The organism is Streptomyces sp. NPDC003032 (assembly GCF_053591415.1).
Map to the genome: position 1 here is coordinate 56,945 of NZ_JBSFTT010000015.1, position 57,671 is coordinate 114,615.

Consider the following 57,671-nt stretch of genomic DNA (forward strand, 5'->3'; position numbering starts at 1 on the left):
CCCAGGCCATGGGCGCGGTCGCCACCGGTCCGGACGGCGCCCTGTACGCGGGCACCGGCGAGCCCAACCCCGGCGGCGGCAGCATCACGTACGAGGGAACCGGCCTCTACCGCAGCGCCGACGGCGGCAGGCACTGGCGGCGGATCGGCCTGCGCGACTCCGGCGCCATCAGCGCGATCACCGTGGATCCGGACAATCCGCGCCGCATCTACGTGGCCGCCGCGGGGTCGCTCTACAACGGAGGCGGTGACCGTGGCGTCTACCGCTCGGAGAACGGCGGCAAGACCTGGCGGCGGATCCTGACCGGCGCCAACGAGTTCACCGGAGCCACCGAGATCGTCGTCCGGGGCAAGCGGCTGTACGCCGTGCTGTGGGACCACCGCCGCACGCCCGAGCTGCGCACCTACGGCGGTGTGGGCTCCGGGATCTTCCGCAGCGACAACGACGGCAAGAGCTGGCGGCGGCTCGGCGGCGGACTTCCCGGGCAGGGGCCGGACGTGGGGCGGATCGGCCTGGCGGTCGCGGGTGAGAAGGCGTACGCGATCGTCAACAAGACCAGCGGGCCCTTCGAGGGCTTCTACGCCTCCACCGACGGCGGTGACAGTTGGCGGCGCACCCCGGCCGACCAGAAGCTGTCCGAGTCGCAGTCGACGTTCGGCTGGTGGTTCGGGAAGGTGTGGGCCGACCCGAAGGACGCGGACCACGTGCAGGTCGCGGGCGTGCCCCTGATGACCACGAAGGACGGCGGCGCCACCTGGAGCGCCGACGACACCAGCATCCACGTCGACCAGCACGCGATGGTGTGGGACCCGCGCAGGCCGGGCCGCGTCTACCTCGGCAACGACGGCGGCGTCTACCGCTCCGACGCGAACGGCGACGGCGGCTGGGTCAAGGCCCGGCACGAGCCGTACACCCAGCTCTACAGCGCGGCCATCAGCCCGCAGGACACCGGCCGGATCTCCGGCGGCTCCCAGGACAACGGCTCCCTGCGCTCCTGGGGCGGGGACCGCTTCAACGAGTACCTCGGCGGGGACGGCGAGGAGAACCTGATCAACCCCGTCGACGTGAACAACGTCTTCGCCTGCTACCAGTACGGCAACTGCTTCCGCTCCACGGACGGCGGTGACACCCTCACCTACTTCGCGGACAAGACGACCTTCAAGCGCCGCAACTGGTTCACACCCGTCGTCTTCGACCCCAAGGACCCGAAGATCCTCTACTACGGCTCCGAGGTGCTCAACCGCTCCACGGACGGCGGCGCGACCTGGCGGCCCATCAGCCCCGACCTGTCCGGCGGCCCGGGCCCCGACCCGCTCTACACCAACTACGGCACGATCACCTCGATCGCGCCCGCGGGCGACGGCCGCACCGTCTACGCGGGCACCGACGACGGCCGGGTGTGGGTGACCAAGGACCTGGGCGCGCACTGGACGAAGCTGGCCGAGGGCCGCTCCTGGGTGACCCGTGTGGTGGTCGACCCCCGCGACCCGGACCGCGTGTACACCACCCACTCCGCCTACCGGTCCGGATCCGACAAGGCGTATGTGTACGGGAGTTCGGACGGTGGCCGGCACTGGAGGAATCTGTCGGGCGATCTGCCGGACGCGCCCGTGAACGATCTCGTCCTCGGGCACGGCGGGCGGCTGCACGTCGGCACCGACCAGGGCGTCTTCACCTCCGGCTCGGGCGGGGCGGCGTGGACGCGGCTCGGCCGGGGCATGCCCGCGGTGCCGGTCGACGACATCGAGTACGACGCCGGGCACGACCGGCTGGTGGCGGCCACGTTCGGCCGGGGCTTCTACGAGCTGACCACCCGCTGAGGGCGGCTCCCGGACGCGTCATGGTGGATCGGCGTCCGGGAGCCGGTCAGCGGCAGGCCCGTGCCGCCCTGCCGCACCGCGACGATCTCCGCCGCGATGGACAGGGCGGTCTCCTCGGGCGTACGAGCACCGAGGTCCAGGCCGATCGGCGAGTGCAGGCGGGCCAGTTCGTCCTCGGTGACGCCGATGTCGCGGAGCCTGCGGTCGCGGTCCTCGTGGGTGCGGCGCGAACCCATCGCGCCGACGAACGCGACGGGCAGCCGCAGCGCCGCGGCGAGCAGCGGCACGTCGAACTTGGCGTCGTGGGTGAGCACGCACAAGGCCGTACGCTCGTCCGTCGCGGTGCGCTCCAGATAGCGGTGCGGCCACTCGACCACGATGTCGTCCGCCTCGGGGAAGCGGACCGGCGTCGCGAAGACCGGGCGGGCGTCGCAGACCGTGACGTGGTAGCCGAGGAACTTCCCGGCGCGGACCAGGGCCGCCGCGAAGTCGACGGCCCCGAACACGATCATGCGGGGCGGCGGCACGCTCGACTCGACGAGGAACGTCAGGGCGCTCCCGCAGCGCGACCCGCTCTCCGAGACGACGAACTCGCCGGTGCGGCCCGCCGCCAGGAGCGCGCGGCTCTCCCCCACCGCCATGCGGTCCAGCTCCGGGTGCCCGCCCAGGCTCCCTTCGGACGTGCCGTCGGCGCGTACGACGAGCGCCCTGCCGAGCAGATCGGCGGGGCCCCTGGTGATGCGGGCCAGCGCGGCCGTCCCGCCGTGGGCGGCGGCCGACAGGGCGGCGGCGAAGACCGCCCTGTCCGGCGCGTCCGCGGCCACCGGGGTGACCAGCACCTCGATGACACCGCCGCAGGTCAGGCCCACCGCGAAGGCGTCCTCGTCGCTGTACCCGAACCGCTCGACGGTGACCGTGCCCTCCTGGAGGGCCTGGACGCACAGGTCGTACACCGCCCCTTCCACGCAGCCGCCGGAGACCGAGCCGATGGCCGTGCCCTCGCCGTCGACGGCGAGGGCGGCGCCGGGACCGCGCGGTGCGCTGCCGCCGACGTTCATGACGGTGGCGACCGCGAAGTCCCGGCCCTCCTGGACCCATCGGTTCAGGTCCTCGGCGATGTCAAGCACTGCTGCTGCCCGTCCAGGTCGCGTCCTCGATCACGCGGTCGGGGCGGATCGGCAGGTTCCGGTGGCGGACGCCCGTCGCGTGCCAGACGGCGTTGGCGATCGCCGCGGCGGCACCCACGATGCCGATCTCGCCGATGCCCTGGATCCCGACGGGGTCATCGGGGTCCAGGTCGTCCACCCAGTCCGCCTCGATGTGCGGCACGTCGGCGTGCGCGGCGACGTGGTAGCCCGCGAGGTCGGGGCTCACCGGGGCGCCCGAGGCCCGGTCCCTGACCGCCTCCTCGTGCAGCGCCATGGACAGGCCCCAGGTCATGCCGCCGGTCAACTGGCCGCGCGCGGTCAGCGGGTTGATGATCCGCCCCGCGGCGAAGATGCCGAGCATGCGCCGTACGCGCACCTCGCCGGTGGCGACGTCCACGGCGACCTCGGCGAACTGCGCGCCGTAGGAGTGCCGCTCCTTCTGCGCGAGCGTGCCCAGGAGGGCGCTGGTGTCGGACCGCGCGGTGATCCCCTCCGGCGGGATGTCACCCCCGGGCACCAGCTTCTCCCGCAGCTCGCGCGCGGCGACCGTGACCGCCCAGCCCCAGGACCGGGTGCCCATCGAACCGCCCGCGATCATCGCGGGACCGAAGTCGCTGTCGGCGATGCGCACCTGGACGCGCTCCGGCGCCACCTCCAGGGCGTCCGCGGCGATGAGCGTGAGCGCGGTCCGGGCGCCCGTGCCGACGTCCGCGGCGGTGATGCGCACGGTGAAGGTGCCGTCCGCCCGCGCCGTCACGGCCGCCGTGGCCGGGCCCACCAGGACCGGGAAGGTGGCGGCGGCGGTGCCGGTGCCGAGCAGCCAGCGCCCTTCGCGGCGCAGACGGGGACGCGGGTCGCGGTCCGCCCAGCCGAACCTGCGGGCGCCCTCCTCGAAGCAGGCCGTCACGTTCCGGCTGGCGAACGGCAGCCCGGAGACGGGCCCCACCTCCGGTTCGTTGCGGGCCCGCAGCGCGATGGGGTCCATGCCGCACTTCTCGGCGAGTTCGTCGAGCGCGGACTCCAGCGCGAAGGAGCCCGGGGCCTCGCCGGGCGCACGCATCCAGGTCGGCGTCGGCACGTCGAGGCGTACGACGCGGTTGACGGTGTGGTGCGCGTCCGCGTCGTACATCGGGCGCCCGTACCCGGCGCTCGGCTCGATGAACTCATGGACGGTCGATGTCAGGTTCTGCCCCTGGTGGTCGAGGGCGCGCAGCCGTCCGTCGGGCTCGGCGCCGAGCCGGACGCGTTGCGTGGTGGGGCTGCGGTAGCCGACGAGGGAGAACATCTGGCGGCGCGAGAGCACGACGCGGACGGGACGGTGCAGAACGGTCGCCGCCATCACGGCGAGGACCTGGTGGACCCGCAGGCCCTTGGAGCCGAAGGCTCCTCCGACGTGCTCGGAGCGCACCCGCACCGAGGCCGGGTCGAGGGAGAACAGCTTCGACAGCTCGTCCGCGATCCAGGTGCTGCCCTGGTTGGAGTCGACGATGTCGAGACGGCCGTTGTCCCAGCGCGCGGTCGCCGCGTGCGGTTCCATCGGGCTGTGGTGCTCTTCGGGCGTGGTGTACTCGGCGTCCACGACGTGCGTGGAGGCGGCGAGCTGCGCCTCCAGGTCGCCCTTCTCCGTACGCATGCCTTCGCCGTCCGGCGTGTAGGTGCCGGGGCGTCCCGCGGAGAACGCGATGTCGTGCGGCTCCTGGTCGTAGCGGACCACGAGGGCCTCGGCGGCCTCCCTGGCCTGCTCGGAGGTCTCGGCGACGACGAGCGCCACCGGCCAGCCGACGAAGTGCACGCGGTCGTGCTGGAAGACGCCGACGACCGGGTCGGGGCGCCCCAGCATCCCTTCGTAGTCCGCGTCGACGCGCGGCGCGTTCCCGTGGTGCAGGACGGTCAGGACGCCGGGCATCGCGAGGACGGGTCCGGTGTCGACGGAGGTGACGCGGCCGCGGGCGATCGTGGAGAGCACGAGCCAGCCGTGGGCGAGGTCGGCGAAGGGGATCTCGCCCGCGTAGCGCGCCGCGCCGGTGACCTTCTCGACGCCTTCGACGCGGGTGTGCGCGGCGCCGACGGAGCGCGTCACCGCGGTGGGTCCGGTCGTCGTGGTCATCGGGCGGCCTCCTCGGCGAGTTCGGTCAGCAGGGCCACGACGAGGTTGCGCGTCAGCGTCACCTTGTACGCGTTGTGGGGCAGCGTCCGGGCCGCGGCCAGCTCGGCGTCCGCGGCGGCGGCGAACGCCTCGGCGGTCGGCGGGCCCCCGGTCAGCGTCCGCTCGGCCTCCCTCGCCCGCCACGGCCGGGACGCGACGGCACCGAAGGCGATACGTGCCTCGCGTACGACACCGTCGCGTACGTCGAGCGCCCCGGCGATGGAGCCGATGGCGAACGCGTACGAGGCGCGCTCGCGCACCTTGCGGTAGCGGGAGTGGGCGGCGACCGGGGCGGGCGGCAGGATGACGCCGGTGATGAGCGCGCCGGGCGGCAGCGCGGTCTCCAGGTGCGGGGTGTCCCCGACCGGGAGATAGAACTCCGCGAGCGGCAACTCGCCCGCGCCGTCGGCCGTTTCGTACGTGACGACGGCGTCGAAGGCGGCGAGCGCCACGCCCATGTCGGAGGGGTGGGTGGCCACGCAGTGCTCGGTGGCGCCGAGGATCGCGTGGTTGTGGTGCTCGCCCTCGATGGCGGAGCAGCCGGTGCCCGGGGCGCGCTTGTTGCAGGGCTTGCTGAGATCGGTGAAGTAGCCGCAGCGGGTGCGCTGGAGCAGGTTCCCGCCGACGGTCGCCATGTTGCGCAGCTGACCGGAGGCGCCCGCGAGGACGGCCTCGGCCAGCGCGGGGTAGCGGCGCCGCACCTCCGGGTGGGCGGCGAGGTCGCTGTTGGTGACGGTCGCGCCGACGCGCAGCCCTCCGTCGTCGGTGGACTCGATGCCGTCCAGGGGCAGTTCGCGTACGTCGACGAGAAGCGCGGGCCGCTCGACGCCGGTCTTCATCAGGTCGACGAGGTTGGTGCCGCCGCCGAGGTAGCGGGCGTCGGGGTCGGCGCCGAGCAGGGCGACCGCCCCGGGCACGTCGTGCGCCCGCCGGTATCCGAAGTCCCTCATACCGCTTCCTCCTCTGCGCGGGCCGCCTTCGCGACGGCCTGCACGATGGACACGTACGCGCCGCAGCGGCAGAGGTTGCCGCTCATCCGCTCGCGGATCTCCTCCGCGGTCAGCTCGGGCACGCCCGCCTCGGGCCGCACGTCGGTGGTGGCGGCGCTCGGCCAGCCCGCCGCGTGCTCCTCGATCACACCCAGGGCCGAACAGATCTGTCCGGGGGTGCAGTAGCCGCACTGGAAACCGTCGAGGTCGAGGAAGGCCTGCTGCACGGGGTGCAGCCGGTCACCGTCGGCGACGCCCTCGATGGTGGTGATCTCGCGCCCCTCGGCGGCGACCGCGAGCTGCAGGCAGGAGACGGCGCGGCGGCCGTCCATCAGCACCGTGCAGGCGCCGCACTGGCCTTGGTCGCAGCCCTTCTTGGTGCCGGTGAGATCGAGCCGCTCGCGCAGCGCGTCGAGCAGGGTGGTGCGGTGGTCGACGGTCAGTGTGTGCTTCTCGCCGTTGATGTTCAGGGTGAGGGCACTGGACGTCGATGGAGCCATGAGCAGCCTTCTTTCGCGAATCGCGTCGAACGAGGCGGTCCCGGCGGGAGGTTCGGGAGGAGGTGGCGCTGTACAGGAGAAGGAGAGGGGCGTCCCGCGCAGGGCGGACTGCCCCCTGGCCGTGTCTGGCGCTATGGTGGCCCTAAGTGGACAGTTGTCCATTAGCCTTCGAACTTAGTGGACAGCTGTCCGCTTAGCAAGGCCGAATCGGGCCGTGAGGCGCGGGAGGAGAGCGAGTGGGGCAGCACAAGGACGCACCCTTGCGCTCGGACGCGCAGCGCAACCGCGACCGCATCCTGGAAGTGGCCCTGGCGGAGCTGACGCGGTGCAGCGACGCGCCGCTCAGCACGATCGCGAAGAAGGCGGGCGTCGGGCAGGGCACGTTCTACCGCAACTTCCCCAACCGCGAGGCCCTCGTCCTGGAGGTCTACCGCTACGAAGTGCAGCAGGTCTCCGACACCGCCTGCCAGTTGCTGCACACCCGCGCCCCCGACCAGGCCCTGCGGGAGTGGATGGACCGCCTCGTCCAGTACGCGATGGCCAAGGCGGGACTGGCCGACGCCATACGCCGTGCGACCAGCGCGCTGGGCAGCCTCGCCGGGGTGGGCCACGGGCCGCTCACCCAGGCGGTGGCGCTCCTCCTGAAGGCGAACGAGGAGGCGGGCACCATCCGCCCCGGGGTGAGCCCCGACGACTTCCTGCTCGCCATCGCCGGGCTGTGGCAGATCGATCCGCACGGTGACTGGCAGGCGCGTGCGGGGCGCCTCATGGACCTGGTCATGGACGGGCTGAAGGCCGGCGCTCCGGGGCGCTGAGCCCGTCGAGGCCGAGCACCTTCAAGAGGTGCGCCGCCCCGTCACGCAGTGAGGCGGGGGCCGCTTCGCTCCCGCGCAGCCGGACCGCCGTGGCGGCGAGGGACCCGGCTGTGCGGGCGGACCCGATGCGGGCGGCGCGGGGCGCGAGGTCCACGACGACGTCCTCGGCCTCCCGCCAGGCACCGGCTCCCGCGAGCGCCGAGAGCAGTTGGGCGCCGAACAGGTCGCGGTAGGCGGGGCCGCCGGGGGCCGTGGCGGCCCGGTGCAGGAGCGGGATCGCCTGGTTCCAGCGGCGCAGCCGGGCCAGGACCCAGCCCTGGTGGCCGAGCACTTCGATGTCGTCGATCCACCACGCCCAGGGCGGGTCGTGGCGGGAGACGCCGTCCAGGAAGCGGCTCCGGGCACGGGAGATCAGCTCCATGGGCTCACCGTGGCCGCCGAGCAGGGCGATGGCGTGGGCCCGGCGGATCAGGACGAGGGCGTCGACCCTGGCCGGGAGCGCGCGGGGCCCCGCCACCCGGGAGGCGGTCTCCAGGGCGGCGCGGGGGCGGCCGGCGTGGGCCTGGAGCATGCTGTGGTTCAGGAGCACGAGGCGCGCCGTCCAGCGGTCACCGCGGAGGTCCGCGAGGGCCAGCGCCCGCACGTTCGCCCGGTGGGCGCGGTGGTGGAGTCCGGCGTCGAAGAGGATCCAGCCGATGACCTCGCACAGCTCGGCGAGCGCGGCGAGCAGCTCACTGTCGAGATGCCGCAGGCTCACGGGATCGGCGGACAGCTCGGGCACGCGTCGTACGGCTTCGCGCAGCGCGGGCACCGCGGCGCGGGCGCCGTGCGTGGCGTCCAGGGCCAGCAGGTGCCGGAGCGTTCGTATGACCGAGGGCACGGTCGAACCCCGGCGCTCACCGCTCTGCTCCGGCATTCCCTGTTCTCCCATCGGATTTCCGATACCTCGCATTTATTTCCGCATTGGATAGTTATGTCCGATCGGTCTACCGTCGAGACATCGCCGTACTGACGTTCTGCGCACGGAACGTCAGAGCCACTGAACCTCCTCACCCTCGGAGACCACCATGTCGAAGATCCTTTTCGTTGTCACCGGCGCCGACCACTGGACGCTGGCCGACGGAAGCCTGCACCCGACCGGCTTCTGGGCCGAGGAGGCCGTCGCCCCCTACGAGGCGTTCAAGGCCGCCGACCACGAGATCGTCGTCGCCACCCCGGGCGGCGTGGTCCCCACCGTCGACCGCGGCTCCCTCGCCCCGGAGGCCAACGGCGGCCAGGAGGGCGCCGACAAGGTCGCCGCCGCGCTCGACTCCTTCACCGAACTCCAGCACCCGGTCAAGCTGGAGGAAGTGGACCTCGCCGACTACGCCGCCGTCTTCTACCCCGGCGGTCACGGCCCCATGGAGGACCTCGCGGTCAACGCCGACTCCGGCAGGCTGCTCGCCCTGGCGCTGGAGATCGGCATGCCGCTCGGTGTGGTCTGCCACGCCCCGGCCGCCCTGCTCGCCGCCACGACGGTCGACGGTTCGAACGTCTTCGCCGGATACCGGCTGACCGGCTTCACCAACGCCGAGGAGACCCGGGCGGGCCTCGCCGACAAGGCCAAGTGGCTGCTCCAGGACCGCCTGGTCGAGATCGGCGTCGACTTCCAGGAGGGCGAGCCGTGGGCCCCGAAGGTGGTCGTCGACCGCAACCTCGTCACGGGCCAGAACCCCGCCTCCTCCGCCCCGCTCGCCGCCGAGCTGCTGAAGAAGCTGGCCTGAGCCATGGGCACCGACCGGCTCGACGAGGTCCTCGACGCCGCCTACGACTGCCTCACGCGGTACGGCGCGCGACGCACCACGATGGACGACATAGCCGCCACCATGGGCGTGTCCCGGTCAGCGGTCTACCAGTACGTACGCAGCAAGGACGACGCCTTCCGCAGACTCGCCGGACGCCTCCACGAGCAGGCGCTCCGGCGGGCCCGGGAGGCGGCCGAGGCGGAAGCCCCTTACGGGGAGCGGCTGCACGGCGTCCTGGCCGCCAAGCTCGACCTCGTGCTCCAGCTGGCCGGGGACTCCCCGCACGCCACGGAGCTGCTCGACGGCAAGGCCCGGCTGTTCGGCGAGATCTGCACGGCGTCCACCTCGGAGCTGCGCCACCTCCTGATCGCCCTGTTCACCGAGGCGGGCACCACGGAGGGCGTCGAGCCGTCCGAGGCCGCCGACATCTGCGTCGCGATGGTCGTCGGCCTGGAGGCGACGCCCCGCGCCCGCGACCTGCTGACCCCGGCGACCGCCGCCCTCGTGACGGGCCTGCTCGGCGCCGCCCACACCCCCCACACCCACTCTTCTCCCAGCACCCCCCGAGGAACATCCTGATGACCACCGCCGCCACCCCCACCGAAGACACCCGAGGCAGCGAGGACACCGCGGCCCTCGTGGCCCGGCTGCGCGCCACCTTCGCCACCGGCCGCACCCGGCCCCTCGCCTGGCGCGAGGAGCAGCTGACCCGGCTGCGCGCCCTGTTCACCGAGAACCGCGAGGCCATCGCCGACGCCCTCCACAGCGATCTGCGCAAGCCCCGCCCCGAGGCGTACGCCGCCGAGGTCGACCTCCCCATACACGAGATCGACCACACGCTGACCCATCTGGCCCAGTGGCTCACCCCGACGCCGCTCGACCAGGAAGCCCTCGCCGGACTGCCGCAGGGATCCACGGCCGGTACGCAGTACGAGCCACTGGGCACCGTCCTTGTCATCGCGCCCTGGAACTATCCGGTCCAGCTCTCGCTCGTGCCGGTCGCGGGCGCGCTCGCCGCGGGCAACGCCGTCATCCTCAAGCCGAGCGAGCTGGCCCCGGCGACCTCGGAGCTGATGGCCCGCCTCGTGCCGCGGTACCTGGACCCGGAGGCGGTCGCCGTCGTCGAGGGCGGCATCCCGGAGACCACGGCGCTGCTCGCCCAGCGCTTCGACCACATCTTCTACACCGGCAACGGCACGGTCGGCCGCATCGTGATGCGCGCCGCCGCCGAGCACCTCACCCCCGTCACGCTGGAACTGGGCGGCAAGTCCCCGGTCTTCGTCGACCGGGACGCCGACATCACCACGGTCGCCACGCGCCTGGCCGACGCCAAGTTCCGCAACGCGGGGCAGACGTGCGTGGCGCCGGACTACGTCCTGACCGACCCGGCCACCGCCCGCGCCCTAGAAGTCGCCCTCGCCGAGGCGCTTGAGGGCATGTTCGGCCCGGACCCGCAGTCCTCCGATGCGTACGGACGCATGGTGAACCAGCGGCACTTCGACCGCGTCGCCGCGCTGCTCGACTCCGGGACGACGGCGTTCGGCGGGCGCACCGACCGTGACGACGTGTACATCGCGCCGACCGTCCTGGCCGGGGTGACCGGCGAGGACCCCGTCATGCGGGAGGAGATCTTCGGGCCCGTCCTGCCCATCGTGGAGGTCGCCGGCCTGGACGAGGCCATCGCCTTCATCAACGACCGCGACAAGCCGCTCGCCCTCTACGGCTTCACGGAGAACGAGACCACCCGGCGGCGCCTCGCCGCGGAGACCTCGTCCGGCGGGCTCGGCTTCGGGCTGCCGATGGCCCACCTGCGCGTGCCCGACCTGCCGTTCGGCGGCGTCGGCGAGAGCGGCATGGGCAGCTACCACGGCCCGCACTCCATCGCCGCGTTCAGCCACCGCCGCGCACGCCTCGACGTGCCCCTCGGCCAGACGGGTCGGCCCACGACCTAGGCGTGGGGTGACACGCCCTGCGGCCCGGTGCGCGCGCCGAACGTCACCGGGCCGTAGCGGGCGGTGGGGGCGCTTGTCGTGTGGGCCCAGTAGCGGTCGCCGTACGACCAGTGCCACCACTCGGTGGGGTAGTTGACCAGGCCCGCCGTGGCCAGTGCCGCGCTCAGTGTGCGGCGGTTGCGGCGGGCGGCGGCGCAGATGCGGTCGGTCTCGGTGTAGCAGGCGCCGTCGCTCTCCTCGGGGCTGGCGTTCACCGGTGTCCCGAGGTCGAGTTCGGTCCCGGCCGTGGTGCACAGCGTCACGTCGACGGCGGCGCCCGCGACGTGCGGGCCCACCTCGGGCGGTGACAGGGAGCGGCTCGTCTGCCGGTGGAGGTGGTCGGCCGACCAGTCGGGGTGGGCGCGTCTGAGTTCGGCGGCGTACTCCTCGTAGTACTTGATCTGCAGGTCGAGCGGGCGGTAGCCCTCGGTGACCAGCAGGCGCAGACCCTCGGGCAGCAGCCGGGCGGCGCGGGCGAGCCGCCAGACGACGCCCTCGCGCAGCTGGGCGTAGGCCCCCGCCGGGTCGGCGAGACGCTCGTCGACGTCGACGAAGGGCAGCTGGCGCAGGTCGACGAGGGCCTCGCCGCATTCGTGGACCGGGATGCCGACCACGCGCGGATCGTTCATGAGGATGATCGGCGGCATGCTCGGCCCCTTCGTGGCAGGAGTGACGGGCACAGCTCCGGGGGCGGGCCGCGGCCCGCCCCCGGAGTCCCCCGCCTTGCAGTGGCTCCACGCGAAGTACGGCCCATACGGCCGACTGTCGCGGTCGTATGGGCCGTGCGAGGCAACAGTGACCTTTCCCCCGTTAGATCCCCCGTTGCATTCGTTCCCCCGTGTTGTCGACCCTTTGGCGCCGCCGACACGTAGAGCGTCCCGCGAGGCGCTGCAAGTTCTCTGCAAAACCGCGCCAAGTCCTCCAGAACCACGGCCGGCACGGTCAGCCGTCCCCTCTATCCCCTTTGCCCTCTTCGCCCCCTTCGCGCATCTCATCCCGTTCTCGTACCTCGTACGCGGTGAAGACCTCCCGTGCCTCCGCGCGCAGGGCGAGCGCCTGGTCCCGCTCGCCCAGGGCCTCACGCGCGGCGGCGAGGTCGCGCAGGGTGCGGGCGCGGGGCAGCGGCAGCTCCAGGGCGGCCCAGAGCGTGGCAGCCGCGGTGAGATGCTTCTCGGCGGCGTCGGGGCGGCCGGCGGCCAGTTCGCACTCGCCGAGTGTGCGCAGGGCCAGCGCCTCCCCGAAGCGGTCGTGGTGGGAGCGGCAGGTGGCGAGGACGTCCCGCAGATCGTTGTCCGCCTCGGCCCACCTCCCCAGCCGGAAGCGGCACTTGGCCCGCGCCTGCACCGCGTACGCCGACATGAGCGGGTCGCCGATGACGCGCAGGAGGTCCACCGCGCGGTCCGACAGCTCCTCCGCCTCCTCGTACGCGCCGAGCGCGCGGTGCACCAGGCTGATCGAGCGCAGCGTGAGCGCCTCGCCGCGGCGGCTGCCGAGCCTGCGGTAGGCCCGCAGCGATTCGTCGAGGAGGGTGAACGCCTGCTCGTACTCGCCCAGTTCGAGGTGGACCGTGCCGGCGAACCGGTAGGAGAGCCCGAGCCCCGGATCGTCCTGCAGACCGCGGAAGCCCTCGATCGCCCGGCCGAGCACGTCGAGAGCGGCGCGCAGCCGGCCCGCTTCGCGCAGGGCGCTGCCCAGTCCGGCGAGGGCGGCGGCCCTGCCGCGCGTGTCGTCGAGTTCGGCGCAGAGCCCGGCGGCCTGGCGGAAGAAGGCCTGCGATTCGTCGAACCGGTCCTGCTCGTAGCGGAGTTGGCCGAGGCCGATGAGCAGCAGGGCCTCGCCGGAGCGGTCCTCGGCGCGGCGGGCGGCGGCCAGGGCGGCGTCGTGGCTGCGCCACCAGGCCTCGAAGCGGTTGCCCACGGCGTACACGGACGAGCAGAAGGCGGCCGCGGCCTCGCAGGCCAGAGTGTGCAGGTCGTAGGCGGCCGCGCGTTCGACGGCGGCGGCGTACGCGTCGGCCTCGGCCTCGAACCAGGCGGCCGGGTCGGCGAGCGCCCGCCGGGTGGCCTCGGGCCCGACGGGCCGCACGAGGTGGCGCATGGCGTCGGACGCGGCGCCGACCGGGCCGCCCGAGTCGAGGAAGCCGCGGTGCAGTCTGACCGCGCCGGACGGGGTGGCGGACGCGACGCGGCCGGTGAGCCAGAGCCCGGCGCCCAGCGCCCTGCCGATGGCGGCGGAGCGTTCGGCGGGGGTGTCCTCGGCCTCGGCGCGCTCGGCCGCGTAGACCCGTACGAGGTCGTGCGGCCTGTACCGGGGCTGTCCGGCGCGGTCGACGACGGTGCAGTGCAGCAGCTGGGCGTCGATGAGCTGCTCCACGACGCGCTCCGCCTGGGTCTCCGGCACGTCCAGCAGGGCGGCGATCACCCAGGAGGCGACGTCGGGCGCGGCGAGCAGGCCGAGGCGGCGCAGCGCGGTGCGGGCGGGGGCGTCCAGGGCCCGGTAGCTCAGGCCGAGTCCGGCGCGGACCTCCAGGTCTCCGACGGCCAGTTCGTCGAGGCGGTGGCGTTCGTCGGCGAGCCGCTCGGCGAGCGTGCGCGCCGTCCAGTGTTTGCGGGTGGCGAGGCGGGCCCCGGCGATGCGCAGGGCCAGCGGGAGGCCGCCGCACAGCTCGACGACGCGGCGCACGGCGTCGGGATCGTCGCGCACGCGCCACTCGCCCGCGACCCGGGCGAGCAGGTCGGCGCCGGGCCGCGTGTCGAGCACGTCGAGGTCGGTGCGGTGGGTGCACGGCAGGGCGCCGAGCCGGGCGCGCGCGGTGATCAGCACGCCGCAGGTGGCGCTGCCCGGCAGCAGCGGGCGCACCTGTGACTCGCTGCCCGCGTCGTCGAGTACGAGCAGGACGCGGCGCCCGGCGACCAGGCTGCGGAAGAGGTCCCTGCGCTCGGCGTCGCCCTCGGGGGGATCGGCTCCCAGGGCGCGCAGCAGGCGTCCGAGCACCTCGCCGGGGGCCACGGGGTCGGTGGCGCCGCGCAGTTCGGCGTAGAGCTGCCCGTCCGGGTAGGCCTCGGCGACCCGGTGCGCGGCGGTGACGCCGAGGACGGACTTGCCGACGCCGCCGGGGCCCGTGACAGCGACGACGGGCATGGCCTCGCGCGGCCCGGGGCCCGTCAGCGCGGCCCGCACCTCGCTGAGCTGCGCCTCGCGCCCGGTGAAGTCGCCGATGGCGGGCGGCAGGAGGGCCGGGGCGGGCGGCGGGCCCGCGTCGTGGGGGCGCGGGCGTTCGACGGCGGCGGCGTCACCGACCACCGGCGCGCTGCGGGCGGCGGGCAGCAGCTCCTCGTCCGCCCGCAGGATCGCCTCGTGCATCGCCCGGAGCCCCGGCCCGGGGTCGATGCCCAGCTCTTCGGCGAGTACGTCGCGGCCCTCCGTGTACACCGCGAGCGCGTCCGCCTGGCGCCCCAGCCGGTAGAGGGCGAGCATCAGTTGGCCGCGCAGCCGCTCCCGCGTGGGGTGGGTGGCGACGAGGGCGGTGAGTTCGGCGACCAGTTCCGTCTCGCGGCCCGTCTGGGCGAGGTCCGCGGCGATCCGCTCCTCCAGGGCCGCCTGCCGGGCCTCCTCCAACTGGTCCGCCATGGCCCGCAGGGTCTCGCCGATGCCGCCGAGGGCGGGGCCGCGCCAGAGCGCGAGGGCCTCGCTCAGGAGCCGGGCGGCGCCGGCGTGGTCGCCCGCGGCGGCCGCCTGCCGCCCTTGTCCCGTGAGCCGCTCGAACGCGGCGCGGTCGACGACGTCGGCGTCGGCGTGGATCAGATAGCCGGGTGGCTGTGTCTCGATCACGTCGGCGGACAGCGCGCGGCGCAGTGCCGAGACGTACGACTGGATCAGGGAGCGTGCCGTGTCCGGCGGCCGGTCGCCCCAGATCGCGTCGATCAGTGCGTCGGCGGAGACCACACGGCCGGGCTCCAGGAGGAGCGCCGCGAGCAGCGCCCGGGGCTTGGGGCCGCCGAGCGCCAGGCGACGCCCCTCGCGCCATGCCTCGACCGGCCCCAGCAAGCGGTAGTGCATGTCCGTGTCCACGCCCATCTCCATGGGTCTTGCCCCGCACCGCCCCCGCTCCGTGTTCCCCGCTCTGTCGGCCCCTCGCTGCGACCCCGCCCCCGATCGACGGTCATGGTACGTCCGCCCGGCGCCGGCTCGGCTTCGGGCACAAGGAATCAGCCACGCGTCACGCATGGTGAGTACCCACATGAAAGGCAGGCACTTGATGCGCAGCATGTACGTCATCGCCCACCCGGAGGCGACCCACCACGTCGAACGCGTGGTCGGCGGCTGGCACGACTCTCACCTCACCGCGGCGGGCCGCGGCGCGGCGTCCTCCATCGCCGGGGCGCTGCGGGCACAGATCCCCGACGGCGCGGAAGTGGAGGTGATCTCCTCGGATCTGCGACGTGCCCGGCAGACGGCACAGGCGGTGGCGGAACTGTTCGGCGTACGGACGTCCTTGGACCGCAGACTGCGGGAGAAGTCCTACGGGGAGGCCGAGGGGCGGCCGCAGGAGTGGCTGGACCGGCGGTTCGTCCCGCCGCCGGCCGACGGTGACCGGATGGGCCACCAGGAGGGCGTCGCGGGCGCCGAGACGAGAGGGGAGTGCGCGCGGCGCGTCTACGCGGCCATGGACGAGCTGCTGCGCCGCCCCGGCGGGCACCAGATCGTCGTGACGCACGGCTTCGCGCTGACGTTCGTCGTGGCGGCGTGGATCAGGATGCCGTACGACTCGCTGGGCTCGGTCAGTTTCCGGGCGCCCTCCGGCAGCATCACGGTGCTGCGGGAGGACGACTTCTTCCACAACCGCCAGGTCGTCAGCCTGGGCGACACGCGCCACCTCGGCTGACGACCCGGGCGGGAGAACTCAGGCGCCGCTCGCGTCGAGCATGTCCTCACGCTCGACGATCTTCACGCGCTCGCGGCCCTGCGGCTCGCCCAGCGCCTTCTCCGCGGCGTCGAGGCGGTACCAGCCGTCCCATGTGGTGAAGCGGACGTTCCGCTCGCCGAGGAACGCGTCCACGGCCTCCGGAGCGGGCGCCTCGGGGGTGTGCAGGCGACCGTTCTCGTGGTCGTCGAGGAGGCTGGCGACCGTCTCGTTGGCGTCGCCCTTGGTGTGTCCGATGAGCCCCACGGGCCCGCGCCGGATCCAGCCGGTGACATACGTCGAGCCGAGGTGCTCGCCGGTCTCCTCGATCACCCGGCCCGCCTGGTCGGGAACCGTGCCCGACGCGAGGTCCCAGGGCAGCTTGGGCAGTTCGTCGGAGAGGTAGCCGACGGCGCGGTAGACGGCGCCGAGGTCCCAGTCCTTGAACTCGCCGGTGCCCTTGACGTTGCCGGTGCCGTCCAGGGCGGTGCGCTCGGTGCGCAGGCCGACGACCTTGCCGTCCTCGCCGAGGATCTCGACCGGCGACTCGAAGAAGTGCAGGAACAGCTTGTGCGGGCGGTCGCCGACGTCGCGGATCGCCCAGTTCTCCAGGGTCTTGGCGACCATGTCGGCCTGCTTGTTGCCGCGCCGCGTGGCAATCGACCCGTCGTCGTAGTCGATGTCCTCGGGGTCGACGATGACCTCGATGTTCGGGGAGTGGTCCAGCTCCCGCAGCTCCATCGGGCTGAACTTCGCCTGCGCGGGGCCGCGGCGGCCGAAGACGTGGACCTCCAGCGCCTTGTTGGCCTTGAGGCCCTCGTGGACGTTGGGCGGGATCTCGGTCGACAGCAGCTCGTCGGCGGTCTTGGCGAGGATGCGGGCCACGTCGAGCGCGACGTTCCCGACGCCGAGGACGGCGACCTTCTCGGCCTCCAGCGGCCAGGTCCGCGGCACGTCGGGGTGGCCGTCGTACCAGGACACGAAGTCGGCGGCGCCGTACGAACCGTCGAGGTCGATGCCGGGTATGTCCAGGGCGCGGTCGGCCGTCGCGCCGGTGGAGAAGATCACCCCGTCGTAGAAGCCGCGGAGGTCGTCGAGGCTGATGTCGTTCGGGTAGTCGACGTTGCCGAAGAGCCGGATCTGGGGCTTGTCGAGCACCTGGTGCAGGGCCGTGATGATGCCCTTGATGCGGGGGTGGTCGGGGGCCACGCCGTAACGGATCAGACCGAAGGGGGCCGGCATCCGCTCGAAGAGGTCGATCGAAACACCGGGTTCGACAGCCACCGCGGACTTCAGCAGCGCGTCGGCAGCGTAGATCCCGGCGGGGCCGGCTCCGACAATGGCTACCCGCAGAGGGCGAGGCATGTTCAGTTCCCTTCGAGCGGTGATCAGGTACTCACCGGGAAGCCTAAGCTAAGGCATGCCTAAGTAAGTAGCCGGGTCAGATTTATGACCTCATAAGGCTGCCTTATGGGTTCTCCGCGCGAGGCGATGCCTTCAGCCGCGGCCTCAGTCTCGCCGAAATCAGCTGACGAGTTGTCCACCGCGCCCCCGGCCGTGCGGGCCCGCCCTGCTCCGCCTCGTCCTGGAGCGGCGGATCGGCGCCCTGCGGCTGCCGCCCGGCGTCCGGATCGTGGCCGCCGCCAACCCGCGTTCGCCGGCGGCCGACGGCTGGGAGCTGAGTCCGCCCCTGGCCAACCGCTTCGTCCGTCTTCAGTGGGCCCACGACCACGAGGTCGTCGTACGCGGCCTCGGTGGCAACTGGCCCCGCGCGACCCTCCCGCGGCTCACCCCTCAGAAGCTGCCGGAGGCCGTGGACTTCGCCCGCCGCGCGGTCTGCGGGCTCCTCGCCGCCCGCTCCGGACTCGTCCACCAGCTGCCCAGCGGCGAAGCGCGCCGGGGCGGCGCCCGGCCGTCCCCACGGAGCCGGGAGACGGCCCTGCGCCTGATCGGCTTCGCGACCGCCGCCGGCTCTGGCGAGCCTGGACCGGATGGACCTCCCGGACCCCGAGGTGCTGCTCGCCGACCCGGCGGGCGCCGCCCTGCCCGAGCGGGGGGACCTGCGCCAGGCCGTACTCGACGGCGTGGTGGAAGCGGTGCGCGGGAGACCGGAGAAGTCCCGCTGGGACGCGGCGTGGGCGCTCCTGGTCCGGGCGGTGGAGACCGGGGCCCCTGCCCGGGTCGTCGTCCTCGTGCACCCACACCGCGGCCAGTTCCTCCACCGGTGTCCCGGCCACGAACCCGGGTGAGACGTAGCACCGCCAGTGCCGGTCCACGGCCAAGGTCGGCACCCGTCGCGACTCGACGGTGCGCAGGGCGAACAGGGCCGTCGCCGAGTAGGGGCGGGCCGGGCCGCTTGCAGCCGGGCGGGGGTCGGCCCGCTGGGAGGCGCTGGGACAGGGACACCCTGTGTCCCACTTGCTGCGCGACCACCACGCGGTGGGCCGAGGAGGCGTTCCATCCGCCGCAGGCGCGGCGGGAGCTGCTGGGCGCGGCCGGCCGCTCGGCGGCCTCCGGTTCCGGCGCGGGCGAGGACTGTACGTATGGCCGGCCGGGGCGGCGCTCGGCCGGGGTGCCCGGCGTCGTGCTGCCGAGCCTGCGGCGCAGGCCGCCTCGGGTCCGCGTGGTCATCGGCACCTCCGGCTCGGTCAGCGACGCCGAACTGGGCAGCGCGCTCCTGGAAGTCGCCGCGACCTCCCGTGCCGTGGGCGGCCGTCGGGACCTGGTGACCGTGCTGCCGTGCGACGCGTCCGCCCGGCTCGTGCACCCGCTCTGCCGCGGTGAGGGCATTCCGCTGATGGGCGGCGGCGGCACGGATCTGCGTACGGGCTTCGCCAGGGCGCCCCGGGTGAATCCGCGCCCCGATGTCATCGTCGTGCTGACCGACGGCCAGACGCCGTGGCCGGCCACGCGGCCGCCGTGCCGGACGGTCGTGGGCCTCTCTTCCCCCGGCAGGGAGCCGACGGGTCGTGGGACGAGGACGACCCCGATCACGTGCCGGACCTGCCGCCCGCCTGGGCGCGCGTGGTCGGCATCGGGTGAGCCCCCGCCGAGTACGACATCCAGGCCGGCCCGGATGTCGTACTCGGCGGCGTCGGGCGGCTCAGACCAGGTCGAACCGGTCGAGGTTCATGACCTTGTCCCACGCCGCGACGAAGTCCTTCACGAACTTCTCCTTCGCGTCGTCGCTCGCGTAGACCTCCGCGACCGCGCGCAGCTCGGAGTTGGAGCCGAAGACGAGGTCGGCGCGGGTGCCGGTCCACTTGACCTCGCCCGTGGCGGCGTCGCGCCCCTCGAACGCGTCCTGCGCCTCGGACGTCGACTTCCACTCCGTGCCGAGGTCGAGCAGGTTGACGAAGAAGTCGTTGGTCAGCGTCCCGGGGGAGGTGGTGAGGACGCCGTGCTTCGACTCCTGGTAGTTCGCGCCCAGGACGCGCAGGCCGCCGACGAGGACCGTCAGCTCGGGCGCGCTCAGCGTCAGCAGGTTGGCCTTGTCGAGCAGCAGGTACTCGGCCGGCAGGCGGTTGCCCTTGCCCAGGTAGTTGCGGAACCCGTCGGCGGTCGGCTCCAGCGCGGCGAACGACTCCACGTCCGTCTGCTCCTGCGTCGCGTCCACGCGCCCCGGCGTGAAGGGGACCTCGATGTCGAAGCCCGCGTCCTTGGCGGCCTGCTCGACACCGGCGGCGCCGGCGAGCACGATCAGGTCGGCGAGGGAGATCCGCTTGCCGTCGCTCCGCGCGGAGTCGAAGGTCTCCTTGATGCCCTCAAGGGTGCGCAGGACGGTGGCCAGCCGGTCGGGCTGGTTGACCTCCCAGCCGCTCTGCGGCTCCAGGCGGATGCGCGCGCCGTTGGCGCCGCCGCGCTTGTCGCTGCCGCGGAAGGACGAGGCCGAGGCCCACGCGGTGGACACCAGCTGGGACACCGACAGGTCCGAGGCGAGGACCTGCGCCTTGAGGGCGGTGATGTCGGCCGCGTCGACGAGTTCGTGCGTCACCGCCGGGAGCGGGTCCTGCCACAGCAGCGTCTCGGCCGGGACCTCCGGGCCGAGGTAGCGCGCGACCGGGCCCATGTCGCGGTGGGTCAGCTTGTACCAGGCGCGGGCGAAGGCGTCCGCGAACTCGTCGGGGTTCTCCAGGAAGCGGCGCGAGATCTGCTCGTAGGCCGGGTCCAGCCGGAGCGAGAGGTCCGTCGTGAGCATGGTCGGGGCGTGGGTCTTCGCACCGTCGTGGGCGTCGGGGACGGTCCCGGCGCCCGCGCCGTCCTTCGGCCGCCACTGGTGGGCGCCCGCGGGGCTCTTGAACAGCTCCCACTCGTATCCGAAGAGGATCTCGAAGAAGCTGTTGTCCCAGGTGATCGGAGTGTTCGTCCAGATGCCTTCGAGCCCGCTGGTGATCGTGTCGGCGCCCTTGCCGGTTCCGTACGTGCTCTTCCAGCCGAGGCCCTGCTGCTCCATCGGGGCGGCCTCGGGGTCGTCGCCGACGTGGTCGGCCGGGCCGGCGCCGTGGGTCTTGCCGAAGGTGTGGCCGCCCGCGATCAGGGCGACGGTCTCCTCGTCGTTCATCGCCATGCGGCGGAAGGTCTCGCGGATGTCGCGGGCCGCGGCGATCGGGTCGGGGTTGCCGTTGGGGCCCTCGGGGTTGACGTAGATGAGGCCCATCTGGACCGCGCCGAGGGGGTTCTCCAGCTCACGGTCGCCGGTGTAGCGCTCGTCGCCGAGCCAGGTGGTCTCGGGACCCCAGTAGACGTCCTCGTCGGGCTCCCAGACGTCGGCGCGGCCGCCGGCGAAGCCGAAGGTCTTGAACCCCATCGACTCCAGGGCGACGTTGCCGGTGAGGACCATGAGGTCGGCCCACGAGATGCTCTTGCCGTACTTCTTCTTGACCGGCCACAGCAGTCGGCGGGCCTTGTCGAGGCTGGCGTTGTCCGGCCAGCTGTTGAGGGGTGCGAAGCGCTGCTGGCCGGATCCGGCGCCGCCGCGGCCGTCACTGATCCGGTAGGTGCCCGCGCTGTGCCAGGCCATGCGGATCATGAACGGGCCGTAGTGGCCGAAGTCGGCGGGCCACCAGTCCTGCGAGGTCGTGAGGGTCTCGGCGATGTCCCGCTTCACGGCCGGGAGGTCGAGGGACTTGAACGCCTCGGCGTAGTCGAACTCCTCGCCGAGCGGGTTGGCGACGGCGGGGTTCTTGGCGAGGATCTTCAGGTTGAGCCGCTCCGGCCACCACTGGCGGTTGCCGCCGCCCTGGGTGGGGTGCGGGGCGCGCGCGTGCGCGACGGGGCAGCCGGACACCTCCTCCGGCTTGGGGTCGGTGACGATCGCGTCATGGTTCTCGGTCATGGAAATCCCTCCGGACGGGGCGGATCACGATGCGGAACTGCGGACGGCTGCACCGTTGGGCTCAGGCCCCACCGGCGGGCCCGGTTGCTGAAGTCACGTGCCGTTCCCCGCTGTTGCCCTGCGCCTTGGCTATCGCCGGATCCGATCCTACGATGGACCAAGTCCAAGTCAATACGACAGACAGGCCCGCACGTACTCATCTGTCGGACGATGCACAGTAAGGCTGGTGGCCATGAGTGACCTGCTGGAACGACTGCGCGGACGCGGCTGGCGGTTGACCGCTCAGCGCCGGGTGGTCGCCGAGGTGCTCAACGGCGACCACGTCCATCTCACCGCGGACGAGATACTCGTGCGGGCCACCGCCCGGCTGCCGGAGATATCGCGCGCCACCGTCTACAACACCCTCGGCGAGCTCGTCTCGCTCGGCGAGGTGATCGAGGTGACCACCCGGGGCCGCGCCAAGCTCTACGACCCGAACGCCCACCGCCCCCACCAGCACCTCGTCTGCTCGGAGTGCGGCACCATCCGGGACGTCCACCCCGGCGGCGACCCTCTGACGGACCTGCCGGACTCCGAGAGATTCGGCTACACCGTCTCCGCCGCCGAGGTGACGTACCGGGGCCGCTGCCCCGACTGCGCCCGCCCCGCGAGCCGCTAGGGCGCCATCTCGTACGTCCCGGCCAGTGACTCGACGGCCTGCCACACGCGCGCGGAGCGGGCGTCGTCGACGACCGGGCGCCGCACCGCGCCCAGTGCCCAGCGCTGCTGTTCCGCGGTGGCGGAGTCCTTGCCGTGCAGTTCGACGGCGTGGGCGGAGAAGTCGCGCACCAGGACCGCGAACAGCTCGTCGAGGACGTCCCCGTCGAGGCCGGTCAGGCGCGCCTGCTCCAGGATCAGCTGGCCGTGCACGACCAGTGCGAACAGCTGGCCGACGGCGAGGAGGAGGTCGAGGTCACGGCTCTGCTCCTCGTCGGGAGCGGCGGTCGTCACGAACTCACAGAGGGCGTCGGCCTGTTCGCGGAAGCGGGCGACGTTGGGCACCTCGGCGTACGCGTCGTAGGCGGGGCGCCAGTCGTGGAAGCGGACGGAGCCCAGGCCCCGGGCCGGTCCCTGGCGGAAGAGGAAGGCGTCGTCGGCGGCGTCGAGGCGGGTCGGGACGGGCTCGTACGGCGCAGGGTCCAGGAGATGGTTGCGCAGGAACTTCAGGATCAGCGCGAGGTTGACGTGGACCGTGCCCTCCAGCTTGGGCAGGCCGCGGATCTCGATCGCCGCCTGGGCGAAGTAGTTGTCCTTCTCGAAGCCCTTGGCGGCGATGACGTCCCACATCAGGTCGATGACCTTCTCGCCCTCCGTGGTCACCTTCATCTTCGTCATGGGGTTGAAGAGGAGATAGCGGCGGTCGTCGGGGCCGGCGGAGCGGAAGTAGTCGACGGCGCGGTCGCTGAACAGCTTCATGCCGACGAGACGGACGTACGCGTCGGTCAGCTCGCGGCGTACGTGCGGGAAGGCGGTGACGGGGCGTCCGTAGAGGATGCGCTGGTGGGCATGGGTGACGGCCTCGTACATCGCGTGCTCGCAGATGCCGATCGAGGCGGTGCAGAGGTTGAACTTGCCGATGTTGACCGTGTTGAGCGCGGCGTCGAAGGCGGCGCGGCCGGTGTGCAGTACGTCGTCGGGGCCGACCGGGTAGTCGTCGAGACGGAACTCGCTGACGTACTTCGAGGAGTCGACGACGTTCTTCACCAGGTGGTACGCCGGGTGGCGGCTGTCGGCGGCGAAGAAGACGTAGCCGTCGGGGCCCTCGACGTCGGTGCGCCGGCCGAAGACGGAGACCAGTCCGGCGGCGTTGCCGTTGCCGATGTAGTACTTGGAGCCGCTCGCCCGGAACCCGCCGTCGCCGTCGGGCTCCAGCAGCATGTCGGTGGAGTAGATGTCGGCGCCATGGGCCTTCTCGGACAGACCGAAGGCGAACACCTCGCCCTCGGAGAGGAGTTCCGCCGCGCGCGTACGGGCCGCCGCGTTGTCGCTCTGCCAGACCGGGCCGAGACCGAGGACGGTGACCTGCCACGCGTACCAGTAGTCGAGTCCGTAGAAGCCGAAGATCTCGTTGAGCGCGGCGATGCGGGCGGTGTCCCAGCGCTTGTCCCGGTGCCCGTCAGCGGCGGACGCGGGCGTGAGGAAGGTCGCGAACAGCTTCTCCTTGGCGGAGAACTCCAGGAACTCCGCCAGCCAGGCACGGGAGCGGTAGTCCTCGATCAGCTTGCGCTTGCCTCGGGCCTCGAACCAGTCGACGGTCGCGCGCAGCAGCCTGCGGGTCTCGGGGTCGAAGTGCGTCGGGTCGTAGGTACGCGGGTTGAACAGCAGCGCGTCGGCCATGGATGTTCGCCTTTTCCTGGTCGGGGGCACCGATCCTTCTATGCAATTCGTTGCATAAACAAGTGGCAACGCCTCGGTGAGACACGGCTCACCAGGGAGGTCGCGTGCCTCTTGGCGTCAGCCCCTTGCTGCCAGCCCCTTGCGGTCAGCCTCTTGCGGTCAGCCCAGGAAACTCAGCCGCACCTGGCGGTCGGGGTTGTCCACGTTCGTGTCGACCAGGCACACCGACTGCCACGTCCCGAGCTCCAGGCTGCCGCCCACCACGGGCAGCGTCGCGTGCGGCGGGACGAGGGCGGGCAGGACGTGGTCGCGGCCGTGGCCGGGGCTGCCGTGGCGGTGCTGCCAGCGGTTGTCGGCGGGGAGCAGGGTGTGCAGCGCGGCGAGCAGGTCGTCGTCGCTGCCCGCGCCCGTCTCCAGGATCGCGATGCCCGCCGTGGCGTGCGGGACGAAGACGTTGAGGAGGCCGTCACGGCCGGCCGCCGCCTCGCGCAGGAAGGCCTCGCAGTCGCGGGTGAGGTCGAGGACGGTCTCGGTCGAACCGGTGGTGACCCGCAGGACTCGGGTGGTGAACGCGTCGGACATGGGGCCATCCTGCCCCATCCCGCCGCCCATTCCGCGATACGGGGCGTCCGCCTTTCGAGACATCATTGACCCTGCGTACGCGATCTGGCTACGTTCTGCGGCATGTTGCGTTCAGCCCTGCTCACCACGCGCGGTCACATCGACCTGCTGCGGGTGGCCTCCTCCGCGTGTCGCCGCGGCTGCTGACGCCCTCTCACCCGCTTCACCCGCTTTTCCTCTCCCCCGGCCGGTCGGCCCGCTCCGTCACGCCTTCGCGCCCACGCGATCGCGCTGACGCGCCTCGCCCTCCCCTGCCCTCGCCCTCCCTCACCCTCCCTCGCCCTCCGCCGCCCTTGCCATGGAGCGCCTATGAGCATCAGCCATGCCCCGCCGCCGCATGACTCACTCGAACCCCTCGTTCCCCTCGTTCCCTCCTCCAGCCGCCGCGCCCTCGTCCCCCGCTGGCTGCGCCGCACCTCGGGGCCGGTCCTCCTCCTCGCCCTCTGGCAACTGCTCAGCGCCACTGGCGTGTTGGCCAGCGACGTGCTCGCCTCGCCCGGGACCATCGCCCGGGTCGGCGCTGATCTGATCCGGGACGGCTCCCTGCCGTCCGCCATGGGCGTATCCCTGCGACGTGTCGCCGTGGGGTTGCTCTTCGGCACCGTCATCGGCACGGCGCTCGCCCTCGTCTCCGGGCTCTTCCGGGTCGGTGAGGACCTCGTGGACGCGGGCGTGCAGATGCTGCGCACCGTGCCGTTCGTCGGGCTCATCCCGCTGTTCATCATCTGGTTCGGCATCGGCGAGACGCCAAAGATCGCCATCATCGCGCTCGGTGTGTCGTTTCCGCTCTATCTCAACGTGTACGCCGGTATCCGCGGCGTTGACGCCCAGTTGATCGAGGCCGGGGAGTCGCTCGGCCTGTCGCGGTGGGGGCTCGTGCGGCACGTCATCCTGCCCGGCGCGCTGCCCGGTGCCATGACGGGGCTGCGTTACTCGCTGGGCATCGCCTGGCTCGCGCTCGTCTTCGCCGAGCAGGTCAACGCCGATTCCGGCATCGGCTTCCTCATGGTGCAGGCCCGTGACTTCCTGCGCACCGACGTGATCGTGGTCTGCCTGATCGTCTACGCCTTCCTCGGCCTCGTCGCCGATCTCATCGTCCGCACCCTCGAAAGGCTGCTGCTGCAATGGCGACCGACGTTCACCGGCCGGTGACCCCCGCCCACTCCGCCCACTCCGCCCCGGGCACGGCGTCCGCCGTACGCGTCGACGGGCTCACCCGCTCCTTCGACGGCCGCGCCGTCATCGACGACCTCCACCTCGACGTGCGGCCGGGCGAGTTCGTGGCGCTCCTCGGGCGCAGCGGCTGCGGCAAGTCGACGCTGCTGCGCGTCCTCGCCGGGCTGGACCGCGACATCGCGGGGACCGTGCTCGTGCCGCGCCGCAAGGCCGTCGCGTTCCAGGCGCCCAGGCTGATGCCGTGGAAGCGGGTGTGGCGCAACGTGCTGCTCGGCCTGCCGGGCAGGCCGGACCGGGGCGTCGCCGAGCGCGCGCTGTCCGAGGTGGGCCTCGATCACCGTACGAACGCCTGGCCCAAGACGCTCTCCGGGGGCGAGGCCCAGCGCGCCTCGCTGGCCCGCGCGCTGGTGCGCGAACCCGATCTGCTGCTGCTCGACGAGCCGTTCGGCGCGCTCGACGCGCTGACCCGCATCAAGGCGCAGCGGCTGGTCGCCGAGCTGTGGCAGCGGCGGGGCTGCGCGGTGCTGCTCGTCACGCACGACGTCGAGGAGGCGGTGCTCCTCGCCGACCGTGTCCTCGTGATGGACGGCGGTGTCATCGCGTACGAGACGGAGATCGGCCTGGAGCGGCCGCGCGGCATCTCCGACCCGCGCTTCGCCGAGCTGCGCGAGGAGTTGCTCCAGCGGCTGGGCGTCGAGACGCCCCCCGAGACCACCAAGGTCGCCGAGGCCGCCGAGGCCGCCGAGGCCGCCGAGGCCGCCGCCTGACCTGCCCCCCTCCCCGCCTGCTCCACGCATCGATCGAACGGAAACCCATGCGACGACCACGCCCCGCCCCCGCCGCTCTCCTCCTTCCCCTGGCCCTGCTGCTCGCCGCCTGCTCCGGCACCTCGTCCGCCGGCACCTCGGTGGGCGGTGCGGGCGGCGGCACCGACGGGAAGGGGTCGCTGACTCTCGACGTCGGTGACCAGAAGGGCGGTTCGGAGGCCGTGCTGCGCGCGGCCGGGGAGCTCGACGACCTCACGTACAAGATCCGCTGGTCGACCTTCAGCTCCGGGCCTCCGCTCCTGGAGTCCGTCAACGCCAAGGCCGTCGACATCGGCGCGGTCGGCAACACCCCGCCGGTGTTCGCGGCGGGCGCGGGCTCGAAGATCTCCGTGATCGCCGCGAGCCACGGCACGGCGGCCGGCGAGACGATCCTCGTCCCTAACGGCTCGCCCCTGAAGAAGCCGGGCGATCTCAAGGGCAGGTCCGTCGCCGTGGCCCAGGGTTCGTCGGCGCACTTCCAGCTGATCGCGTCCCTCAAGAAGGCGGGGCTCGGCTTCAAGGACGTCGAGGTCAAGTACCTGCAACCGGCCGACGCGCTGGCGGCGTTCACGAGCGGCAAGGTGGACGCCTGGGCCGTCTGGGATCCGTACACCTCGCAGGTGCTGCGCGCGAAGAAGGGCCGGGTCCTGACCGACGGGGACGGCGTGGTGAACGGCCTCAGCTTCCAGGTGGCGGCGCCCGGCGCGCTGAGGGACAAGAAGAAGTCCGCGGCCGTCGCCGACTACCTCAGGCGGCTGCGCAAGGCGCAGGACTGGGTCCACGACCACCCTCGGGCGTGGGCGAAGGTCTGGGCGAAGGACACCGGCCTGCCGTACGAGGTCGCGCTCGACGCGGTCAAGCGCACCAACGGCACCCGGGTCCCGGTGGCCGTGGACAAGAACGTCGTCGCCTCCGAGCAGGCCATCGCCGACACCTTCACCGAGCTGAAGCTGATCCCGCGCCGCGTCGACTTCGGCGACTTCGTCGACACCCGTTTCAACGGAGATCTGCCGCCCTCCACCAGCAAGCCGCGTACGTACCGCGAGGAGTCCTGACCATGAACGTCCACCTGCACTGGTTCCTGCCCACCGGCGGCGACGGCCGTACCCTCGTCGACCGGCACGCCTACACCGACGGCGGCATCACGCGCTCCCGCGTCACCCCGGTGAGCGGCGTGCGCGCGCCCGACATCGAGTATCTGGCCCAGATCGCCAAGGCGGCCGAGCAGTTGGGCTTTGAAGCGGTGCTCACGCCGACCGGTACGTGGTGCGAGGACGCCTGGCTGACGACGGTCGCGCTCGCGCAGCACACGGAGCGGCTCAAGTTCCTCGTCGCGTTCCGCCCCGGCGTGCTCTCCCCCGTGCTCGCCGCGCAGATGGCGGCGACGTACCAGCGCATCACGCGCGGCCGGCTGCTGCTCAATGTGGTCACGGGCGGCGACTCGACCGAACAGCGGCGGTTCGGAGACCACTTGGACCACGATCGGCGGTATGCCCGTACCGATGAGTTCCTCTCGGTCGTACGAGGAGTCTGGAGCGGCAAGCCGTACGACTTCGCCGGTGAGCACTACCAGGTGGAGGGCGGGCTGACCGCGCTGCCGCCGGACCCGCTGCCGGAGATCTTCTTCGGGGGGTCCTCGGCGGCCGCGGGTCCGGTCGCCGCGCGGCACACGGACGTATACCTGACGTGGGGCGAGCCGCCGGAGCAGGTCAAGCAGAAGATCGACTGGATCCGGGGCCTCGCCGAGCGGGAAGGGCGTACGGTCCGCTTCGGCATCCGGCTGCACACCATCTCCCGCGACTCGTCGGCCGAGGCGTGGGCGACCGCGAACCGGCTGCTCGACGACCTCGACCCGGACACCGTCGCCGCGGCCCAGGAGGCGCTCGGCCGCAGCGAGTCCGTCGGTCAGCAGCGGATGCTCGCGCTGCACGGCGGCTCCCGCGACCAGCTGGAGATCGCGCCGAACCTGTGGGCCGGTGTCGGCCTCGTGCGCGGCGGCGCGGGCACCGCCCTGGTCGGCAGTCACGCGGACGTCGCCGACCGGATCGAGGAGTACCACGCGCTCGGCGTCGAGCACTTCGTGCTGTCCGGCTACCCCCACTTGGAGGAGGCGTACTGGTTCGGCGAGGGTGTCATCCCCGACCTGGCGCGACGCGGCCTGCTGCCGCGCGTCCCGGCGTCGGCTCCGGGGGGGGGCGCTCCGCTTGGTGAATAGGTGAATCCTTTCCGGGCCTGCCCGCCTCTTATCACGTTGCTGCATGGGTCAGCGTCGGCTCTTGTGGCGCCGCGTTCAGGTGCCGGCGGCCCGTTCGGCCGGTACGCAGGCCTCATGTACGCGAGTTCGCCAGGTCGCTGTGCGCCTAGCCGCAGGACGCGGAGGACGCGGCACAGGATGGAGGTGGAGCGGGTCGCGGCCGGGGTCAGCCCCATATATGCCCAGCACGGTGAATACACCCCGATGAGGAGAAACGTCGTAAGACATTCCGAGCGCGCCCTCTACATAATGTAACTTGTGATCCAGGTCACATCGCGTCGACGAAAGGATCATGTTTTTGCATATCCACATCTCCGTTTACCTGTGACACGATGCCAATGTGTTGGCAGCAATGATTGTCATCGGATACCGGGACGACCTCGACCGCGCACTGCATGACCGGGGTTTGGATCCCTTCTATATCGTGCAGGCGCCGTCGAGTCCGCCCAGGAACCGGAACTTCACGTTCGTCTCCGACATGGAGAACGCTCAGGAAGTTCTGCGAGCAGTACTTTCCGCCCCTCTCCACAACGTGGCAGGTGCCCTCTCCGTCCACGAGATGGGCGTATTCACTGCGGCCTATCTGCGACAGCAACTCAACCTCCCCGGCAACGCGGACACCAGAACCGCGCTCTACTTCCGGGACAAGTACCTGCAGAAGAGCGCTCTGCCGCCCCACATCAGACGGGCGCGCTGCCGCCATGTGCCGGTGGGCGCGTCTTTCGCGGACCTTGTCGCCGAACTCGGGGAGACGATCGTCGTCAAACCGGCGACCGGCGCGGGATCGCTTCGCACCAGTATCGTCCGCTCCCCGGAAGAGTATGAGCGGGCTCTGACATCACTGCCGAGCCAGTCGGACGTCGGGATCGTCGCCGAGTCCTTCATCGATGCCCCGGAAGTCTATATGGACGGCATCTGGCGGAACGGCTCTCTGTACTGGTCATCCATGAGCAACTACCACAGCGCGCCCCTCACCGCCGTGGAAGGCGGTTTTCTGGCCGCGCACATACTCGACGAGCGGCAGCATCCCGCACTGTTCCAGGAGACGGAAGCACTCGCCCGGCAGGTGCTGAGAAGCCTCAACGCTCCTGATTGCGTCTTTCATATGGAAGCGTTCACGGAGGAAGCGGGTCTCACTTTCGGTGAGTGCGCCATCCGCCTCCCCGGCGCCCTTTCCCCCCAGGTGAACAAGCTGACATTCGACGTCGACCTCTTCGACGTGGAGATCAGCCTCGCATTGGGCGAAGAACCGGCCCCGATTCCGGAAATCGGCCCACCCGATCGCTTCTACGGATACATACTGCTGCGCCGCTTTCCGGGCGGAAATCTGACCCAGGGCGACTTTGAGCGCAACTTCGAGTTCGACGAGATCCAGTATTCCTCGTCTCCTGATGCTCCGGTCGGACCTTACGGCCGCGTCGGGCAGGCCATCGTATCCGACCAGGACGAATCGAAGCTCCAGAAAATGATCGCGGAAATCGCCCGGTTCAATGAGTTGGGCGCGGATAGCTGAATCCCCACCCGGGATCCCGGGACCCTGGTGCATTCCTTCCGATCGGAGGTACTCGCCCCAATGCCGGACCCACACCCCGCCTCTGCACTGCCGCAACTGCTCGACCGTGCGGCTCGTGACACCACTCGCGGTGTCACATTCATCGGCGGCCCGTTCCTGTCCTACGCCGAGCTGAGGGAGTGCGCGGGCCGGATTTCCCAAGGGCTGCGCGGCCACGGCACCGACCCGGGCGATCGGGTGCTGATCGTCGCCGATGAGCCGGTGAACTTCTTCCCCGCCTTCTGGGGGTGCGTGCTGGCCGGTGTCGTACCGTGCCCCATCGCGCCGCCGGCCGACGCGTCCCGGTGGCGGGCCCAACTGGAGCACTTGCGCGCGCTCTTGGGCGACCCACTGGTACTCGTGTCCAAGGCCGCCCAAGGGGACATGCCCGATGTCGGGTTGCGCACGGCTACGCCGGAGGAGCTGGACCACGCCTCACCCCAGGGCGCCCCCTCCCACACCCCCGCCCCCGACGATCTGGCCCTGCTGATGCTCACCTCCGGATCCACCGGATCGAGTAAGGCCGTCAGGCTCACCCACGCGAACCTGCTGACCGCACAGGCCGGGAAGGCGGGAGCGCTCGAACTGGGGCCCGACGACACGTCGTTGAACTGGATCTCCACCGACCACATCGCCGCGATCGAGGCGCATCTGCTGCCGATGTTCAACGGTGCCGACCAGGTCATGACGGATCCGGCGACGGTACTGGCCGACCCGGTGGAATTCCTCAGGCTGCTCTCGACCCACCGGGTCAGGGTGACCTTCACCCCCAACTTCCTGTTCGGGCAGATCAACCAGGCACTCGCGCGGCGGCCCGCCGCACTGCGGGGAGTGGACCTCTCACAGGTGCGGTACATCATTTCCGGCGGTGAGGCGACCGTGACCGCCACCGTACGGGAGTTCCTGGACGCCCTCTCGGACTGCGGGTTGGCCGAGGACGTGGTCGTGCCCGCGTTCGGGATGACCGAGACATGCGCGGGCAGCGTGTTCAACCGCGACTTCACCACCCGCGACTCGGAAGCGGAGTTCCCGCCGCTGGGCCGCCCGGTGCGAGGTCTGCGTATCCGCGTCGCGGACGGCGAGGTCCAGCTGCGCGGGCCGATGGTGACCGACGGGTACTTCAACGACGACCGTGCCACCGCGCAGGCGTTCACTGCCGACGGCTGGTTCCGCACCGGAGACCTGGGGCGCCTCGGCGCCGACGGCCGGCTGACCCTGGTCGGCCGGACCAAGGACTCCATCATCGTCAACGGCGTCAACTACTACAGCCACGACCTCGAAGCGGTCCTGGACGAGCTGGGCGAAGTCAAGCGCGGGCAGGTCGCGGCTTTCCCGATCCGTCCCGACGGCGCAGACTCCGAGCAGCTCGCCGTCGCCTTCGTCCCCGCCGGGAATCCCGCCGACGACATGGCCGTCTACCAGGCGCTCGTGGCGATCCGCAGCTCCACGGTGATGCACTGGGGGTTCCGCCCCCAGCTGATCCTGCCCGTCGCCGAAGCGGAGATCCCCCGCGGCAACCTCGGCAAGGTCCAGCGCTCCCGGCTGCGCGCGGCCGTCGAGGACGGCGGCCTGGACGCGGCGGCCCGCCGCGCGGACGAGGTGAGCACGCGGTTCCTCGGCGGTTACGTGGCACCGGACGGGGAGGCCGAGACCGCGCTCGCCGAGATGTACGCCCGCGTGCTGCACACGACGACGGTGCCGGTGACCGCCGGCTTCTTCGACCTGGGCGGCACCTCACTGGACGTGCTGCGGCTCAAGCTGGAGATCCAGGCCGCGTTCGGCATCGACGACGTACCGATGTCGACCCTGCTCCAGGCGCCCACCGTGCGCGCGCTGGCCCGGCACCTCGCAGGCGGGCAGAGCACCGAGGGGGACGCCGCGTACGACCCACTCGTGCCCCTCCAGGTCACCGGCGACGGAACGCCGCTGTTCTGCGTACATCCGGGCCTCGGAGAGGTACTGGTCTTTGTCAATCTCGCCAAGTACTTCACGGGGGAGCGGCCGTTCCACGCGTTGCGGGCCCGCGGGTTCGGGCAGGGCGAGACGTACTTCGGGTCGTTCGACGAGATGGTCTCCACCTATGTGGCCGCGATCCGGCGGGCGCAGCCGGACGGGCCCTACGCCGTCGCGGGCTACTCCTACGGCGGGGCGGTCGCCTTCGAGATCGCCAAGCGGCTGGAGGCCGAGGGCGACGAGGTCAAGTTCGTGGGCGTCTTCAACCTGCCGCCGAGCATCTCCGGCCGCATGAACGAGATCACCTTCACCGACGGCGCGATCAACCTCGCCCTGTTCCTCGAACTGATAAACCCGGCGGACGTCGAAGCGCTCACCTCCCGACTCCGCGCCCTGCCCGAAGCCGAGCAGCCGGCCCACCTGATCGAGCAGGCGCCGAAGCGCCGGCTGGCCGAACTCGACCTCACCGCCGAGCGGTTCACCGCCTGGGTGCGTCTGGCACAGAACATGGTGCACCTGGGCCGCGCCTACGAACCGTCGGGTTCCGTCGAGCGGACGCAGGTCTTCTACTGCACCCCGCTGCGCGGCACCAAACAGGAGTGGCTGGACGACCAGCTCCGCCACTGGGACGACTTCACGCGAGGCCCCAACACGTACATCGAGGTGGACGGGGAGCACTACACCCTGATGAGCCCGCAGCACGTGCGGACCTTCCAGGCGACTCTGCGGCGCGAACTGGACCGCGCACTCAGCTGAGAGCCAAGAACGGACAGAGGCATGCAAGGCAAGAAGATTCTCGTCACCGGCGGGACCGGGCAGGTCGCGAGGCCCGTCGCCGAAGCGCTCGCCCCCGACAACGACGTGTGGTGCCTGGGCCGCTTCGGTGACCGGAGCGCCCGCGAGGACCTGCAAGAGCTGGGAGTCCGCACCTTCACCTGGGACATGGCCGCCGACGGCCTGGAAGGGCTGCCGGACGACTTCACCCACGTACTGCACTCCGCGGTGCACCGGGGCGACGGCCGCGACTTCGAGGAGACCGCGCGGATCAACGCCGCGGGCACCGCACGGCTGATGACCCACTGCTCCACCGCCGAGGCGTTCTTGTACGTGTCGTCCGGCGTCGTCTACGACCGGGCCGACCGCACCCACCGGTACCGCGAGAGCGACCCCCTGGGCGGGGCGGCACCGTGGCTGCCGACATACCCCGTCGCCAAGCTGTCCGCCGAGGGCGTGGTGCGTGGCCTGAGCGAAGCGCTCGCGCTGCCCGCGGTGATAGCCCGGCTCAACATCGCCTACGGCGTGCACGGCCACGGCGGCGTACCGATGATCCTGTTCGACCAGATGCGCGCGGGGAAGCCCTGCGCGGTGCCGCTCGAAGGGCAGAACTACTGCAATCTGCTGCACACCGACGACCTCGTCCGTCAGGTGCCGCTGCTGTGGGGCGCGGCGCGGGCGCCCGCTCGGGTGCTGAACTGGGGCGGCGACGAAGAGGTCGGCATGACCGACCTGCTGGAGTACATGTCCGCGCTCACCGGGGTGCCGCTCCGGCTGGACCGCAGCGACTGCAGCCGGGAGACCGCGATATTCGACCATGACGCCCGCCGCCGCCTGATAGGCGAATGCACCGTCGGCTGGAAGGCGGGGATCGCCCGCACCTTGGCCGAGTTGTTCGACGAGTACCGCGACCGCGTCGAGAAGTACGTCGCCGAACACGCCACCGATGTCCGTAGGGAGCGGGGATAGCATGCGCAGGCCTGTGGACATCGACGCGTTCCAGCATGTGCTGTGCGCGGCCCTCGGTTCCGACGTACCCGTGTGCTCCCTGGACCGGCTGGGCCAGGGCGAGGGCGGGTTCGTGGCCCTGGACCCCAAGGTGCTCCGGCATCCCACCCTGGTCGGCGGCGGAGCGCTCTACACCCCGACGAGCCCCGCCCCCACCCCGCGGGCCCTCGACGCGCTGCTGGGGCGCGCGGAGTCGCTGGGCGTGTCGCAGGTCCTCGTGCCGAACGTGCGTCGCACGGACGACACGGCCGCGCTGCGGGCGGCCGGCCTCGTCCCCGTCGCGGCCGGCAGCGAGTGTGTCGTCCGGCTGACCGGGGAGGTGGACGACGTACTGCGCCACCGCGTCGGCTCGAACCAGCTCCGCGACCTCCGCCGCCGCCACCGCGCGGTCTCCCGCGAACTCACCTGGGAGCGGATTCCGCTGGCCGCGCTGGACGCGAAGCCGTGGGCGCGGGACGCCTTCGTCGACCTCCACCGGCGTCAGGCGGAGCGCCGGGGCAGCCGCCACAACCCGTACAGCGCCGAGGCCCTCGACGCGCTGGTGCGCGGCGGGCCCGCGGAGCACATGGAGATGGTCGTGCGCCGCCGCGAGAGCGCCGTCGTCCAGGCCGGGCTCCTGGCGCGGTCCCACAACGGCCGGGGCGTCCACCACCTCACCCAGGCCACCGATCACGGAGACCCTGTCGCGCGCCGCAACCTCTACCTGGCGAGCCTGTACGCGCTGTACCTGGAGGCCCGGCGCTCCGGCCTCGACTGGGTCCACCTCGGCCGGGGCGATGTCCGGCGCATGCGCCGTCTCGGCGCCGACCTGTTCGTCCCCCTCGACCACTGGCTGCGCGCCGACGGCCTCCTCCCTCTGGAGGAGGGGGAGGCGGAACCGGCGCTGTCGCGCTTCGCGGCTCCTCCGGTCGCGACGGTGCCCGTCCCGGGGCCGGCCCGCTTCCGTCACCGGCCGCGCTTCGACACGGTCGACCTGTCGAGCAACACCAACCCGTTCCTGGGGGCCGAAGGCCAGTACCCCCATCTCGACACGGCGGAGCTGGCCAGTACGTACCTCTCCACGATCGCGAAGCTGCCCGGCCACGCAGGCGTCGGCGCGCTGAGCACCGATCACCTGCTGTTCACCAGTGGGGCGGTCGACGCCGTCATGCTGCTTCTCGCGGCGCTCGCCTCGCCCGGCGAGCCCGTCTGCGTCACGCCGCCCACCTTCGAGCTCTACGCCCACTTCGCCCGCCTCCTGCGGCTGCCCGTCGTCGAGGCACCGCTGCGCGGCGACGACCTGTCCGGGCTCGACACCGAGCGGATCCTGGCGGCGGATCCGCGGGTGACGATCCTGTGCGATCCGAACAACCCCGTCGGGACGCGGCTCGACCGGGCGCGGGTGCTCGACCTCGTCACGCGTACCCGCGGCCTTGTGGTGATCGACGAGGCCTATGTCGAGTTCAGCGAGCACTCTTCGTACGCCGGTCTCGTCGCACGGCACGACAACCTCATCGTGCTCAGGACCCTCTCGAAGGCATGGGGTCTCGCCAGCGCGCGCTGCGGGATCGCGCTGGCCCGGCCCGGGATCGTCGACGCGCTGCGGCGGGTGCAGGTGCCGTTCGGTTTCACGGACGCGTCGCAGCGCGCCGTGCGGGACCGGCTGACCAACTCCCGCCGGGCGCTCGCCGCCATGCGGCTCATCCGTGCCGAGCGCGACCGGATGGCCGCCGCCCTGGCCGGTCATCCGGCGGTGGAGCGGGTGTTCCCCTCCGAGGCCAACTTCCTGCTGGTCCGGCTCCATGGGCACGAGCGCGTGATGGCACAGCTCCGCGACGCGGGGATCATCGTCGCCGACACCGGACGGCTCGTCCCCGCCACGTGCCGCGTCTCCATCGGCACCCGGCGCGCGAACGACATGCTGCTCGACGCGCTCACCTCGGCGCTCTGAACAGACACCCGATCTGAACAGACACCCCGAAAGGACCCGGTTCGTGGGCAACGACTCATCCTCCGCCTCCTCCTCCGATGCCTCTCTCACCAGCACCGTCGTCGCCAAAGGTTTCGCTCGCTGGAGTCCCGAGCTGCACACGGAGTTCGACGACAACGCCCACCACGACCGGGTGGGCCAGACGCTGGTGCACGAGACCGACCTGGTGCGCGTCTGGGAGACCCACCTCCAGCCCGGGGAGCGCCTTCCCGTTCACCGGCATGTGCGGGACTACTCCTGGACGGCCCTCACCGGCGGCCGGGCCCGTCAGCACGCGAGCGACGGCACCAGTCGGGAGATCTCATACGTCCGCGGCCAGACCCTGCACTTCCGTTGCGACGGCGGCCGCCACCACCTCCACGACCTCAAGAACATCGGCGACGACGTGCTGTCCTTCCTGACCGTGGAGATCAAGGGCGGGGCGGGGGAAGATCCCGGACCCCGCTGAAGTTAGTAGAAACGTGAACGACATCGGGGTAGGAGACGCGGCCGCCGCCGCAGCGGCACAGGACGTGGACGTGGTCGTCATCGGCGCGGGTCAGGCGGGGCTGTCCAGCGCCTACCACCTGCGGCGGGTCGGCTTCGAGCCGGACCGCGACTTCGTGGTCCTCGATCACGCGCCCCGGCCCGGCGGCGCCTGGCAGTTCCGGTGGCCTTCCCTGACGTACGGGAAGGTGCACGGCATGCACGCGCTCCCCGGCATGGAGCTGACGGGCGCCGACCCCGCGCGCCCTTCGTCGGAGGTCGTCGGCGAGTACTTCACGGCGTACGAGGACCGCTTCGACCTGCGGGTACGGCGCCCCGTCGATGTGCGCAAGGTGCGCGAGGGCGAGAGCGGACGGCTGCTCGTGGAGACCTCGGCGGGTGCTTGGTCGACGCGTGCGCTGATCAACGCGACGGGCACCTGGGACCGGCCGTTCTGGCCGCGCTATCCGGGCCAGGACACCTTCCTGGGGCGCCAGCTGCACACGGCCGTCTATCCGGGGCCCGGGGCCTTCGCGGGACAGCGGGTGATCGTCGTCGGCGGTGGCGCCTCGGGCACGCAGCACCTGATGGAGATCGCTCCGTACGCGGCGCGGACCACCTGGGTCACGCGGCGCCCGCCGGTGTTCCGCGAGGGGCCGTTCGACGAGAACTGGGGACGCTCGGCGGTCGCCATGGTCGAGGAGCGCGTACGTCAGGGGCTGGCGCCGCGCAGTGTGGTGTCGGTGACCGGCCTGGCCGTGAACGACGCGATACGGCAGGCGCGCGCCGACGGGGTCCTCGACCGGCTGCCGATGTTCGACCGGATCACGCCGAGGGGCGTCGAGTGGGACGACGGGCGCCGTGTCGACGCGGACATGATCCTCTGGGCGACCGGCTTCCGCGCCGCGATCGACCACCTGGCTCCGCTGCGGCTGCGCGAGACGGGCGGCGGTATCCGCGTGGACGGCACCAGGGCCGCCGCAGACCCCCGCGTCCACCTGGTGGGGTACGGGCCTTCGGCCAGCACGATCGGCGCCAATCGCGCGGGGCGCGCGGCCGTACGAGACATCCAGCGGCTGCTGGCGGGGGCGCCGGCCGCCGTATGAGCCGACGCCCGGGACCACTCCCCTCGCGGGCGGGTCAGGAGCGGCGGCTCTGCTTGCTGTTCCTGGTGGACTCCACGACGTTCTTCTGGTGCTCCTCGAAGTTCGCCGTGAAGCGCGTGTCCCCCGGCTTCACCGTCACGAAGTACAGCCAGTCCCCCGCGGCCGGGCTGATCGCCGCGCGCACCGCCTCTTCACCCGGATTGCTGATCGGCGTGGGCGGCAGTCCCATGCGCGCATAGGTGTTGTACGGGCTGTTGGCCTTCGTGTCAGGGCCGCTGTCGACCTTCGTGTCACGGCCCCCGGTGGCCGGCGTGGAGCGGTTGAGGGCGTAGTCGATGGTGGAGTCCATCTGCAGGGGCATGCCCTTGTCCAGGCGGTTGTAGATGACCCGGGCCACCTTGCCCATGTCCGCCTTGGAGTCCGCCTCAGCCTCGACCATGCTGGCGATGGTGACGGTCTGGTAGACGTTCACAGCGTTGCGGTCGGCACCCGCCGTGACATGGCCGCCGCTGAACTTCTTGTTCGCGGTGTTCACCATGTACGACAGGACGGACGCCGGCGTCGACTGGGAGCTGATCGGGTACGTCGTCGGGAAGAGGTACCCCTCCGGGTTGCCCCCGGCGTCGCCGGGGAGTCTGAGATCGGCCTTCGGCAGGGCCTTCTTGGTGGTGCCCGCGGGCACCTTCAGGGCCTTGTCCACAGCCGCGTACACCTGGCCCGACCGCCAGCCCTCGGAGATGGTCAGGGACTCGGGGCGCCCGTCGTCGTCCGGGAGCAGCAGCGGCACCGCCACGGCGGTGGCCGCCACGACGGCTCCGGTCGCGATCAGGGCGGTCCAGCCCCGCCGCGTCAGTCGAATCGTGCCCCGTCGCGGTTTCTTGGTCTGCATGGGGGCACATTAACCCGCAAATACGCTTATTTACGACATATCTTTATGGCGTCGGCTCCAGTTGGGCGTCTCTGCGGACGAGGGCGGCGTACCGCCCGTCACGGGCCAGGAGTTCCTCGTGGGTGCCGCGCTCCGCGGTGCGCCCCGCGTCCAGGACGACGATCTGGTCGGCGCCGCGGACGGTGGAGAGCCGGTGGGCGATGGTGAGGGTGGTCCGGTCGGCGGACAGGGCGTCGATGGCTTCCTGCACGGCCCGCTCCGTGCGGGTGTCCAGGGCGCTGGTCGCCTCGTCGAGGATGAGGACCGGCGGATCGCGCAGGATGGTGCGGGCGATGGCCAGGCGCTGCTTCTCGCCGCCGGAGAAGCGGTGGCCGCGCTCGCCGACGACCGTGTCGTAGCCGTCGGGGAGCGACGCGATGTGGTCGTGGATCTGGGCGGCGCGGGCCGCGGTGACCAGCTCCTCGTCGGTGGCGTCAGGCTTGGCGAAGCGGAGGTTGTCGGCGACCGAGGCGTGGAAGAGGTACGTCTCCTGGGAGACCACGCCGACCGCGCGGGCGAGGGTGTCGAAGTCCAGGTCGCGCACGTCGACGCCGTCGAGGGTGACGCGGCCGCCCGTGACGTCGTACAGCCGGGGGACGAGGTGGCTCAGGGTGGACTTGCCGGAGCCGGTGGACCCGACGACGGCCAGGCTGCCGCCGGCGGGTATCACGATGTCGATGCCCTGGAGCGTGGGCCCGGACGTGTCGTCGTAGCGGAACTCGACGTCCTCGAAGCGGACCTCGCCCTTGATCGCGTCGAGGCGGACCGGCTTCTCGGGCTCGGTGATGTCGACGCTCAGGTCGAGGTACTCGAAGATGCGCTGGAAGAGGGCGAGCGAGGTCTGGATCTGCACGCCGGTGGAGAGCAGGCTCACGGTCGGCCGGAACAGGCCCTGCTGGAGCGAGACGAAGGCGACGAGTGTGCCGATCGAGACGGTCGGCCCGCCCATCCGGAACGCGAGGCCCGCGCTCCAGTAGATGACGGCGGGCATGGCGGCCATCACGATCGAGATGACGGCCATGCGCCAGCGGCCCGCCATGTTCGACCGGATCTCCAGGTCGACCAGCTGCTCGGACTCGTCGGCGAAGGACTTGGTCAGCGAGTCGGCGCGGCCCATGGTGCGGCCGAGGACGATGCCGCTCACGGAGAGCGATTCGGTGACGGTCGCGGCCATGACGGCCATCTGCTTCTGGCGCTGCGTGGCGATCTTCTTGCGCTCGCGGCCGACGCGTCGGCTGATCCACACGAACGCCGGGAGCAGCAGCAGCGAGACGACGGTCAGGCGCCAGTCCAGGGCGAGCATGGCGGCGATGGTCGCGATCACGCTCGTGAGGTTCGAGACGAGGGAGGTCGCGGTGGAGGTGACGGTCGCCTGCATGCCGCCGATGTCGTTGGCGATGCGGGACTGGACCTCGCCGGTGCGGGTGCGGGTGAAGAAGGCCAGGGACATGCTCTGGAGCCGGCCGTAGACGGCCGTGCGCAGGTCGTGCATGACCCGCTGCCCGACGGACGTACTGATCAGGGTCTGCAGGACGCCGAAGACGCTCGTGACCACCGCGCTGAGGATCATGCCGAGCGCGAGCAGGCTCAGCAGGCCCGTGCGCCCCTGCGGGATCGCGGTGTCGAGGATCTCCTTGAGCAGGAAAGGGGTCGCGACCGAGACGAGGGATGCGGCGCAGACCAGCAGGCCCACGACCGCGAGGCGGCCTCGGTAGGGGCGGAAGAGGCGGAGGATGCGGCGCATCTGGCGCGGCGGTTCCTGGCCGGGGGCCTGGGGTGGCGGCGTCCAGGTCGGTTCGTCGTGACGCATGGGCTCCTACGGGAGTCGGGCGTTGATATTCAGAGAGCTTAGCTCACAGTTACCTATATTCACAATGTACTAGGTCCTGATAATGTTCCGGATATGAGCACCCCGGACACCGACGGCCCTCTCGCCGAACAGCTGCTGCGGCTCACCCGCAGGCTGCACCGCATCCAGAAGCACCACCTGGAGCCGGTGGGCGTCACCCCGGCCCAGTCCCGGCTGCTGCGCACCCTCGCGCACTTCGAGGGGCCGCCACGCATGGCCGACCTCGCACAGCGCCTCGAAGTGGTCCCGCGCGCCGTGACGAGCCTGGTCGACGGCCTGGAGGCGAGCGGCCTGGTGCGCCGGGCGCCGGATCCGAGCAATCGCCGCGTCATCCGGATCGAACTGACCGATACGGGACAAGATGCCCTGAAGAAGCTGCGCGGCGCACGTCGGGCCGCCGCAGAGGACATCCTGGCTCCGCTGACCGCCGACCAGCGCGCGGTCCTCGGCGGTCTGCTGTCCGCCCTGCTCGACGACCCCGAAGGTCGTTGCTGACACCGCCTGGTCGTCGCTGACACCGTCAGGTCGTCGCCGACACCGCCAAGTGGTCGCCGACACCGCCAGGTCGTCGCTGACACCGCCGAGGAGAGCCCATGCCGCTGCTGGAGCCCGAGCCGGACACCCTGCGCCCCCCACCGCGCGAACAGGACCCGTCACCCGATCGTGTGCCGGACCGGCGGGCCACCGGCACCCCGGAACCGCTGCGCTCCGAGCTGACCGCGCTGCTCGGCGCGGACAAGGTCCTCACAAAGGTCTCGGACCTGGTGCGGTACGCCTCGGACGCCAGTCCCTACCGCTTCGTGCCGCAGGTAGTGGTCGTCCCCGTGGACATCGACGACGTCTCGGCCGTCCTGTCGTACGCGCACGGCAAGGGCCGCGAGGTCGTCTTCCGCGCCGCGGGTACGTCGCTGAACGGCCAGGCCCAGGGCGAGGACATCCTCGTCGACGTGCGCAAGCACTGGGCGGGCGTCGAGGTGCTCGGCGCGGGCGAGCGGGCGCGCATCGCTCCCGGCACCACGGTCGTGCGCGCCAACGCCACACTCGCCCGGTTCGGCCGGGTGCTCGGCCCCGACCCGGCGAGCGCGATCGCCTGTACGATCGGCGGCGTCGTCGCGAACAACGCCTCGGGCATGACGGCGGGCACGACCCGCAACTCCTACCGCACGGTCGCCTCGCTGACCTTCGTCCTGCCGTCGGGCACGGTCGTGGACACGGCAGAGCCGGACGCCGACGAACAGCTGGCGCACGCGGAGCCCGCCCTGTGCGAGGGGCTGCTCGCGATCAAGCGGGAGATCGAGGCGGACGCCGAGCTGGTGGCCCGGATCCGCGCCAAATACCAGATCAAGAACACCAACGGCTACCGCCTCGACGCCTTCCTCGACGGCACGACTCCCGTGGAGATCCTGCGCGGTCTGATGGTCGGCTCCGAGGGCACCTTCGGCTTCATCTCGGAGGTCGTCTTCGACACGCTGCCGCTGGACCGGCACACCAGCACCGCCCTGCTCTTCTTCCCCTCGCTTCCGGCGGCCGCCGCGGCGGTGCCGCTGTTCACCGCGGCGGGCGCGCTCGCCGTCGAGCTGATGGACGGCAACACCCTGCGCGCCTCGGTCAGCGTGCGGGGCGTGCCCGCCGACTGGGCCGGGCTCCCGAAGTCGACGACGGCGCTCCTGGTGGAGTTCCGGGCGCCGGACGAGACCACGCGGGAGGCGTACGAGGCCGCCGCGGCCAAGGCCCTGGAGGGGCTTGAACTGGTCGCCCCGGTCCCGTCGGTGACGAACGCCTTCACACGCGACGCGAAGACGATCGGCGGCTACTGGAAGGCGCGCAAGGCGTTCGTCACGGCTGTCGGCGGCACCCGCCCCTCGGGGACCACGCTGATCACCGAGGACTTCGCGGTGCCCCCGAGTCGGCTCGCCGAGGCCTGCGAGACCCTTCTCGACCTCCAGACGCGGCACGGCTTCGACACCGCCGTCGCGGGCCACGCCGCACACGGCAATCTGCACTTCCTGCTCGCCTTCGACGCGGCGCTGCCCTCCGACGTCGCGCGCTACGCCGCCTTCATGGACGAGTTCTGCCGCCTGACCGTGGAGCGCTTCGACGGCTCCCTGAAGGCCGAGCACGCCACGGGCCGCAATCTCGCGCCCTTCCTGGAGCTCGAATGGGGTCCCAAGGCCACGGAGTTGATGTGGCGCACCAAGGAGGTCATCGACCCGGACGGCGTGCTCGCCCCGCGCATCGTCCTCGACCGCGACCCCAAGGCCCATCTGCGGGGCCTGAAGACCATCCCGAAGGTGGAACCGATCGCGGACCCGTGCATCGAGTGCGGCTTCTGCGAACCCACCTGCCCCAGCGAGGACTTGACCACGACGCCGCGCCAGCGCATCGTGCTGCGCCGCGAGATGATGCGCCAGGCTCCGGGCTCCCCCGTCGAGGACGGCCTCGTCGAGGCGTACGGCTATGACGCCGTGGACACCTGCGCGGGCGACTCGACCTGCGCGCTGGCGTGCCCGGTCGGCATCGACACGGGCGCCCTCATGAAGGACTTCCGGCACGCGCGCCACTCGCCCCGTGAGGAGAGAATGGCCGCCCTCGCCGCGAGGAACTTCAAGGCCGTCGAGGCGTCCGCGCGGCTCGCGGTGGCCGCCGCCGACAGGATCAGCGACCGGTTGCTCACCGCGGTGACCCGTACCGCCCGCAGAGCCGTACGTCCCGACCTCGTGCCGGAGTGGCTGCCGCGGATTCCCGGCGCCTCCGTACGCAAACTGCCGCGCACCGAGCGTGTGGGCGCCTCCGCCGTCTACTACCCGGCGTGCGTCAACCGCATCTTCGGCAGCCCGGGCGACCGCTCCCTGGCCGAGGCCGTCGTCGCCGTCTCCACGCGCGCGGGCAAGCCGGTTTGGATTCCCAACGATGTCGCGGGGACGTGCTGCGCGACGATCTGGCACTCCAAGGGGTACGACGCCGGGAACGTCCTCATGGCCAACCGCATCGTCGAGGCCGCCTGGGGCTGGACCGCGGGCGGCCGTCTGCCGCTGGTCGTCGACGCCTCGTCGTGCACGCTCGGCATCGCGCACGAGGTGGTGCCGTATCTGACGGCCGACAACCGCGCGCTGCACCGGGAGCTGACGGTCGTCGACTCGATCGTGTGGGCCGCCGACGAGCTGCTCCCGCACCTGACCGTGCACCGCACGATCGGCTCCGCGGTCCTGCACCCCACGTGTTCCATGCGGCACCTCGGTGACGAACCACAGCTGCGTGCCGTCGCCGAGGCCTGCGCGGACGAGGTGGTGGTACCGGACGACGCCGGGTGCTGCGCGTTCGCGGGTGATCGCGGCATGCTCCACAGGGAACTCACCGAGTCGGCCACCCGCCGGGAGGCCGCGGAGGTCACCGCCCGCTCCTTCGACGCCCACCTCTCGGCGAACCGCATGTGCGAGGTGGGCATGGATCATGCGACGGGCCGGGGCTACTGCTCCGCGCTGCTGGAGTTGGAACGGGCGACGCGGCCGGCGCTGGGCTGAGGAGCTTCTCTACGGGGCTGAGGGTCTTCTCTGCTCGGCTGAGGGTCATCTTGCTCGGCCGAGGGTCTTCTCTGCTCGGCTGAGGGTCATCTTGCTCGGCCGAGGGTCATCTCTGCTCGGCTGAGATCCTTCTCTTGTCTCAAGGAAATCCAACTCCCCGACCACTCCAGCCTCTTGCATCCCCGCCGTAGCCCCATCAGGGTGGCTTCCGCCCCAGTGGTAGAGACCACCCGACTTACAGCTACGGAGGTCCGATGCACGACGAGAACGCGACACCGACCCCTGACGGCGCCACCCCCGAGGAAGGCGCCGCGGGCATACCGGGAGACGGCCATTCGCGCCGCACGGTACTGCGCACGGCGGGCCTCGCCGGAGCCGGGCTCGGAGTCGGCGCCTTCGCGGGCGGCACCGCACACGCCGACACCCCGGGCGCCGCCCCAGCCGCCGCCCCGGACACGGCGCAGGCGTCGGCATCGGCGCCGGCGCGCGAGGGCGAGACCATGATCGGCGTGCCGTTCCAGCGGCGCTCCACGGTACGGGTCGGGATCATCGGGCTCGGCAACCGCGGCGGCTCCATGATCGACCTGTTCCTCGCGCTTCCGGGCGTACGCGTCGTCGCGCTCTGCGACCCGGTCAAGGAGAAGACCGCGGCCGCCGCGAAGAAGGTCACCGCCGCGGGCCAGCCGGCCCCGGCGACGTACACCAAGGACGAGCACGACTACGAGAACCTGTGCCGGCGCGGGGACATCGACTTCGTGTACGTGGCGACGCCCTGGGACTCCCACTTCGCCATCTGCAAGTCGGCGATGCTGGGCGGCAAGCACGTGGGCGTGGAGTGCCCCCTCGCCATGCGCCTGGACGAGCTGTGGGAGCTGGTGGACCTCTCGGAGCGGACCCGCAGACACTGCATGCAGCTGGAGAACTGCTGTTACGGCAAGAACGAGATGCGCGTCCTGCGGATGGCACACGCGGGCAAGTTCGGCGACCTGCTACACGGCGCGGGCGCCTACAACCACGATCTGCGCGGCCTGATGTTCGACCCCGACTACTACGAGGGCCCGTGGCGCCGCCTGTGGCACACGCGGCTGCGCGGCGACCTCTACCCCAACCACGGCTTCGGCCCGGTCGCCAACTACATGGACGTCAACCGCGGCGACCGCGTCACGCACATCTCCAGCTTCGGCACGCCCGCCCTCGGCCTCGCCGAGTACCGCGAGGCACACATGCCGGCCGGCGACCCGAGCTGGAAGGAGACGTACATCGAGAGCGACCGCACCATCAGCCTCGTACAGACGGCGAAGGGGCGGGTGATCCGCCTGGAGCACGACGTGTCGACCCCTCACCCCTACAGCCGGATCAACAGCCTCGGCGGCACGAAGGGCGTCTTCGAGGACTACCCCGCCCGCATCTACATAGAGCCCGACCACACGAACGACCAGTGGGCCGACTTCGCCAAGTACGCCGACTTCGACCACTGGCTGTGGAAGGAGCACGCCAATCCGCCGGGCGGGCACGGCGGCATGGACTACATCATGATCTTCCGGCTGATGCAGACCATGCGGCTCGGCCTCGTCCCGGACTTCGACGTGTACGACGCCGCGACGTGGACGGCGCCCGTGCCGCTGAGTCACCTCTCGATCAAGGCGAAGGGCGCGCCGCAGGCGATCCCCGACTTCACGCGCGGACTGTGGAAGAAGGCGCGTACGGGAGTGGACTCGCAGAAGCCGGAGGCGTAGCGAGCGCCAGGGCCCCCTTCCGCGCGGCGCTCAGCAGCGCAGCCGGTCCTCCGTCAGAACGCCCTGCACGGTGGCCGGCGTGCGGTCGTGGCAGCCGCCGTCGCCGTACTGCCGGTAGCGCTCGCGGGAGGTGCCCACCGCGTGCCGCTCCTCGCGCGGAACGTTGGAGATGTACGAGGCGTCACCGTCGTAATGGTCATCGGTCATCGGTCATCGGTCACCGGTCATCGGTCACCGACCACCCGATCCGCCGGTCGCCACGTGTCGAGACGCTCTCGGCGCGATCACCGAGGGAGATCTCCGTACGCAGCCGGTCATCCGCGCCGAGCGTCGTCGTGCCGTCCATCGTGTACGTCCGGTCGGTCCGTACCGCCCGGCCGCCCGGCCGCCCGTCGTGACCGTCTCACGGTCGGTCCAGGTGGCCTTGAGCGCGTCCAGCGCCTCGCCCTCGGTCCATCGGTGCACCGAGGTGTTGGCGAGGGTGCGCCTCACGGTCGTGGTGACGCGGCCGTGCGAGGTGTTCAGATGACCGGGGACGCTCAGACGGTGGCCGCCCTCGGTGACGACGTTCCCGATGAACATCTCGACCCGCCGGTCGCGGCCCAGCGTCTCGCTGTAGCGGGTGACGTCCTTCTCCACGGACCAGGTGATGCCGTCGGGGGACGGCTGCGGAGTGGAGGTGCGGAACACTTCTACGCCCCCGATGCGCAGGTAGCCGAGACGGTCGTACTGCCTTCCCTTCACCTTGCCGTCCAGGCGCAGCACCACCTTCTCCCAGCGGTCACCGCACCCGCGGGGTGGCGTGTAGTCGCCCTCGTACGGCGTGAAGTCCTTGAAGCGCGCCTCGGCGACCGTGACGTCGCAGCGGCGAGGGTGACCCCGAAGAGCATGGACATGACGCGTCTTCTCATGGGGGCCTACTAAGGGCAGTTCGCGATCACCGCAATGGCACCTTCAGGCTCTCCAGGCCTCTTCAGGCTCTTCAGGCTCTTCAACAGCGGTGGTGGCTCACGCCTTGAGGTTCGCCCTGTCACCCATCACCACGACCGGGTGCTGCTCCGGGTCCAGCGTGCGCAGCAGATACCCCATGCCCGACTTGGACAGGCTCACGCAGCCCGACGTGCCGCTGCCGTGGTCCATGTGCAGCCAGATGCTGCCGCCCTTCGCCTGGCCCTGCGGGCGCGTCGGGTCGTTCGGCGGGGTGCCCTGGGCGCGGTTGTAGTCGATGGCGATGACGTAGTCGAAGTCGTGCCAGTGCGTCTTGGGCCAGTAGTGCGGGGCCTGCATGGAGGCCGACTGCGTGTACGGGAACTTGGCACCCGGGTCCGCGAGGACACCCCCCGCGTCGGTGAGCGTGAACACCCCGACCGGGCTGCGCTTGTCGTTCTCGCGGTGGTCGGTGGTCCAGCCCCTCTTCCCGTTGTGCGCGGGCCAGCTGCGGGTCTTCTCCCACGTGGTGTCCGTCTTCCCCGACTTCGTGTACAGCACGACGGTCGACTTCGCCGAGTCCTCGCCGTCGCCGTAGACCGCGACGACCTGACGGGAGTCCTCGGGAATCCTCGACCGCAGGCGGTCACCCACATCGGGAATGCTTTTGAGATCGACAGGCCTTTGATGAGCGCCCCCGGCGCCCTTGGCCTGCCCGGACCCGGCGTCGCCCTTCTCCGCCTCCGTCTCCGTCTTCGCCGAACTGCCGCCTCCGCTCCCGCAGGACGTCAGAAGGACCCCGCAGGCCGCTGCCGCGACCACCGCTCGCACCGCACCGGCTATACGCATCCGTCCATGGTCGCACCCGGCCCGCGATGCCCCGTCCAGCCCGCGCGCCCAGACGAAGACGGGCCGATTCTTTACCCCTGGACGGAAAATCGTTTGCCTCGGACCACCGTCCGACGCGAACCTTTCACGGTTTGTTACCGCCGCTCGCCTCTCCTGAGGTCGGAGCCGACGGCCACCGCTCCGAGTCCTGGGACGTCATGCAGATTCGCGATCTTCCGTATTCCGATCCCGGCCTCCCCGATGCCCGGTCAGGGCCACGCTTCCTGCTGTGGCTCGGCCGCAACCAGCTCGGGGGACAGCTCAGATCCCTCGCCTGGGGTCTGTTGCACTTCGGCTCGATCGCGGGCCTGCCCTACATGGTCGGCATCGCTGTGGAGGCCGTGCTCGACCGGTCCGGCGGACGGCTCGCCCTCGCGGGCGCGCTGATCGCTCTCCTCGGCGTGGCCATCGCGCTGGGCGACACGATGCTGCACCGCACGGCGGTCACCAACTGGATCACGGCAGCGGCCCGCGTACAGCAACTCCTCGCCCGCAAGACCGCCCTGCTCGGTTCCGCCCTCACCCAGCGCGTGGCGGCCGGTGAGGTCGTCGCGGTCTCCACCGGTGACGTCGAGAAGATCGGCTGGTTCGTGGAGGCGCTGTCGCGGTTCGCCGCGGCCGCGTTCACGGTCGTCCTGGTCTGCGTCGGCCTCCTTCTCTACCAGCCCGCGCTCGGTGTCGTCATCGCCGTCGGCATCCCGGTGCTCGCACTCGCCGTGCTCCCGCTGCTGCCGCCCGCCACGCGCCGGGCGGACTTCCAGCGCGAGAAGGCCGGACGGGCCACCGAGCTGGCGTCGGACACCGTCGCCGGTCTGCGGGTGCTGCGCGGCATAGGCGGCGAGGAACTCTTCCTCGACCGCTACCGCCGCGCCTCCCAGGAAGTCCGCACGGCCGCGGTGCGCAGCGCCCGAATGTGGGCCGTGATCTCCGCGATCCAGGTCCTGATGCCTGGCTTGCTACTGATCGCGGTCGTCTGGCAGGGCGTGCACCTCGCCCGCGACGGCCGGATCACCGTCGGCGAACTGGTCACCGTCTACAGCGCGGTGATGATGCTCAACTATCCGCTGCGGCACTTCGAGGAGATCGCCATGGCGTACTCCTTCTCCCGCCCCTCCGCGAAGCGGGCGGCACGAGTGCTCTCCCTGGAACGGACGGCGGAGCCGACGACCGAGCCCACGCAGGCGCGTACGGCGGGGCAGACCGAGAAGCCGCCCACCCCATCACCGGTCGGGGCCGGGGCCACGCGGTCCGGGCACGCCGAACGTCCATGGGCGGGCGGCGCCCGGCCCACCGGCGACCTGTACGACCCCGTGACGGGGCTTCTCGCCCCGGCCGGACGCCTCACCGCCGTGGTCTGCGGTGACCCGGACGAGGCGGGACGGCTCGCCGAACGTCTCGGCGGGCACCCCGCGTTCGAGGAGGCGACGGGCCTGCCGTCCGTACGTCTTGGAGACGTACCGCTCGATGACCTGCCGCTGTCCGCCGCGCGCACCGCCGTCCTGGTGCAGGACAAGGACCCTGTCCTGCTCTCCGGCACGCTCAGCGCGCTCCTCGACGTACCGTCGTCCGGAGCCGTCACCCCCGAGGAGGCGCTCGCGGCGGCGCAGTGCGCGGACGTCCTGGACGCACTGGCGCAGACGTCGGTGGATGACGACCCGATGGCCGCGCACCTCACGGAACGCGGTCGCTCCCTCTCCGGGGGCCAACGCCAGCGCCTCGCGCTGGCCCGCTCCCTGGTCGCCGACCCCGAAGCCCTGGTGCTCGACGAGCCGACGTCCGCCGTCGACTCGCACACCGAGGCACGGGTCGGCGACGGCATCCGGCGGCTGCGGGCCGGACGCACCACCGTGGTGCTCACCTCGTCGCCGCTGCTCCTCGACCGCGCCGAGCGTGTCGTCTTCCTGGCCGACGGCGAGGTCGCGGCGGTCGGCGCCCACCGTGAACTGACGCACAGCGAACCGCGGTACCGCGCGGTCGTGACCCGCGAAACCGACGACGAGCGCGCCCGTGTGGACGCCCTCACCGAATTCGACATCGAGGAGACGGCATGATCGGCCTGGCGCCACCGGAGTACGACCCGGCGGTCCCCACGACGGCGGAAACCCTGCCCATAGGCGCGACCGCGACCGTCCGCACCTACGTGCGCGAGCTGTTCCAGCGCCACCGCCGGGCCTTCCTGCTGCTCATCGCGGTGAACACACTCGCCGTGATCGCCTCGATGGCCGGTCCCTACCTTCTCGGCGACCTCGTCGAGAAGGTCTCGGACGGCGCCCGCGACCTCCATCTGGAGCGCACGATCGGCCTGTTCGCGCTCGCGCTCGCCGTGCAGGCCTTCTTCGTACGAGAGGTGCGGCTGCGTGGCGCGATGCTCGGCGAGCGGATGCTGGCCGACCTGCGGGAGGACTTTCTCGTACGGTCCGTCGGACTGCCGCCGGGAGTCCTGGAGCGGGCCGGGACGGGCGATCTGCTCTCCCGGATCACCACGGACATCGACCGCCTGGCCAACGCCATGCGCGAGGCCGTACCGCAACTCGCGATCGGCGTGGTCTGGGTGGCACTGCTGCTCGGCGGCCTTGTCGTGACCGCGCCGCCGCTGGCGCCCGCCGTCCTCGTCGCCGTACCGCTCCTCGTCGTGGGCTGCCGCTGGTACTTCAAGCGGGCCCCCTCCGCCTACCGCTCGGAGGCCGCCGGATACGCCGCCGTGGCCGCCGCACTCGCCGAGACCGTCGACGCGGGCCGCACCATCGAGGCACACCGGCTCGGAGAGCGCCGCATCGAACTGTCGGAACGCCGCATCAAGGAGTGGACCGCCTGGGAGCGGTACACCCTCTATCTGCGGTCGGTGCTCTTCCCCGTGATCACCTTCACCCACACCACCGTGCTCTGCTCGACGCTGATGATCGGCGGAGTCTTCGTCCTTCAGGGCTGGATCGGCGTGGGACAGCTGACCACGGGCGTGCTGATCTCCCAGATGCTCGTCGACCCGCTGGGGATCATCCTGCGCTGGTACGACGAGCTTCAGGTGGCCCAGGTCTCGCTGGCCCGGCTCGTCGGCGTGCGCGACATCGAACCGGACGCGGGCGACGCCTCCGTCATTCCCAAGGGACGCGTTGTCCTCGCGGACGACGTGCACTTCGGTTACCGCGAGGGCGTCGACGTGCTGCGCGAGGTGTCCCTCGCCGTCGAACCCGGCTCCCGCGTCGCCCTGGTCGGCCCGTCGGGCGCGGGCAAGTCGACGCTGGGCCGGCTGCTCGCCGGCATCTACGGGCCGCGCACCGGTCAAGTGACCCTGGGCGGCGCCGCGTTGTCCGACATGCCCGCGGAGGAGGTCCGCGCCCATGTGGCCCTGGTCAACCAGGAGCACCACGTCTTCGTCGGCTCCCTGCGCGACAACCTCCTCCTCGCCAGGACCGGGGCACGGGACGCCGAACTGTGGGCGGCACTCGGCGCTGTCGACGCGGCCGACTGGGCGCGCGGCCTCGACGAGGGGCTTGACACCGAGGTCGGCTCGGGCGGGTACGCACTGACGCCCGCGCAGGCGCAGCAGATCGCGCTGGCCCGTCTCGTCCTCGCCGACCCGCACACACTGGTCCTGGACGAGGCGACCTCGCTCCTCGACCCGCGCGCCGCACGCCACTTGGAACGCTCGCTCGCCCGCGTCCTGGACGGCCGCACGGTCGTGGCGATCGCCCACCGCCTGCACACCGCACACGACGCGGACGTCATCGCGGTGGTCGAGAACGGCCGGATCAGCGAACTCGGCAGCCACGACCAACTCGTATCCGCCGACGGCGCGTACGCGGCGCTGTGGCGGTCTTGGCACGGGTAGGGGGTTGCTGGCGGCAGGGCGCCTTACAGCCGCCCGGCCAGGGGTAATTAGGGTAGGCGGATGGCTGCATCGCCCACGGATCCCGGCACTCCCGACCGGCGCGGGCCTGCCCGTTACCTCTGGTGGGTGACCATCAGCCAGCGCCGACGGGTCGTGGCCGGAGCCCTGTTGGGCACGGCATGGATGATCTGTCTGACGCTGCCTCCGTACGTCCTGTCGCGTGCCATCGACGACGGTCTGCGGCCCGGCGATCAGGGGGAACTGGTCGGTTGGGTCGCGGTCCTGCTCGGCATCGGGGTGCTCAACGCCTGGCTGGCGATCATGCGGCACCGCACGATGACCCGGATCCGGCCGGACATCTAATTCCGCACCATACGTGTCGTGGTCGACCATGCGACCTGGCTCGGCGCGGCGCTGCCACGCCGTGTCTCGGCAGGTGAGGTCGTCACGATCGGGCACTCCGACGTGGGCGTCATCGGCCAGACCGTGACCGTGACGGGCCCCGGCGTGGGCCCGGTGATCGCCTACCTGGTGGTGGCCGCCCTGCTGCTGTCCGTCTCGGCTCTGCTCGCGGTGGTGGTGCTGGTCGGCGTGGTCGGCGTGCCGCTGCTCGCCGTGCTCGTCGGCCCGTTCCTCGGCCGTCTGCAGGGGGCCGAGGCCGCGTACCGGGAGCGGCAGGGCGCCCTCGCCGCCGTACTCGGCGATCTGGTCGGTGGGCTGCGGGTCGTCAACGGTCTGGGCGGCAAGGAGGTGTTCGCGGCTCGCTACCGCGACGGCTCGCGGAAGCTGCTGGCCGAGGGCAACCGCGTGGGCTCGTCGATGAGCTGGATCCAGGCCTTCGGGCTCGGCCTGCCCACGGTGTTCCTGGCCACCGTGACGTGGCTCGCCGCCCGCATGGCCGCGCAGGGGACCATCACGGTCGGCGAGCTGGTGGCCGTCTACGGCTACGTCGCCGTTCTCGTGGTGCCGGTGTCGTCCTTCATCGAGAGCGGCTACGACATCAGCCGGGGCTTGGTCTCGGCACGGCGTGTCGTGCGCTTCCTGAGCCTGGAGCCGGAGGACTTCTCGGCCGGGCCCGGGAAGGAACCAGACGGAGGGGAGGACTCCACGCGTCGGCTGCACGGGGATGACGCCGAGGTCAGAGTGAGCGAGGGCGGGCCCGTCGGAGGCAGGGGCGGGGACAGGGACAGAGGCGGGGACAGGGGCGGGGACGGGGACAGGGGCGGGGACGAGGACAGGGACGGGGACGGGCTGTGCGCGGAGGTGCCCGGTAAGCGTGTCCCCCCTGTCGACGGCCCCGAGGCGCCTTCCGTGCTGCACGATCCGCTCTCCGGCGTAAAGGTCACGCCCGGCCTCCTCACCGCGCTCGTCAGCGCCCGCACGTCGGACGCCACGGACGTCGTCGACCGCCTCGGCCGGTTCGCTCCTTCCCCGACCACCTGGGGAACGGTCCGCCTCGACGCCGTCGCCCTGGACCAGGTCCTCGCCCGGATCCTCGGCGCGGACAACGGAGCCGATCTCTTCGCCGGTACGTTGCGCGCGGCGATCTCCGGCCGCCACGACCCGGACGAGCAGACTCTCGCCCGCGTGGTCGAGGAGGCCGTGGCCCGCGACATCGTGCTCGGCCTTCCCGGCGGACTCGACGCCCACCTCGACTCCCACGGCCACAACCTCTCCGGCGGCCAGCGCCAGCGCCTCCGGCTGGCCCGGGCTCTGCTCGCCGACCCCGAGGTGCTGCTGGCCGTCGAACCCACCTCGGCGGTCGACGCCCACACCGAGGCCAGGATGGCGGCCCGTCTGCGCGCCGCCCGCAGCGGCCGCACGACCCTCGTGACCACCACCTCCCCTCTCGTCCTCGCCCAGGCCGACACCGTGTATTACCTGGTCGACGGGCAAGTGGCCGCCGTCGGCCACCACACCGATCTGCTGGCCGCCCACCGGGACTACCGAAGCCTGGTGTCGCGCGGCTCCATCGAGCAGGGCGAAGCGCACGACGATCCTGAGAATCACGACACACCAGCACCACAAGACCACGAGAATTCCCTCCCCTCCGCCGAACCGACTCATGAGGTCCTCCGATGACGCCGCCTGATCGCGGAGACAGACCCGAAGCCGCGCCCGGGCATCTGCCCGTCGCGGGCCGACGTGAGGTGAACCGCGCCGCGCTGGAGCTGATACGGCGGGATGCCCGGGCCTTCACTGCCATGATCGTTTTTGCTGCGCTCGCCGCGGCCGCGGGCCTCGTCGGCCCGTGGCTCCTCGGTCGCATCATCAACACGGTCCAGGACGGCGGCGGTGTCGAGGCCGTGGACCGCCTCCGGGGCACGCACCATCGAGGCCTTCGGTCTGCGGGAGCGTCGCATCGCGGAGAGCGAGGAGGAGATCGAACGGTGCGTCGCCGACCGTGACCGCACCCTCTTCCTGCGCAGCGTCCTCTTCCCGTCCATCGACATCTCGTACGTGATCCCGGTGGTCGCCGTGCTCCTCGTCGGCGGCGTCCTGCACGACCACGGCACGGTCAGTCTCGGCACGGTGGTCGCGTCGGCGCTGTACCTGCGCCAGCTCTCCCAGCCGCTGGACACGATCCTGCAGCGGGTCGAGGAGCTGCAGAGCAGCAGCGCCTCCTTTGCCCGCGTCGAGGGCCTGGCGGGCGCCCCGACGGGTACGGCCGACCGCACGACCTCGGCTGACGCCTCCGCCCCCGGCCGCGTCCCCGAGGACGACCGCATCGACGTCGACGGTGTGCTTTTCGCCTACGGCGACGGCGCCGAAGTCCTGCGCGGCGTCGACCTGTCCGTACGCCCCGGCGAACGCCTCGCCATCGTCGGCCCGCCCGGCGCGGGCAAGACCACCCTGAGCCGACTCCTCGCCGGTATCGACGCGCCGACCAACGGCACGGTGACCGTCGGCGGGGTGCCGATCGCCGACCTGTCCCCCGACCGGCTGCGGGCGACAGGTCGTCCTCGTCACCCAGGAGCACCACGTGTTCCTGGGCAGCCTCCGGGACAATCTGCTGGTCGCGGCGGAGTCCGCCACGGACGCCGAGCTGCACGCCGCCCTCACGGCGGTCGGTGCCGCATGGGCGGCAGACCTGCCGAACGGCCTGGGCACCGAGCTGGGCTCCGGCGGCCACCGGCTGCGCGGGGCACAGGCCCAGCAGCTGGCGCTGGCCCGGGTCGTGCTCGCCGATCCGCGCACTCTCATACTCGACGAGGCCACCGCGCTCCCGGACCCGACGACGGCACGCCACACCGAACGAGCTCTGGCCTCCGTCCTCCGTGGCCGGACCGTCATCGCCATCGCCCACCGTCTGCAGACCGCCCATGACGCGGACAGCGTCGCGGTCATGGAGGCGGGCCGGGTGATCGAGCTCGGCACCCACGAGGATCTCGTGACGGCCGAGGGATCCTACGCGGCGCTCTGGCACTCCTGGCACGGCGAGCGGCCGCCGGCCACCGGAGCCAAGGCCGACCTGTCCGGCACCAGGACTCGGACCGGCCCGCCCGCCACCGAGGCCCTGAGCGGCCGCTCGGGCACCTGAGCCGAGGCCCGCCCTCTTACGAGAGGCGACGATCAGATGAAGTTGAGCGCGGCCGCGCCGCCCACTCCCCCGAGCAGCATGAACACCGGCATCAACACCTTCAGCTCGACCCAGCTCCCGGCCCGGAAGCGCAACGCCTTCGGCGGCCCTATCGGGTACCAGCGCTTGCGGCCGATGGGAATGGGCCACAGGACCGGGCATCCGGAAACCGTCAAAGCGTCCCCGAGGTCGTGGACCAGCGCGCCAAGGACGATCGGCAGCCCCAGCCACAGATACTCCTGGCCGGGCGCGGTGAACAGCCAGTCCGAACCGTTGCCGGACTTGTCGAGCACCCCGGCGAGGATCCAGGCGCTCGTCGCGGCGAGCAGCCACACCAGCACATCGCTGCTCGACCCGCGCGCCGCCCGCCACAACAAGCCTTCGATGGCGAGCACCATGTGGACGAAGAGGATCGCGAGGACCGCCCAGCGCCCGCCGGATATGGCCAGGGCCGAGGCGCCTACCCCTATCAGCACCGCCCACAGCCAGGTGTGCGTCAGCGTGCGGTGCCCGCCCGAGCGACGCGGGTCCCCCTGCTTGCGCGTCGCCTTGTAGACGGCGTACGAGAGCTTGTCGACGATCTCGCACAGTCCCCGCGAGAGCGGTCCGAAGGCACGCGAGATGGTCGCCGACTTGTGGTCGAGGTCGGGCGCGAGCGCCGCCCCGGCACAGATCAGGGCTCCTACGAGGAGGACCGGCCAGGGCATCATGTGCCCCGCGGCCGCGGCGGCCGCGCCGACTCCGAGCCAGGCCGCCGCCCCCGACAGTGAGTGTGCCGGTCCCATCATTGCTGCTGCCCGCCCCATTTCCATTGTTCTGACGCCCCGTTGGCGACACAGCGTAGCGTTCGTGATCTTCGTGGAGACCGCCGGTTCCCTGATCAGGTGAGAAGGAGGGCAAGATGGGGGTGTGACCCTTATCGATCAGCTGCCGCCGGATGCCGACCCAGATGCCCTCTTCGAAGCCTTCTCGTCGTGGGCCGAGGACCAGGGGATCACCCTCTACCCGGCCCAGGAGGAGGCGCTGATCGAGGTGGTCTCCGGGGCGAACGTGATCTTGTCCACTCCGACCGGTTCGGGCAAGAGCCTGGTCGCGGCGGGGGCCCACTTCACAGCTCTCGCCCAGGACAAGGTCACCTTCTACACGGCGCCCATCAAGGCGCTGGTGTCGGAGAAGTTCTTCGACCTGTGCAAGCTCTTCGGCACCGAGAACGTCGGCATGCTCACGGGCGACGCGTCGGTCAACTCCGACGCCCCCGTCATCTGCTGCACGGCCGAGGTCCTCGCCTCCATCGCGCTGCGGGACGGCAAGGCCGCCGACATCGGCCAGGTCGTGATGGACGAGTTCCACTTCTACGCCGAGCCGGACCGCGGCTGGGCCTGGCAGATCCCGCTGCTCGAACTGCCGCAGGCGCAGTTCATCCTCATGTCGGCGACGCTCGGCGACGTCTCCATGTTCGAGAAGGACCTGACGCGCCGCACGGGCCGGCCCACCTCGGTGGTGCGCTCGGCGACGCGCCCCGTGCCGCTGTCGTACGAGTACCGCCTGACGCCGATCACCGAGACGATCACCGAGCTGCTCGAGACCAAGCAGGCACCGGTCTACATCGTGCACTTCACGCAGGCCCAGGCTGTCGAGCGCGCGCAGTCGCTGATGAGCATCAACATGTGCACGCGCGAGGAGAAGGACAAGATCGCCGACCTGATCGGCAACTTCCGTTTCACCACCAAGTTCGGCCGCAACCTTTCGCGCTACGTGCGACACGGCATCGGCGTGCACCACGCGGGCATGCTGCCCAAGTACCGCCGCCTCGTGGAGAAGCTCGCCCAGGCAGGCCTCCTGAAGGTCATCTGCGGCACGGACACCCTCGGCGTCGGCGTCAACGTCCCGATCCGCACGGTCCTGTTCACCGCGCTCACCAAGTACGACGGCAGCCGTGTCCGCACTCTGCGCGCGCGGGAGTTCCACCAGATCGCCGGGCGGGCCGGGCGCGCGGGCTTCGACACCGCGGGCCTCGTGGTCGCCCAAGCACCCGAGCACGTCATCGAGAACGAGAAGGCGCTCGCCAAGGCGGGCGACGATGCGAAGAAGCGCCGCAAGGTGGTGCGCAAAAAGGCTCCGGAGGGCTTCGTCGGCTGGACGGAGAACACCTTCGAGAAGCTCATCGCCTCCGACCCGGAACCGCTGACCTCCCGCTTCCGGGTCACGCACACCATGCTGCTGTCCGTGATCGCCCGCCCCGGCAACGCCTTCGAGGCGATGCGCCACCTCCTCGAGGACAACCACGAGCCGCGCAAGCAGCAGCTGCGGCACATCCGCCGGGCCATCGCGATCTACCGCTCGCTCCTCGCCGGCGGCGTCGTGGAGAAGCTCGACCAGCCGGACGCCACGGGCCGCATCGTGCGCCTGACGGTCGACCTGCAGCAGGACTTCGCTCTGAACCAGCCGCTGTCGACGTTCGCCCTCGCCGCCTTCGAAGTCCTCGACCCAGAGTCGCCTTCGTACGCCCTCGACATGGTGTCCGTCGTCGAATCCACCCTCGACGACCCACGCCAGATCCTCGCGGCCCAGCAGAACAAGGCGCGCGGCGAGGCCGTGGCGCTGATGAAGGCGGACGGTGTCGAGTACGAGGAGCGGATGGAGCGGCTCCAGGACATCACGTACCCGAAGCCTCTGGAGGAGCTGCTCTTCCACGCGTACAACACCTACCGCACGAGCCACCCGTGGGTCGGTGACCACCCGCTCTCCCCGAAGTCCGTCGTCCGCGACATGTACGAGCGGGCGCTGTCCTTCACCGAGTTCACGTCCTTCTACGAGCTCGCCCGCACCGAGGGCATCGTGCTGCGTTACCTCGCGAGCGCGTACAAGGCCCTGGAGCACACCATCCCGGACGACCTCAAGTCCGAGGACCTGGAGGACCTG

General features: G+C 71.5%; 41 protein-coding genes and 5 pseudogenes (2 of these 46 running past the window's edge). 29 read left to right on the plus strand and 17 right to left on the minus strand.

Going from position 1 to position 57,671, the window contains the following annotated elements:
• Positions 1-1,820: the 3' portion of a glycosyl hydrolase gene (locus tag ACWDZ7_RS21950; RefSeq protein WP_451799052.1), read on the plus strand. It extends 421 nt beyond the left edge of the window; 1,820 of the gene's 2,241 nt are visible here — the last part of the coding sequence; its start codon lies beyond the left edge, outside the window; it ends in the stop codon at positions 1,818-1,820.
• Here the strand turns inward: ACWDZ7_RS21950 and ACWDZ7_RS21955 are convergent.
• From ACWDZ7_RS21955 to ACWDZ7_RS21970, 4 genes are read right to left on the minus strand one after another with little or no spacing between them, the layout of a single operon-like run.
• Positions 1,799-2,947 carry an XdhC family protein gene (locus ACWDZ7_RS21955; protein ID WP_451799054.1) on the minus strand — a complete coding sequence of 383 codons (1,149 nt, stop codon included), beginning with the start codon at positions 2,945-2,947 and terminating at the stop codon, positions 1,799-1,801. The two genes, ACWDZ7_RS21950 and ACWDZ7_RS21955, sit on opposite strands and share 22 nt — an antisense overlap.
• Positions 2,940-5,075, minus strand: coding sequence for a xanthine dehydrogenase family protein molybdopterin-binding subunit (locus ACWDZ7_RS21960; protein ID WP_451799055.1), 2,136 nt, complete (start codon positions 5,073-5,075; stop codon positions 2,940-2,942). The genes ACWDZ7_RS21955 and ACWDZ7_RS21960 overlap by 8 nt, the downstream gene beginning before the upstream one ends.
• Entirely contained in the window at positions 5,072-6,064 is a 993-nt protein-coding gene (locus tag ACWDZ7_RS21965; protein ID WP_451799057.1) for an FAD binding domain-containing protein, read from the minus strand. Before ACWDZ7_RS21965 ends, ACWDZ7_RS21960 begins: the two co-directional genes overlap by 4 nt.
• Entirely contained in the window at positions 6,061-6,603 is a 543-nt protein-coding gene (locus ACWDZ7_RS21970) for a (2Fe-2S)-binding protein (protein ID WP_451799059.1), read from the minus strand. The genes ACWDZ7_RS21965 and ACWDZ7_RS21970 overlap by 4 nt, the downstream gene beginning before the upstream one ends.
• 236 nt (positions 6,604-6,839) lie before the next feature.
• Here ACWDZ7_RS21970 and ACWDZ7_RS21975 point away from each other — a divergent pair, with 236 nt between their 5' ends.
• Positions 6,840-7,418 carry a TetR/AcrR family transcriptional regulator gene (locus tag ACWDZ7_RS21975; protein WP_451514822.1) on the plus strand — a complete coding sequence of 193 codons (579 nt, stop codon included), beginning with the start codon at positions 6,840-6,842 and terminating at the stop codon, positions 7,416-7,418.
• On the opposite strand, the gene ACWDZ7_RS21980 is transcribed toward ACWDZ7_RS21975, so the two are convergent.
• Entirely contained in the window at positions 7,381-8,334 is a 954-nt protein-coding gene (locus ACWDZ7_RS21980) for a DNA-binding protein (protein ID WP_451799061.1), read from the minus strand. The genes ACWDZ7_RS21975 and ACWDZ7_RS21980 overlap by 38 nt on opposite strands.
• Positions 8,335-8,485: 151 nt before the next feature.
• Between ACWDZ7_RS21980 and ACWDZ7_RS21985 the strand changes: the two genes are divergently transcribed.
• From ACWDZ7_RS21985 to ACWDZ7_RS21995, 3 genes are read left to right on the plus strand one after another with little or no spacing between them, the layout of a single operon-like run.
• On the plus strand, positions 8,486-9,181 hold the full coding sequence (locus ACWDZ7_RS21985) for a type 1 glutamine amidotransferase domain-containing protein (RefSeq protein ID WP_451799062.1): 696 nt from the start codon (positions 8,486-8,488) through the stop codon (positions 9,179-9,181).
• A gap of 3 nt (positions 9,182-9,184) precedes the next feature.
• Complete coding sequence (locus ACWDZ7_RS21990) at positions 9,185-9,781, plus strand: TetR/AcrR family transcriptional regulator (protein ID WP_451799064.1); 597 nt, start codon at positions 9,185-9,187, stop codon at positions 9,779-9,781.
• Positions 9,781-11,154, plus strand: coding sequence for an aldehyde dehydrogenase family protein (locus ACWDZ7_RS21995; RefSeq protein WP_451799066.1), 1,374 nt, complete (start codon positions 9,781-9,783; stop codon positions 11,152-11,154). Before ACWDZ7_RS21990 ends, ACWDZ7_RS21995 begins: the two co-directional genes overlap by 1 nt.
• Here the strand turns inward: ACWDZ7_RS21995 and ACWDZ7_RS22000 are convergent.
• Both ACWDZ7_RS22000 and ACWDZ7_RS22005 read right to left on the minus strand, forming a co-directional pair.
• On the minus strand, positions 11,151-11,840 hold the full coding sequence (locus ACWDZ7_RS22000) for a M15 family metallopeptidase (RefSeq protein ID WP_451799068.1): 690 nt from the start codon (positions 11,838-11,840) through the stop codon (positions 11,151-11,153). The genes ACWDZ7_RS21995 and ACWDZ7_RS22000 overlap by 4 nt on opposite strands.
• A gap of 295 nt (positions 11,841-12,135) precedes the next feature.
• Entirely contained in the window at positions 12,136-15,264 is a 3,129-nt protein-coding gene (locus ACWDZ7_RS22005) for a BTAD domain-containing putative transcriptional regulator (RefSeq protein ID WP_451799070.1), read from the minus strand.
• A gap of 187 nt (positions 15,265-15,451) precedes the next feature.
• Here ACWDZ7_RS22005 and ACWDZ7_RS22010 point away from each other — a divergent pair, with 187 nt between their 5' ends.
• Positions 15,452-16,078, plus strand: a complete 627-nt coding sequence (locus tag ACWDZ7_RS22010; protein ID WP_451799229.1) for a histidine phosphatase family protein — start codon at positions 15,452-15,454, stop codon at positions 16,076-16,078.
• Between the two features lie 18 nt (positions 16,079-16,096).
• Here ACWDZ7_RS22010 and ACWDZ7_RS22015 read toward each other — a convergent pair whose 3' ends face one another.
• On the minus strand, positions 16,097-17,461 hold the full coding sequence (locus ACWDZ7_RS22015) for an FAD-dependent oxidoreductase (RefSeq protein WP_451799072.1): 1,365 nt from the start codon (positions 17,459-17,461) through the stop codon (positions 16,097-16,099).
• A 162-nt stretch (positions 17,462-17,623) separates the two neighbouring features.
• On the opposite strand from ACWDZ7_RS22015, the pseudogene ACWDZ7_RS22020 reads away from it, so the two are divergent.
• Positions 17,624-18,285: pseudogene (locus ACWDZ7_RS22020) on the plus strand (AAA family ATPase); the annotation flags it as partial.
• Here the strand turns inward: ACWDZ7_RS22020 and ACWDZ7_RS22025 are convergent.
• Positions 18,286-18,458 (minus strand): annotated as a pseudogene (locus ACWDZ7_RS22025) (DUF2201 family putative metallopeptidase); the annotation flags it as partial.
• A gap of 75 nt (positions 18,459-18,533) precedes the next feature.
• On the opposite strand from ACWDZ7_RS22025, the pseudogene ACWDZ7_RS22030 reads away from it, so the two are divergent.
• Positions 18,534-19,138, plus strand: a pseudogene (locus ACWDZ7_RS22030) (VWA-like domain-containing protein); the annotation flags it as partial.
• A gap of 61 nt (positions 19,139-19,199) precedes the next feature.
• On the opposite strand, the gene katG reads toward ACWDZ7_RS22030, so the two are convergent.
• Positions 19,200-21,431 carry a catalase/peroxidase HPI gene (katG, locus tag ACWDZ7_RS22035; RefSeq protein ID WP_451799074.1) on the minus strand — a complete coding sequence of 744 codons (2,232 nt, stop codon included), beginning with the start codon at positions 21,429-21,431 and terminating at the stop codon, positions 19,200-19,202.
• Between the two features lie 232 nt (positions 21,432-21,663).
• On the opposite strand from katG, the gene ACWDZ7_RS22040 reads away from it, so the two are divergent.
• The gene (locus ACWDZ7_RS22040; RefSeq protein ID WP_451799076.1) at positions 21,664-22,089 is read left to right on the plus strand and encodes a Fur family transcriptional regulator; all 426 of its coding nucleotides are present in this window, start codon (positions 21,664-21,666) and stop codon (positions 22,087-22,089) included.
• Here ACWDZ7_RS22040 and ACWDZ7_RS22045 read toward each other — a convergent pair.
• Both ACWDZ7_RS22045 and ACWDZ7_RS22050 read right to left on the minus strand, forming a co-directional pair.
• Positions 22,086-23,807: an acyl-CoA dehydrogenase family protein gene (locus tag ACWDZ7_RS22045; protein WP_451799078.1), complete on the minus strand. Its 1,722-nt coding sequence runs from the start codon at positions 23,805-23,807 to the stop codon at positions 22,086-22,088. The genes ACWDZ7_RS22040 and ACWDZ7_RS22045 overlap by 4 nt on opposite strands.
• Before the next feature lie 159 nt (positions 23,808-23,966).
• The gene (locus ACWDZ7_RS22050) at positions 23,967-24,389 is read right to left on the minus strand and encodes a YjbQ family protein (protein WP_451799080.1); all 423 of its coding nucleotides are present in this window, start codon (positions 24,387-24,389) and stop codon (positions 23,967-23,969) included.
• Between the two features lie 102 nt (positions 24,390-24,491).
• Here ACWDZ7_RS22050 and ACWDZ7_RS22055 point away from each other — a divergent pair, with 102 nt between their 5' ends.
• The 11 genes from ACWDZ7_RS22055 (at position 24,492) to ACWDZ7_RS22105 (ending at position 37,491) form a co-directional block, all read left to right on the plus strand.
• On the plus strand, positions 24,492-24,575 hold the full coding sequence (locus ACWDZ7_RS22055; RefSeq protein WP_355809829.1) for a putative leader peptide: 84 nt from the start codon (positions 24,492-24,494) through the stop codon (positions 24,573-24,575).
• Positions 24,576-24,737: 162 nt separating this feature from the next.
• Positions 24,738-25,580: an ABC transporter permease gene (locus ACWDZ7_RS22060; protein WP_451799082.1), complete on the plus strand. Its 843-nt coding sequence runs from the start codon at positions 24,738-24,740 to the stop codon at positions 25,578-25,580.
• Positions 25,553-26,371 (plus strand): ABC transporter ATP-binding protein, encoded by an 819-nt coding sequence (locus ACWDZ7_RS22065; RefSeq protein WP_451799084.1) that lies wholly within the window; start codon positions 25,553-25,555, stop codon positions 26,369-26,371. The genes ACWDZ7_RS22060 and ACWDZ7_RS22065 overlap by 28 nt, the downstream gene beginning before the upstream one ends.
• A gap of 47 nt (positions 26,372-26,418) precedes the next feature.
• Positions 26,419-27,465, plus strand: a complete 1,047-nt coding sequence (locus tag ACWDZ7_RS22070; protein WP_451799086.1) for an ABC transporter substrate-binding protein — start codon at positions 26,419-26,421, stop codon at positions 27,463-27,465.
• 2 nt (positions 27,466-27,467) lie between these two features.
• Positions 27,468-28,625 (plus strand): LLM class flavin-dependent oxidoreductase, encoded by a 1,158-nt coding sequence (locus ACWDZ7_RS22075; protein ID WP_451799088.1) that lies wholly within the window; start codon positions 27,468-27,470, stop codon positions 28,623-28,625.
• A gap of 382 nt (positions 28,626-29,007) precedes the next feature.
• Positions 29,008-30,177, plus strand: coding sequence for an ATP-grasp domain-containing protein (locus tag ACWDZ7_RS22080; protein ID WP_451799231.1), 1,170 nt, complete (start codon positions 29,008-29,010; stop codon positions 30,175-30,177).
• A gap of 60 nt (positions 30,178-30,237) precedes the next feature.
• Positions 30,238-32,925 (plus strand): alpha/beta fold hydrolase, encoded by a 2,688-nt coding sequence (locus ACWDZ7_RS22085; RefSeq protein WP_451799089.1) that lies wholly within the window; start codon positions 30,238-30,240, stop codon positions 32,923-32,925.
• A 21-nt stretch (positions 32,926-32,946) separates the two neighbouring features.
• Entirely contained in the window at positions 32,947-33,912 is a 966-nt protein-coding gene (locus ACWDZ7_RS22090; RefSeq protein WP_451799091.1) for an NAD-dependent epimerase/dehydratase family protein, read from the plus strand.
• Position 33,913: 1 nt separating this feature from the next.
• Positions 33,914-35,881 (plus strand): aminotransferase class I/II-fold pyridoxal phosphate-dependent enzyme, encoded by a 1,968-nt coding sequence (locus ACWDZ7_RS22095; RefSeq protein ID WP_451799092.1) that lies wholly within the window; start codon positions 33,914-33,916, stop codon positions 35,879-35,881.
• A gap of 43 nt (positions 35,882-35,924) precedes the next feature.
• Positions 35,925-36,368, plus strand: a complete 444-nt coding sequence (locus ACWDZ7_RS22100) for a hypothetical protein (protein ID WP_451799094.1) — start codon at positions 35,925-35,927, stop codon at positions 36,366-36,368.
• Positions 36,369-36,381: 13 nt separating this feature from the next.
• A complete protein-coding gene (locus tag ACWDZ7_RS22105; RefSeq protein ID WP_451799096.1) occupies positions 36,382-37,491 on the plus strand; it encodes an NAD(P)-binding domain-containing protein in 1,110 nt (369 codons plus the stop codon).
• A 34-nt stretch (positions 37,492-37,525) separates the two neighbouring features.
• On the opposite strand, the gene mltG is transcribed toward ACWDZ7_RS22105, so the two are convergent.
• Together mltG and ACWDZ7_RS22115 are read right to left on the minus strand one after the other, a co-directional pair.
• Positions 37,526-38,380, minus strand: a complete 855-nt coding sequence (mltG, locus tag ACWDZ7_RS22110; protein ID WP_451799097.1) for an endolytic transglycosylase MltG — start codon at positions 38,378-38,380, stop codon at positions 37,526-37,528.
• Positions 38,381-38,423: 43 nt separating this feature from the next.
• A complete protein-coding gene (locus ACWDZ7_RS22115; protein WP_451799099.1) occupies positions 38,424-40,229 on the minus strand; it encodes an ABC transporter ATP-binding protein in 1,806 nt (601 codons plus the stop codon).
• Between the two features lie 93 nt (positions 40,230-40,322).
• Here ACWDZ7_RS22115 and ACWDZ7_RS22120 point away from each other — a divergent pair, with 93 nt between their 5' ends.
• The 3 genes from ACWDZ7_RS22120 (at position 40,323) to ACWDZ7_RS22130 (ending at position 45,525) form a co-directional block, all read left to right on the plus strand.
• On the plus strand, positions 40,323-40,763 hold the full coding sequence (locus tag ACWDZ7_RS22120) for a MarR family winged helix-turn-helix transcriptional regulator (protein WP_451799100.1): 441 nt from the start codon (positions 40,323-40,325) through the stop codon (positions 40,761-40,763).
• A 98-nt stretch (positions 40,764-40,861) separates the two neighbouring features.
• Positions 40,862-43,789 carry an FAD-binding and (Fe-S)-binding domain-containing protein gene (locus ACWDZ7_RS22125; RefSeq protein WP_451799102.1) on the plus strand — a complete coding sequence of 976 codons (2,928 nt, stop codon included), beginning with the start codon at positions 40,862-40,864 and terminating at the stop codon, positions 43,787-43,789.
• A 254-nt stretch (positions 43,790-44,043) separates the two neighbouring features.
• Positions 44,044-45,525: a Gfo/Idh/MocA family protein gene (locus ACWDZ7_RS22130; protein ID WP_451799103.1), complete on the plus strand. Its 1,482-nt coding sequence runs from the start codon at positions 44,044-44,046 to the stop codon at positions 45,523-45,525.
• Between the two features lie 30 nt (positions 45,526-45,555).
• On the opposite strand, the pseudogene ACWDZ7_RS22135 reads toward ACWDZ7_RS22130, so the two are convergent.
• Positions 45,556-46,395: pseudogene (locus ACWDZ7_RS22135) on the minus strand (peptide-N4-asparagine amidase); the annotation flags it as partial.
• 138 nt (positions 46,396-46,533) lie between these two features.
• On the minus strand, positions 46,534-47,301 hold the full coding sequence (locus tag ACWDZ7_RS22140; RefSeq protein ID WP_451799104.1) for a L,D-transpeptidase family protein: 768 nt from the start codon (positions 47,299-47,301) through the stop codon (positions 46,534-46,536).
• Positions 47,302-47,498: 197 nt separating this feature from the next.
• Between ACWDZ7_RS22140 and ACWDZ7_RS22145 the strand changes: the two genes are divergently transcribed.
• The 5 genes and pseudogenes from ACWDZ7_RS22145 to ACWDZ7_RS22165 all read left to right on the plus strand — a co-directional run bounded on the left by ACWDZ7_RS22145 (position 47,499) and on the right by ACWDZ7_RS22165 (position 54,710).
• Positions 47,499-49,391 carry an ABC transporter transmembrane domain-containing protein gene (locus ACWDZ7_RS22145; protein ID WP_451799233.1) on the plus strand — a complete coding sequence of 631 codons (1,893 nt, stop codon included), beginning with the start codon at positions 47,499-47,501 and terminating at the stop codon, positions 49,389-49,391.
• On the plus strand, positions 49,388-51,169 hold the full coding sequence (locus ACWDZ7_RS22150) for an ABC transporter ATP-binding protein (protein WP_451799106.1): 1,782 nt from the start codon (positions 49,388-49,390) through the stop codon (positions 51,167-51,169). The genes ACWDZ7_RS22145 and ACWDZ7_RS22150 overlap by 4 nt, the downstream gene beginning before the upstream one ends.
• A 60-nt stretch (positions 51,170-51,229) precedes the next feature.
• Positions 51,230-51,532: a hypothetical protein gene (locus ACWDZ7_RS22155; protein ID WP_451799107.1), complete on the plus strand. Its 303-nt coding sequence runs from the start codon at positions 51,230-51,232 to the stop codon at positions 51,530-51,532.
• An 18-nt stretch (positions 51,533-51,550) separates the two neighbouring features.
• Positions 51,551-53,251: an ABC transporter transmembrane domain-containing protein gene (locus ACWDZ7_RS22160; protein ID WP_451799109.1), complete on the plus strand. Its 1,701-nt coding sequence runs from the start codon at positions 51,551-51,553 to the stop codon at positions 53,249-53,251.
• Positions 53,248-54,710: pseudogene (locus tag ACWDZ7_RS22165) on the plus strand (ABC transporter ATP-binding protein). Before ACWDZ7_RS22160 ends, ACWDZ7_RS22165 begins: the two are co-directional and overlap by 4 nt.
• Positions 54,711-54,742: 32 nt before the next feature.
• Here the strand turns inward: ACWDZ7_RS22165 and ACWDZ7_RS22170 are convergent.
• Complete coding sequence (locus ACWDZ7_RS22170) at positions 54,743-55,537, minus strand: metal-dependent hydrolase (RefSeq protein WP_451799110.1); 795 nt, start codon at positions 55,535-55,537, stop codon at positions 54,743-54,745.
• 121 nt (positions 55,538-55,658) lie between these two features.
• Here ACWDZ7_RS22170 and ACWDZ7_RS22175 point away from each other — a divergent pair, with 121 nt between their 5' ends.
• On the plus strand, positions 55,659-57,671 hold the 5' portion of the coding sequence (locus tag ACWDZ7_RS22175) for a DEAD/DEAH box helicase (RefSeq protein ID WP_451799111.1). Its footprint extends 501 nt past the window's final position; only the first 2,013 of its 2,514 coding nucleotides appear in the window; its start codon is at positions 55,659-55,661; its stop codon lies beyond the right edge, outside the window.

Excerpts from the sequence above, each read along its gene's own strand:
- ACWDZ7_RS21990 (WP_451799064.1), top strand. The coding sequence starts at position 9,185 with ATGGGCACCGACCGGCTCGACGAGGTCCTCGACGCCGCCTACGACTGC.
- ACWDZ7_RS22125 (WP_451799102.1), top strand. The coding sequence starts at position 40,862 with ATGCCGCTGCTGGAGCCCGAGCCGGACACCCTGCGCCCCCCACCGCGC.
- ACWDZ7_RS22095 (WP_451799092.1), top strand. The coding sequence starts at position 33,914 with ATGCGCAGGCCTGTGGACATCGACGCGTTCCAGCATGTGCTGTGCGCG.
- ACWDZ7_RS22045 (WP_451799078.1), bottom strand. The coding sequence starts at position 23,807 with ATGGCCGACGCGCTGCTGTTCAACCCGCGTACCTACGACCCGACGCAC.
- ACWDZ7_RS22085 (WP_451799089.1), top strand. The coding sequence starts at position 30,238 with ATGCCGGACCCACACCCCGCCTCTGCACTGCCGCAACTGCTCGACCGT.
- ACWDZ7_RS22055 (WP_355809829.1), top strand. The coding sequence starts at position 24,492 with ATGTTGCGTTCAGCCCTGCTCACCACGCGCGGTCACATCGACCTGCTG.
- ACWDZ7_RS22010 (WP_451799229.1), top strand. The coding sequence starts at position 15,452 with ATGCGCAGCATGTACGTCATCGCCCACCCGGAGGCGACCCACCACGTC.
- ACWDZ7_RS22015 (WP_451799072.1), bottom strand. The coding sequence starts at position 17,461 with ATGCCTCGCCCTCTGCGGGTAGCCATTGTCGGAGCCGGCCCCGCCGGG.
- ACWDZ7_RS22155 (WP_451799107.1), top strand. The coding sequence starts at position 51,230 with ATGGCTGCATCGCCCACGGATCCCGGCACTCCCGACCGGCGCGGGCCT.
- mltG (WP_451799097.1), bottom strand. The coding sequence starts at position 38,380 with ATGCAGACCAAGAAACCGCGACGGGGCACGATTCGACTGACGCGGCGG.
- ACWDZ7_RS22075 (WP_451799088.1), top strand. The coding sequence starts at position 27,468 with ATGAACGTCCACCTGCACTGGTTCCTGCCCACCGGCGGCGACGGCCGT.
- ACWDZ7_RS21995 (WP_451799066.1), top strand. The coding sequence starts at position 9,781 with ATGACCACCGCCGCCACCCCCACCGAAGACACCCGAGGCAGCGAGGAC.
- ACWDZ7_RS22170 (WP_451799110.1), bottom strand. The coding sequence starts at position 55,537 with ATGATGGGACCGGCACACTCACTGTCGGGGGCGGCGGCCTGGCTCGGA.
- ACWDZ7_RS21985 (WP_451799062.1), top strand. The coding sequence starts at position 8,486 with ATGTCGAAGATCCTTTTCGTTGTCACCGGCGCCGACCACTGGACGCTG.
- katG (WP_451799074.1), bottom strand. The coding sequence starts at position 21,431 with ATGACCGAGAACCATGACGCGATCGTCACCGACCCCAAGCCGGAGGAG.
- ACWDZ7_RS21965 (WP_451799057.1), bottom strand. The coding sequence starts at position 6,064 with ATGAGGGACTTCGGATACCGGCGGGCGCACGACGTGCCCGGGGCGGTC.
- ACWDZ7_RS21970 (WP_451799059.1), bottom strand. The coding sequence starts at position 6,603 with ATGGCTCCATCGACGTCCAGTGCCCTCACCCTGAACATCAACGGCGAG.
- ACWDZ7_RS22040 (WP_451799076.1), top strand. The coding sequence starts at position 21,664 with ATGAGTGACCTGCTGGAACGACTGCGCGGACGCGGCTGGCGGTTGACC.
- ACWDZ7_RS22070 (WP_451799086.1), top strand. The coding sequence starts at position 26,419 with ATGCGACGACCACGCCCCGCCCCCGCCGCTCTCCTCCTTCCCCTGGCC.
- ACWDZ7_RS21960 (WP_451799055.1), bottom strand. The coding sequence starts at position 5,075 with ATGACCACGACGACCGGACCCACCGCGGTGACGCGCTCCGTCGGCGCC.
- ACWDZ7_RS22090 (WP_451799091.1), top strand. The coding sequence starts at position 32,947 with ATGCAAGGCAAGAAGATTCTCGTCACCGGCGGGACCGGGCAGGTCGCG.
- ACWDZ7_RS21980 (WP_451799061.1), bottom strand. The coding sequence starts at position 8,334 with ATGCCGGAGCAGAGCGGTGAGCGCCGGGGTTCGACCGTGCCCTCGGTC.
- ACWDZ7_RS22120 (WP_451799100.1), top strand. The coding sequence starts at position 40,323 with ATGAGCACCCCGGACACCGACGGCCCTCTCGCCGAACAGCTGCTGCGG.
- ACWDZ7_RS22150 (WP_451799106.1), top strand. The coding sequence starts at position 49,388 with ATGATCGGCCTGGCGCCACCGGAGTACGACCCGGCGGTCCCCACGACG.
- ACWDZ7_RS22140 (WP_451799104.1), bottom strand. The coding sequence starts at position 47,301 with ATGCGTATAGCCGGTGCGGTGCGAGCGGTGGTCGCGGCAGCGGCCTGC.
- ACWDZ7_RS22000 (WP_451799068.1), bottom strand. The coding sequence starts at position 11,840 with ATGCCGCCGATCATCCTCATGAACGATCCGCGCGTGGTCGGCATCCCG.
- ACWDZ7_RS22060 (WP_451799082.1), top strand. The coding sequence starts at position 24,738 with ATGAGCATCAGCCATGCCCCGCCGCCGCATGACTCACTCGAACCCCTC.
- ACWDZ7_RS22050 (WP_451799080.1), bottom strand. The coding sequence starts at position 24,389 with ATGTCCGACGCGTTCACCACCCGAGTCCTGCGGGTCACCACCGGTTCG.
- ACWDZ7_RS22130 (WP_451799103.1), top strand. The coding sequence starts at position 44,044 with ATGCACGACGAGAACGCGACACCGACCCCTGACGGCGCCACCCCCGAG.
- ACWDZ7_RS22115 (WP_451799099.1), bottom strand. The coding sequence starts at position 40,229 with ATGCGTCACGACGAACCGACCTGGACGCCGCCACCCCAGGCCCCCGGC.
- ACWDZ7_RS22065 (WP_451799084.1), top strand. The coding sequence starts at position 25,553 with ATGGCGACCGACGTTCACCGGCCGGTGACCCCCGCCCACTCCGCCCAC.
- ACWDZ7_RS22145 (WP_451799233.1), top strand. The coding sequence starts at position 47,499 with ATGCAGATTCGCGATCTTCCGTATTCCGATCCCGGCCTCCCCGATGCC.